Annotated in this window: 62 protein-coding genes and 1 pseudogene (2 of these 63 running past the window's edge); 20 read left to right on the plus strand and 43 right to left on the minus strand. The window is 72.5% G+C overall.

Annotated features, from left to right (window positions below; genetic code table 11):
- The 4 genes in view from ACWD6N_RS13735 to ACWD6N_RS13750 are tightly spaced (at most 14 nt apart) and all read right to left on the minus strand, a layout consistent with a single transcriptional unit that may run on beyond the window.
- Positions 1-164, minus strand: the 5' portion of a protein-coding gene (locus tag ACWD6N_RS13735; protein WP_387324979.1) for a metallophosphoesterase. The gene continues 1,081 nt to the left of window position 1, outside the view; the window shows 164 of its 1,245 coding nt (coding positions 1-164); its start codon is at positions 162-164; the stop codon falls past the left edge of the window.
- 14 nt (positions 165-178) lie between these two features.
- Positions 179-433, minus strand: a complete 255-nt coding sequence (locus ACWD6N_RS13740) for a MoaD/ThiS family protein (protein ID WP_354967141.1) — start codon at positions 431-433, stop codon at positions 179-181.
- A 3-nt stretch (positions 434-436) separates the two neighbouring features.
- Positions 437-1,450 carry a GTP 3',8-cyclase MoaA gene (moaA, locus tag ACWD6N_RS13745; protein WP_387324983.1) on the minus strand — a complete coding sequence of 338 codons (1,014 nt, stop codon included), beginning with the start codon at positions 1,448-1,450 and terminating at the stop codon, positions 437-439.
- Positions 1,447-2,361 (minus strand): fructosamine kinase family protein, encoded by a 915-nt coding sequence (locus tag ACWD6N_RS13750; protein ID WP_450004799.1) that lies wholly within the window; start codon positions 2,359-2,361, stop codon positions 1,447-1,449. Before ACWD6N_RS13750 ends, moaA begins: the two co-directional genes overlap by 4 nt.
- A gap of 194 nt (positions 2,362-2,555) precedes the next feature.
- On the opposite strand from ACWD6N_RS13750, the gene ACWD6N_RS13755 reads away from it, so the two are divergent.
- From ACWD6N_RS13755 to ACWD6N_RS13770, 4 genes are all read left to right on the plus strand, one after another.
- Positions 2,556-3,602 carry a DUF4192 domain-containing protein gene (locus tag ACWD6N_RS13755; protein ID WP_387324989.1) on the plus strand — a complete coding sequence of 349 codons (1,047 nt, stop codon included), beginning with the start codon at positions 2,556-2,558 and terminating at the stop codon, positions 3,600-3,602.
- 61 nt (positions 3,603-3,663) lie between these two features.
- Positions 3,664-3,915: a hypothetical protein gene (locus tag ACWD6N_RS13760; RefSeq protein ID WP_387324992.1), complete on the plus strand. Its 252-nt coding sequence runs from the start codon at positions 3,664-3,666 to the stop codon at positions 3,913-3,915.
- On the plus strand, positions 3,912-4,310 hold the full coding sequence (locus tag ACWD6N_RS13765; RefSeq protein WP_387324994.1) for a hypothetical protein: 399 nt from the start codon (positions 3,912-3,914) through the stop codon (positions 4,308-4,310). Before ACWD6N_RS13760 ends, ACWD6N_RS13765 begins: the two co-directional genes overlap by 4 nt.
- Before the next feature lie 154 nt (positions 4,311-4,464).
- Positions 4,465-5,160 (plus strand): GAP family protein, encoded by a 696-nt coding sequence (locus tag ACWD6N_RS13770; RefSeq protein WP_450004800.1) that lies wholly within the window; start codon positions 4,465-4,467, stop codon positions 5,158-5,160.
- 8 nt (positions 5,161-5,168) lie between these two features.
- Here ACWD6N_RS13770 and fdhD read toward each other — a convergent pair whose 3' ends face one another.
- Positions 5,169-6,023, minus strand: coding sequence for a formate dehydrogenase accessory sulfurtransferase FdhD (gene fdhD / locus ACWD6N_RS13775; RefSeq protein ID WP_450004801.1), 855 nt, complete (start codon positions 6,021-6,023; stop codon positions 5,169-5,171).
- Positions 6,024-6,117: 94 nt separating this feature from the next.
- Between fdhD and mobA the strand changes: the two genes are divergently transcribed.
- The 3 genes from mobA (at position 6,118) to ACWD6N_RS13790 (ending at position 8,258) form a co-directional block, all read left to right on the plus strand.
- Complete coding sequence (gene mobA, locus ACWD6N_RS13780; protein WP_387325001.1) at positions 6,118-6,759, plus strand: molybdenum cofactor guanylyltransferase; 642 nt, start codon at positions 6,118-6,120, stop codon at positions 6,757-6,759.
- A complete protein-coding gene (locus tag ACWD6N_RS13785; protein ID WP_354967150.1) occupies positions 6,756-7,022 on the plus strand; it encodes a DUF6457 domain-containing protein in 267 nt (88 codons plus the stop codon). The genes mobA and ACWD6N_RS13785 overlap by 4 nt, the downstream gene beginning before the upstream one ends.
- 129 nt (positions 7,023-7,151) lie before the next feature.
- Positions 7,152-8,258, plus strand: coding sequence for a T3SS (YopN, CesT) and YbjN peptide-binding chaperone 1 (locus ACWD6N_RS13790; protein WP_387325004.1), 1,107 nt, complete (start codon positions 7,152-7,154; stop codon positions 8,256-8,258).
- An 8-nt stretch (positions 8,259-8,266) separates the two neighbouring features.
- On the opposite strand, the gene ACWD6N_RS13795 is transcribed toward ACWD6N_RS13790, so the two are convergent.
- Positions 8,267-9,223, minus strand: coding sequence for a zinc-binding dehydrogenase (locus tag ACWD6N_RS13795; protein ID WP_450004802.1), 957 nt, complete (start codon positions 9,221-9,223; stop codon positions 8,267-8,269).
- Between the two features lie 131 nt (positions 9,224-9,354).
- The gene (locus tag ACWD6N_RS13800; RefSeq protein ID WP_074315467.1) at positions 9,355-9,813 is read right to left on the minus strand and encodes an Lrp/AsnC family transcriptional regulator; all 459 of its coding nucleotides are present in this window, start codon (positions 9,811-9,813) and stop codon (positions 9,355-9,357) included.
- Between the two features lie 59 nt (positions 9,814-9,872).
- Between ACWD6N_RS13800 and ddaH the strand changes: the two genes are divergently transcribed.
- Positions 9,873-10,706, plus strand: coding sequence for a dimethylargininase (gene ddaH / locus ACWD6N_RS13805; RefSeq protein ID WP_387325010.1), 834 nt, complete (start codon positions 9,873-9,875; stop codon positions 10,704-10,706).
- Between the two features lie 76 nt (positions 10,707-10,782).
- Here the strand turns inward: ddaH and ACWD6N_RS13810 are convergent, their stop codons facing one another.
- Positions 10,783-11,970, minus strand: a complete 1,188-nt coding sequence (locus ACWD6N_RS13810) for an ABC transporter substrate-binding protein (protein ID WP_354967154.1) — start codon at positions 11,968-11,970, stop codon at positions 10,783-10,785.
- Between the two features lie 80 nt (positions 11,971-12,050).
- Positions 12,051-12,848 (minus strand): alpha/beta hydrolase family protein, encoded by a 798-nt coding sequence (locus tag ACWD6N_RS13815; RefSeq protein WP_450004803.1) that lies wholly within the window; start codon positions 12,846-12,848, stop codon positions 12,051-12,053.
- Positions 12,849-12,932: 84 nt separating this feature from the next.
- On the opposite strand from ACWD6N_RS13815, the gene ACWD6N_RS13820 reads away from it, so the two are divergent.
- Positions 12,933-13,535, plus strand: coding sequence for a bacterial proteasome activator family protein (locus ACWD6N_RS13820; protein WP_450004804.1), 603 nt, complete (start codon positions 12,933-12,935; stop codon positions 13,533-13,535).
- A gap of 10 nt (positions 13,536-13,545) precedes the next feature.
- Here the strand turns inward: ACWD6N_RS13820 and ACWD6N_RS13825 are convergent, their stop codons facing one another.
- From ACWD6N_RS13825 to ACWD6N_RS13835, 3 genes are all read right to left on the minus strand, one after another.
- On the minus strand, positions 13,546-14,358 hold the full coding sequence (locus ACWD6N_RS13825; RefSeq protein WP_354967157.1) for an HAD family hydrolase: 813 nt from the start codon (positions 14,356-14,358) through the stop codon (positions 13,546-13,548).
- Positions 14,358-15,179 (minus strand): HAD family hydrolase, encoded by an 822-nt coding sequence (locus ACWD6N_RS13830; protein WP_354967158.1) that lies wholly within the window; start codon positions 15,177-15,179, stop codon positions 14,358-14,360. The genes ACWD6N_RS13825 and ACWD6N_RS13830 overlap by 1 nt, the downstream gene beginning before the upstream one ends.
- Before the next feature lie 211 nt (positions 15,180-15,390).
- Entirely contained in the window at positions 15,391-16,134 is a 744-nt protein-coding gene (locus tag ACWD6N_RS13835; RefSeq protein ID WP_450004805.1) for a hypothetical protein, read from the minus strand.
- A 131-nt stretch (positions 16,135-16,265) separates the two neighbouring features.
- On the opposite strand from ACWD6N_RS13835, the gene ACWD6N_RS13840 reads away from it, so the two are divergent.
- The 3 genes from ACWD6N_RS13840 (at position 16,266) to ACWD6N_RS13850 (ending at position 18,033) form a co-directional block, all read left to right on the plus strand.
- Entirely contained in the window at positions 16,266-16,697 is a 432-nt protein-coding gene (locus tag ACWD6N_RS13840) for an OsmC family protein (protein WP_354967160.1), read from the plus strand.
- Between the two features lie 151 nt (positions 16,698-16,848).
- Positions 16,849-17,196 carry a metallopeptidase family protein gene (locus ACWD6N_RS13845; RefSeq protein WP_172899025.1) on the plus strand — a complete coding sequence of 116 codons (348 nt, stop codon included), beginning with the start codon at positions 16,849-16,851 and terminating at the stop codon, positions 17,194-17,196.
- Positions 17,197-17,310: 114 nt separating this feature from the next.
- Positions 17,311-18,033: an AIM24 family protein gene (locus ACWD6N_RS13850; protein ID WP_354967161.1), complete on the plus strand. Its 723-nt coding sequence runs from the start codon at positions 17,311-17,313 to the stop codon at positions 18,031-18,033.
- Between the two features lie 48 nt (positions 18,034-18,081).
- On the opposite strand, the gene pheA is transcribed toward ACWD6N_RS13850, so the two are convergent.
- The 5 genes from pheA to ACWD6N_RS13875 form a co-directional block, all read right to left on the minus strand.
- Positions 18,082-19,038 carry a prephenate dehydratase gene (gene pheA / locus ACWD6N_RS13855; RefSeq protein WP_450004806.1) on the minus strand — a complete coding sequence of 319 codons (957 nt, stop codon included), beginning with the start codon at positions 19,036-19,038 and terminating at the stop codon, positions 18,082-18,084.
- Between the two features lie 10 nt (positions 19,039-19,048).
- The gene (locus tag ACWD6N_RS13860; RefSeq protein ID WP_450004820.1) at positions 19,049-19,555 is read right to left on the minus strand and encodes a hypothetical protein; all 507 of its coding nucleotides are present in this window, start codon (positions 19,553-19,555) and stop codon (positions 19,049-19,051) included.
- A gap of 195 nt (positions 19,556-19,750) precedes the next feature.
- Complete coding sequence (locus tag ACWD6N_RS13865) at positions 19,751-20,140, minus strand: ACT domain-containing protein (protein WP_089018469.1); 390 nt, start codon at positions 20,138-20,140, stop codon at positions 19,751-19,753.
- A 75-nt stretch (positions 20,141-20,215) separates the two neighbouring features.
- A complete protein-coding gene (locus ACWD6N_RS13870; protein WP_354967163.1) occupies positions 20,216-20,674 on the minus strand; it encodes a hypothetical protein in 459 nt (152 codons plus the stop codon).
- Between the two features lie 166 nt (positions 20,675-20,840).
- Positions 20,841-21,581, minus strand: coding sequence for a hypothetical protein (locus tag ACWD6N_RS13875; protein WP_354967164.1), 741 nt, complete (start codon positions 21,579-21,581; stop codon positions 20,841-20,843).
- 163 nt (positions 21,582-21,744) lie between these two features.
- On the opposite strand from ACWD6N_RS13875, the gene ACWD6N_RS13880 reads away from it, so the two are divergent.
- Entirely contained in the window at positions 21,745-22,974 is a 1,230-nt protein-coding gene (locus ACWD6N_RS13880; RefSeq protein ID WP_354967165.1) for an arginine deiminase, read from the plus strand.
- Between the two features lie 26 nt (positions 22,975-23,000).
- On the opposite strand, the gene ACWD6N_RS13885 is transcribed toward ACWD6N_RS13880, so the two are convergent.
- The 17 genes and pseudogenes from ACWD6N_RS13885 to ACWD6N_RS13965 all read right to left on the minus strand — a co-directional run bounded on the left by ACWD6N_RS13885 (position 23,001) and on the right by ACWD6N_RS13965 (position 40,377).
- Positions 23,001-23,888 carry a DUF5926 family protein gene (locus ACWD6N_RS13885; protein WP_450004807.1) on the minus strand — a complete coding sequence of 296 codons (888 nt, stop codon included), beginning with the start codon at positions 23,886-23,888 and terminating at the stop codon, positions 23,001-23,003.
- Positions 23,889-23,945: 57 nt separating this feature from the next.
- Entirely contained in the window at positions 23,946-24,362 is a 417-nt protein-coding gene (locus tag ACWD6N_RS13890) for an ATP-binding protein (RefSeq protein ID WP_354967220.1), read from the minus strand.
- 55 nt (positions 24,363-24,417) lie between these two features.
- Complete coding sequence (locus ACWD6N_RS13895; protein WP_449936796.1) at positions 24,418-25,872, minus strand: PAS domain-containing sensor histidine kinase; 1,455 nt, start codon at positions 25,870-25,872, stop codon at positions 24,418-24,420.
- Between the two features lie 56 nt (positions 25,873-25,928).
- Entirely contained in the window at positions 25,929-26,717 is a 789-nt protein-coding gene (locus ACWD6N_RS13900; RefSeq protein WP_450004808.1) for a glycerophosphodiester phosphodiesterase, read from the minus strand.
- A gap of 11 nt (positions 26,718-26,728) precedes the next feature.
- Complete coding sequence (locus ACWD6N_RS13905) at positions 26,729-27,064, minus strand: rhodanese-like domain-containing protein (protein WP_089018477.1); 336 nt, start codon at positions 27,062-27,064, stop codon at positions 26,729-26,731.
- A 58-nt stretch (positions 27,065-27,122) separates the two neighbouring features.
- Positions 27,123-27,998: an LCP family protein gene (locus ACWD6N_RS13910; protein ID WP_449936790.1), complete on the minus strand. Its 876-nt coding sequence runs from the start codon at positions 27,996-27,998 to the stop codon at positions 27,123-27,125.
- Between the two features lie 286 nt (positions 27,999-28,284).
- Positions 28,285-29,478, minus strand: a complete 1,194-nt coding sequence (locus ACWD6N_RS13915; protein WP_387325041.1) for an LCP family protein — start codon at positions 29,476-29,478, stop codon at positions 28,285-28,287.
- A 283-nt stretch (positions 29,479-29,761) separates the two neighbouring features.
- Positions 29,762-30,997, minus strand: a complete 1,236-nt coding sequence (locus ACWD6N_RS13920; RefSeq protein ID WP_450004809.1) for an LCP family protein — start codon at positions 30,995-30,997, stop codon at positions 29,762-29,764.
- 76 nt (positions 30,998-31,073) lie between these two features.
- Positions 31,074-32,051, minus strand: coding sequence for an NAD-dependent epimerase/dehydratase family protein (locus ACWD6N_RS13925; RefSeq protein WP_354967171.1), 978 nt, complete (start codon positions 32,049-32,051; stop codon positions 31,074-31,076).
- Between the two features lie 92 nt (positions 32,052-32,143).
- Positions 32,144-33,835, minus strand: a complete 1,692-nt coding sequence (locus tag ACWD6N_RS13930) for a solute symporter family protein (RefSeq protein ID WP_387325050.1) — start codon at positions 33,833-33,835, stop codon at positions 32,144-32,146.
- Positions 33,813-34,178, minus strand: a complete 366-nt coding sequence (locus ACWD6N_RS13935; protein ID WP_387325053.1) for a DUF485 domain-containing protein — start codon at positions 34,176-34,178, stop codon at positions 33,813-33,815. Before ACWD6N_RS13935 ends, ACWD6N_RS13930 begins: the two co-directional genes overlap by 23 nt.
- Before the next feature lie 185 nt (positions 34,179-34,363).
- Positions 34,364-34,915, minus strand: a pseudogene (locus ACWD6N_RS13940) (flavin reductase family protein); the annotation flags it as partial.
- Positions 34,916-34,982: 67 nt separating this feature from the next.
- Positions 34,983-36,683, minus strand: coding sequence for an ABC transporter permease (locus tag ACWD6N_RS13945; RefSeq protein ID WP_387325056.1), 1,701 nt, complete (start codon positions 36,681-36,683; stop codon positions 34,983-34,985).
- Positions 36,668-37,432, minus strand: coding sequence for an ABC transporter ATP-binding protein (locus ACWD6N_RS13950; protein ID WP_450004810.1), 765 nt, complete (start codon positions 37,430-37,432; stop codon positions 36,668-36,670). Before ACWD6N_RS13950 ends, ACWD6N_RS13945 begins: the two co-directional genes overlap by 16 nt.
- Positions 37,433-37,512: 80 nt before the next feature.
- Positions 37,513-39,153 (minus strand): sodium/solute symporter, encoded by a 1,641-nt coding sequence (locus tag ACWD6N_RS13955; RefSeq protein WP_354967176.1) that lies wholly within the window; start codon positions 39,151-39,153, stop codon positions 37,513-37,515.
- Between the two features lies 1 nt (position 39,154).
- Entirely contained in the window at positions 39,155-39,568 is a 414-nt protein-coding gene (locus tag ACWD6N_RS13960) for a DUF485 domain-containing protein (RefSeq protein WP_354967177.1), read from the minus strand.
- A 158-nt stretch (positions 39,569-39,726) separates the two neighbouring features.
- Positions 39,727-40,377 carry a DUF5701 family protein gene (locus tag ACWD6N_RS13965; protein ID WP_354967178.1) on the minus strand — a complete coding sequence of 217 codons (651 nt, stop codon included), beginning with the start codon at positions 40,375-40,377 and terminating at the stop codon, positions 39,727-39,729.
- A 139-nt stretch (positions 40,378-40,516) separates the two neighbouring features.
- On the opposite strand from ACWD6N_RS13965, the gene ACWD6N_RS13970 reads away from it, so the two are divergent.
- Positions 40,517-41,008 carry a sigma-70 family RNA polymerase sigma factor gene (locus ACWD6N_RS13970; protein WP_450004811.1) on the plus strand — a complete coding sequence of 164 codons (492 nt, stop codon included), beginning with the start codon at positions 40,517-40,519 and terminating at the stop codon, positions 41,006-41,008.
- A gap of 14 nt (positions 41,009-41,022) precedes the next feature.
- Positions 41,023-41,856 (plus strand): hypothetical protein, encoded by an 834-nt coding sequence (locus tag ACWD6N_RS13975; protein ID WP_450004812.1) that lies wholly within the window; start codon positions 41,023-41,025, stop codon positions 41,854-41,856.
- Between the two features lie 54 nt (positions 41,857-41,910).
- Here ACWD6N_RS13975 and ACWD6N_RS13980 read toward each other — a convergent pair whose 3' ends face one another.
- From ACWD6N_RS13980 to ACWD6N_RS13995, 4 genes are all read right to left on the minus strand, one after another.
- A complete protein-coding gene (locus tag ACWD6N_RS13980) occupies positions 41,911-42,672 on the minus strand; it encodes a LytR/AlgR family response regulator transcription factor (RefSeq protein ID WP_089018492.1) in 762 nt (253 codons plus the stop codon).
- Complete coding sequence (locus tag ACWD6N_RS13985; RefSeq protein WP_354967181.1) at positions 42,669-43,895, minus strand: sensor histidine kinase; 1,227 nt, start codon at positions 43,893-43,895, stop codon at positions 42,669-42,671. The genes ACWD6N_RS13980 and ACWD6N_RS13985 overlap by 4 nt, the downstream gene beginning before the upstream one ends.
- Positions 43,896-43,933: 38 nt before the next feature.
- A complete protein-coding gene (locus ACWD6N_RS13990) occupies positions 43,934-45,505 on the minus strand; it encodes a sugar transferase (protein WP_354967222.1) in 1,572 nt (523 codons plus the stop codon).
- Between the two features lie 262 nt (positions 45,506-45,767).
- On the minus strand, positions 45,768-46,628 hold the full coding sequence (locus ACWD6N_RS13995) for an Fpg/Nei family DNA glycosylase (RefSeq protein WP_354967182.1): 861 nt from the start codon (positions 46,626-46,628) through the stop codon (positions 45,768-45,770).
- A 24-nt stretch (positions 46,629-46,652) separates the two neighbouring features.
- Between ACWD6N_RS13995 and ACWD6N_RS14000 the strand changes: the two genes are divergently transcribed.
- On the plus strand, positions 46,653-47,921 hold the full coding sequence (locus tag ACWD6N_RS14000) for a glycosyltransferase family 4 protein (RefSeq protein ID WP_450004813.1): 1,269 nt from the start codon (positions 46,653-46,655) through the stop codon (positions 47,919-47,921).
- A gap of 106 nt (positions 47,922-48,027) precedes the next feature.
- Here ACWD6N_RS14000 and ACWD6N_RS14005 read toward each other — a convergent pair whose 3' ends face one another.
- From ACWD6N_RS14005 to ACWD6N_RS14025, 5 genes are all read right to left on the minus strand, one after another.
- Positions 48,028-48,750, minus strand: a complete 723-nt coding sequence (locus tag ACWD6N_RS14005) for a CDP-alcohol phosphatidyltransferase family protein (RefSeq protein ID WP_354967184.1) — start codon at positions 48,748-48,750, stop codon at positions 48,028-48,030.
- Positions 48,725-49,792 (minus strand): iron-containing alcohol dehydrogenase family protein, encoded by a 1,068-nt coding sequence (locus ACWD6N_RS14010; RefSeq protein WP_354967185.1) that lies wholly within the window; start codon positions 49,790-49,792, stop codon positions 48,725-48,727. The genes ACWD6N_RS14005 and ACWD6N_RS14010 overlap by 26 nt, the downstream gene beginning before the upstream one ends.
- The gene (locus ACWD6N_RS14015; RefSeq protein ID WP_354967186.1) at positions 49,780-50,511 is read right to left on the minus strand and encodes a phosphocholine cytidylyltransferase family protein; all 732 of its coding nucleotides are present in this window, start codon (positions 50,509-50,511) and stop codon (positions 49,780-49,782) included. Before ACWD6N_RS14015 ends, ACWD6N_RS14010 begins: the two co-directional genes overlap by 13 nt.
- Positions 50,512-50,590: 79 nt before the next feature.
- Positions 50,591-51,358 carry a hypothetical protein gene (locus tag ACWD6N_RS14020; RefSeq protein ID WP_387325074.1) on the minus strand — a complete coding sequence of 256 codons (768 nt, stop codon included), beginning with the start codon at positions 51,356-51,358 and terminating at the stop codon, positions 50,591-50,593.
- Positions 51,355-51,804, minus strand: a complete 450-nt coding sequence (locus tag ACWD6N_RS14025) for an NUDIX hydrolase (protein WP_387325077.1) — start codon at positions 51,802-51,804, stop codon at positions 51,355-51,357. The genes ACWD6N_RS14020 and ACWD6N_RS14025 overlap by 4 nt, the downstream gene beginning before the upstream one ends.
- A 114-nt stretch (positions 51,805-51,918) precedes the next feature.
- On the opposite strand from ACWD6N_RS14025, the gene ACWD6N_RS14030 reads away from it, so the two are divergent.
- The 4 genes from ACWD6N_RS14030 to corA all read left to right on the plus strand — a co-directional run.
- On the plus strand, positions 51,919-52,311 hold the full coding sequence (locus ACWD6N_RS14030) for a CBS domain-containing protein (RefSeq protein WP_387325080.1): 393 nt from the start codon (positions 51,919-51,921) through the stop codon (positions 52,309-52,311).
- Positions 52,312-52,412: 101 nt separating this feature from the next.
- Complete coding sequence (locus ACWD6N_RS14035) at positions 52,413-52,871, plus strand: ester cyclase (protein WP_450004814.1); 459 nt, start codon at positions 52,413-52,415, stop codon at positions 52,869-52,871.
- Positions 52,872-52,977: 106 nt separating this feature from the next.
- Positions 52,978-54,072, plus strand: a complete 1,095-nt coding sequence (locus ACWD6N_RS14040; RefSeq protein WP_387325086.1) for an aminotransferase-like domain-containing protein — start codon at positions 52,978-52,980, stop codon at positions 54,070-54,072.
- Between the two features lie 322 nt (positions 54,073-54,394).
- Positions 54,395-54,838, plus strand: partial view of a magnesium/cobalt transporter CorA gene (gene corA, locus ACWD6N_RS14045; RefSeq protein ID WP_354967191.1) — the 5' portion only. Its footprint extends 705 nt past the window's final position; the window shows 444 of its 1,149 coding nt (coding positions 1-444); the start codon lies at positions 54,395-54,397; its stop codon lies beyond the right edge, outside the window.

Below are 54,838 nucleotides of genomic sequence, written 5' to 3' on the forward strand. Positions count from 1 at the left end.
AGGGTGGCCGGCACGAGCAGCGCCAGCACCAGGCCCGCGACACCGCCGATGCGCCGCCAGCGGCCCGGCCCGGTGGTGTCCCGGATCAGCCGCTTCCACAGGTAGAGGTGGATGAGGCCGATGACCAGCGCCAGGACGGCCACGAACCCCAGAACCGCCAACATCTGCTGTGCCTCCCTCAGCCGCCCGCGAACGGTGGCAGAACATCGATCGTGGCCCCGCCTGGCAGGGGTGCCTGCCGATCATGACAGGTGACGCCGTCCACGAGGAAACTCGCCACCCGCAGCACGGCGGCCAGCCGGTCACCGTGCCGCTGGGCCAGCTCGACGGTGAGGTCGTCGAGCGACCGGCCGGCGGCGACGGCCTCCTCGGGGCGGCCGGCGGCGGCGCGCGCGCCGGCGAAGTAGCGGATGGTCAGCGGCCTCGGGTCCACGTCTCAGCCTCCGATCGCGGACATCGGCCGGGTCGGCTGGAGGAAGGTGGGGTCGTCGATGCCGTGCCCGGCGCGCTTGCCCCACATCGCGGTGCGCCAGCGTCGGGCCAGGTCGTCGTCGTCCGCGTCGGCGCGCAGGGCGGCGCGGAGGTCGGACTCCTCGGTGGCGAAGAGGCAGGCGCGGACCTGGCCGTCGGCGGTCAGCCGGGTGCGGTCGCAGTCGCCGCAGAAGGGGCGGGTGACGCTGGCGATCACGCCGACCCGGGCCGGACCGCCGTCGACCAGCCAGGTCTCGGCCGGCGCCGCGCCGCGTTCGGCCGGGTCGGGGCTGAGGTCGAAGCGGGTACGCAGGGAGGTGAGGATCTCCTCGGCGGTGACCATCGTGCTGCGGTCCCAGCCGTGCTGGGCGTCCAGTGGCATCTGCTCGATGATCCGCAGCTGGTAGTCGTGGTCGACGGCGAAGCGCAGCAGGGCCGGTGCCTCGTCCTCGTTGACGCCCCGCATCAACACAGTATTGATCTTGACGGGGTTGAGGCCGGCGGCGGCGGCCCCGGCGAGCCCGGCGAGCACCGCGTCCAGCCGGGCGCGACGGGTGAGCTGGGCGAACCGGCCCGGGTCCAGGGTGTCCAGCGAGACGTTCACCCGGTCGAGGCCGGCCGTGCGCAGCGCCGGGGCGAGCCGGTCGAGGCCGATGCCGTTGGTGGTGAGCGAGATCCGCGGGCGGGGCTCCAGCGCGGCGACCGCGGCCACGATGCCAACCAGCCCGGGTCGGATCAGTGGCTCGCCGCCGGTGAACCGCACCTCGGTCACGCCGAGCCGCTCGACGGCCACCCGGACCAGCCGGACGATCTCCGCGTCGGTGAGCAGCTCGGGACCGGCCAGCCAGGGCAGCCCCTCGGCCGGCATGCAGTAGGTGCACCGAAGGTTGCACTTGTCGGTGAGGGACACGCGCAGGTCCCGGGCGACCCGGCCGAACCGGTCGACGAGGACGCCGTCGGTCCGCGGGGCGACGCTCACCTGTCGACCGTAGCGCGCTCGGGCCGGCCCAGGGCGGCACGGGCAGTCTGGACGACGGCATCTCGGTAACCGCCGCCGAACAGCGCGGTGTGCACCAGCAGCAGGTGTAGTTGGTGCAGCGGCACCCGGTCGGGCCAGCCGTCGGGAAGCGGCCAGCTCTCCCGATAGGCGGCCAGGGCCCGGGCCAGATGCGGGATGCCGCCGAAGAGTGCCAGCTGGGCGAGATCCGTCTCCCGGTGCCCGCCGTGCGCCGCCGGGTCGACCAGCCAGGCGCGGTCGTCGGCGCCCCAGAGCACGTTGCCCGGCCACAGGTCGCCGTGGATGCGGGCCGGCGGCTCCTCCCCGCCGAACTCGCCGACCCGACCGATCACCTGCTCGACCAGGCTGGCGTCGTCGCTGCTCAGCGCGCCGGCGTCGACCGATCGCCGCAGGTAGGGAGCGAGCCGCCGCTGGGCGAACCACGTCGACCAGGGGCCGTCGTCGGGATTGTTGTCCTGCTCGAGCGCACCGATGAAGCCGGGCCAGGTCGCACCGAAGGCCGGTGCGCCGGCCCGGTGCAGGTCGGCCAACTCCCGGCCGAAGCGCTCGGCCGCCTCCGACGTCGGCTCGCCGGGCTCCACCCAGTCGAGCGCCAGCATGTCGGGCAGCGCCACGATCACCTCGGGTACGGCGACCGCGCCGGCCTCCCGCAGCCAGCGCAACCCGGCGGCCTCGGCGGCGAAGAAGCCCTCCGGCACCGGCCGGCCTGCCCGCTCGGGCCAGGATTTGGCGAAGACCGAGTGGCCGTCGTCCAGGGTGAGTCGGGCGGCGGCGCAGATGTCCCCACGGGCGACCGGCGTCTCCCTGATCCGCTGGTGGGTCAGGAACGTCGGCAGGTGTGCCGGGTGCGCGCGCAGATACGCCAGGTCCATCAGCGCACGGTAACCGCTCCCCACGACACAACGGCACCGCCCGAACACATCAGGTCGGCCACCGGTGCCACCCGTTCCGTCCCAGCACCCGAGGATGCGCGTTGACCAGGGGCAACACGGAGAGTGACTGTGGATAAGCCGCGTGTCGTCCACAGGGGCGGCGAAGCCGGGCCAGCCCGTCGCAGGCTCCCGGCATGACCTCGACCGAACGCCCCCGGCTCGCCGTCCGCTCACCCGCCGACCTGCTCGCCGCCGTGCCGTACCTGCTCGGCTTCCACCCCGCCGACAGCGTGGTCGCGGTGGCGCTGCGCGGGCGGCGGATCATCTTCGCCGCCCGCGCCGACCTGCCCGATCCGTCGGCCGATCCGGTCGAGCCGGCCCGGCACCTGGCCGGGGTGATCCACCGCCAGGGCGCCGAGGCCGCGACCGTGGTGGGCTACGGACCGCCCGACCGGGTGACGCCGAGCGTGGACGCCGTGCGCGCCGCCCTGACCGGGGCCGGGCTGGAGGTGCTGGACGCGCTGCGGGTGACCGACGGCCGGTGGTGGTCCTACCTCTGCGCCGAGGTCGACTGCTGCCCGCCCGAGGGCCGGCCCTACGACCCGGCGGCCAACCAGGTGACCGCCTCGGCGGTCTTCGCCGGCCAGGTCGCGCTCCCCGACCGGGCCGCCCTCGTGGCGCAGGTGGCACCGGTGGACGGCCCGGCGCGGGACGCGCTGCGCGAGGCCACCGCCCGGGCCGAGCGGCGACTGACCGACCTGGTCGAGGAGGCGCCCGCGAGCGATCTGCTCGGCGGCCGGGCGCTGCGCTCCGCCGGGGTGGCGGCGGTCCGCGAGGCGCAACGCCGGCAACGGCGCGGCGAACGGCTCGACGACGACGAGGTGGCCTGGCTGAGCCTCCTGTTGACGCACCTGCCGATCCGCGACCACGCCTGGGAACGCACCGACGGTCGGGACCGGGACATCGCCCTCTGGACCGACGTGCTGCGCCGGGCCGAGTCGGAGCTGACCGCCGCTCCGGGCGCGCTGCTGGCGTTCGCGGCCTGGCGGGCGGGGCAGGGGGCACTGGCGGCGGTCGCGCTGGAGCGGACGCTGAGCCTGCACCCCGACTACTCGCTCGCCCTGCTCCTGGACGACCTGCTCCGGCGCGGCGTCCCCCCGTCCGAGCTGGACGGCTGGCCGTCGGTCGGTCTGCCCGGCGTGGTCCGCCCCCGCAGGCGGAGCCGACGTGGCCGCCGGTGACCGATCCCCTCCAGCATCTGGTAATACCGTGGGTGCTACCAGGTTTGGTAGGCTGGCGAGCATGACCGCGAAGCGCTCCGTGAGCCTCCCCGACGACGTGGCAGAGTGGCTCGACCGGCAGCCCAACGTCTCGGCGGCGATCACCGTGGCGGTCCGGGCTCAGATGGCCCGCGCGCACCTCGACGAGGTGCTGCGGCGTGCCGGCATTGAGGTGACCGAGGCGGGCAAGGCGCGGTGGCGTGAGCGCCTGGCGGCACCCATTCCGGCGGACGCCCTGGCCGAGGGGCGCCGGATGTTGGGCGACGCCGGATGAGCGATCGGATCGCGGCCGTGTTCGACGCGTCGGCGTTGACGGCCTACATCGAGGGCAACGTCTCGGTGGGGGAGTTGATGCTCCAGGTCGCCGATGAGGGACGTCAGGTGGCCGTCCCGGCCGCCTGTCTGGCGGTTGCCTTCGCGGGCGCGGGCGACGAGGTTGGTGCCGCGCTGCTGGCCCTGATGATGAGTGCCCCGGTCATACGCCTGCTGCCGCTCGATGCGGACGACGTGCGAGACGCCGGCACGCTGGCCCGCGCCGCGGATGGAGACATCTCACTCGGCCATGCCGCCAGCGCGGCACTCACCCACGAGGCGCACTACGCGACCGCGCAGCCCAGGCTGGCGGCGAAGGTGCTACCGACCAACTGGAGCATCCTCGACCTGGACTGACGAGCGGCTGCATTCCGGCGCCAGGAGGCCGGCAGGCGATCGGCGTGTTCGGTGTGGTCCGAACGATGTACGCGTTTCTCCTGTCAGCGGTCGACTCGGCAGAGCAGACGCCACCGGACAATCATCAGGTGCCCCTGCCAAACGAATGCCCCAGATGAGCGTCGGACTGCTGCTGTCGCTCGCAGGCCTGGCCCTGGTCGACAGCACCAGCATCGGGACTCTCTTCATCCCGGTCTGGTTGCTGCTCGCGCCCGGGACGGTCAACGCCCGGCGGATCCTCGTCTACCTCGGCACGATCGCCGTCTTCTACTTCGCCGTCGGGCTGCTGCTCGCCGTGGGCGGCAGCCGGCTGGCCGACGTACTCGGCGGGGCGCTGGACAACCGGCCGGTGCTCTGGGCGCAGCTCGTCCTCGGGGTCGGGCTGTTCGCGCTCAGCTTCCGCTACGACGGCAAACGACGCCCGCGCGGCGGCGGTGTGCTGCGCTGGCGGGACCGGGTCACCGCCGGCGACTCCTCGGCGCGATGGCTGGTGGGGCTGGCGCTGCTCGCCGCGCTCGCGGAGGTGGCGACGATGCTGCCGTACCTCGGCGCGGTCGGCCTGCTGACCACCTCCGGGCTCGGCGCGGCGGAGATCGTGGGGCTGCTCGCCGGCTACTGCCTGGTCATGGTGCTGCCGGCGGTGGTGCTGCTGGGGGCGCGGATGGCGTGGCCGAGCCTGGTCGAGCCGGTGCTGGTCCGGCTCAACGCCTGGATCGTGCGGCACTCCGGCGGCATGCTCGGCTGGATCCTCCGCATCGCCGGTTTCCTGCTGGCCCGTGACGCCGGGATCCGGCTGGGGCTGTTCGACTAGCTGGCCGATCAGATGGTGACCCGCTCGGTACGGGTGTAGACGTTCATCGTGGTGCCACGCAGGAAGCCGACCAGCGTCATTCCCGCCTCCTCGGCCAGCTCGGCGGCGAGGGTGCTCGGCGCGGAGACCGCGGCCAGCAGTGGCACTCCGGCCATCCACGCCTTCTGGGTCAGCTCGAAGCTGGCGCGGCCGGAAACCAGCAGCAGGTGCCCGGCCAGCGGCAGTCGTCGTTCCCGCACCGCCCAGCCGATCACCTTGTCCACGGCATTGTGTCGACCCACGTCCTCCCGGAGCACCACCAGCTCTCCGGCGGGCGAGAAAAGCCCCGCCGCGTGGAGCCCGCCGGTCCGGTCGAAGCCGCGTTGGCCGGCACGCAGCCGGTCGGGCAGCTCGGCGAGCAGGGCGGCCGGCACGGTGAGCGGGTCCGCCGCCACCGGGAACAGCGAACGGGTTCGGACGGCGTCGATGCTGGCCTTGCCGCAGACCCCGCAGGAGCTGGTCGTGTAGAAGTTCCGGGTCGGGTCGGTGGTCGGTTCCGGCACCCCAGGGGCGAGCACCACGTCCACCACGTTGTACGTGTTCGGCGTCTCCGCGCCGGCGCAGAGCTGCGCGGTCTGCACGTCGTCGGTCGACCGGATCAGCCCCTCGGTCAGCAGGAAGCCGATGGCCAGGTCCAGGTCGTCCCCGGGGGTGCGCATGGTGACCGCGAGCGGCCGTCGCCGGCCGGGGCCGGCCGGGCCCACCCGGATCTCCAGCGGCTCCTCCACCGCCAGGCTGTCCGGCCGGCGGACGGGTCCACGCCCGTCGGTCGCCGCGTCCAGGTCGATCCGGAGTACGCCCCGTCGGTCAGTCGCCCGTCCCATCCCGCCATCCTGCACCCCGCGCCGGTACGCCCGCACGGCCACCGGGCATCGGCGCCGGCCGCCGACCGGATGGTGGCACGGCTACCGTGGCCGGATGGGGACGTACGCCGCGGTGGTGCTCGCCGGTGGGGCGGCCCGACGGATGGGCGGGGTGGACAAGCCCGCGCTCCCGGTCGGCGGCCGGTCGATGCGCGACCGGGTGCTGGCCGCCGTCGCCGATGCCGCGCCGAGGGTGCTGGTCGGTCCGGCGGGCGCGGTCCCGCCCGGCGTACGGGTGACCCGGGAGGATCCGCCCGGCGGGGGACCGGTCGCCGCGGCGGCGGCCGGGCTGGCACTGCTCGACCCGGCAGCGAACCTGGTCGCGCTGCTCGCCGCCGACCTGCCGCTGCTCACCCGCGCCGCGATCGGCGAGCTGCTGACCCACCTGGCCGCGTCGCACACCGGACCGGCGGGCGGCGGCACCGTCGGGCTGGAGCGGCTACCCGACGGGGCGTGCTTCGTCGACGCGGATGGGCGGCGGCAGTCGCTCTGCGGGGTGTGGCGGGTCACCGCGCTGCGTGCCGGGATGGACCGGCTGGCGGCCGAGCGGGGCGGCAGCCTCGCCGGGGCTCCGGTCCGGGCGCTGCTGGCCGGCCTCGTCGTCCGCGAGGTGCCGTGGTCCGGCGACGGCCCGCCGCCCTGGTTCGACTGCGACACTGACGAGGACGTACGCCGGGCGGAGGAGTGGGCGCGATGACGGTGATGGACGACTGGGTGACGGCGGCCTGTACCGAGCTGGACCTGGGCCCGGCCCAGGTGCCCGTGCCGGTGGTGCTGGACCTGGCCCGCGACGTCGCCCACCAGGTGTTGCGACCCGGCGCGCCGGTCACGGCGTACCTGCTCGGGCTGGCGGTGGGCCGGGGCGCCGACCCGGCGGACGCCGCCGCCCGGCTCAGCGCCCTCGCGGCCACCTGGCCGGTCGAGCTGGGCTCCGATCCCGCCGGTCCGTCAGCGGTCTGACCGGCGGCTTCCGCGCCGATGAGAACCGCCGCGGATCCGTGGCGGGCCATGCCGGTGTCCGATCCCGGTCGGGGCCGATTCGACGCCCGGACGGCGTGGGTAGGGTGATCGTGACGGACGGAGGCGATCATGACGGCTGACCACCCCTCGGCGCCGAACAATGAGCTGCCCGGCGGTACGGCCGAGCCGGCGGAGTCGATCCTGCTCGACGAGCCGAGCACCACGGATCTGCGGGCCAAGGTGACGGAGGCGTGGCAGGAGTTCGCCCGCGCGCTCGCCGTCCGGCTGCGGGAGCTGCCCGCTGGCGCGCACCTCGAACTGACCCTGGACCCCACCGCCTCCGGCACCGGGGACGCCGTCTACTCGATCAGCGTCGACGTGGACGGCGACGGCCGGTTCTCCGCCCGGGCGGTCGGCAACGCCACCCTGCCGGCGGGCTACCGCCTGGATCGCGCCGCGGTGGCGGACATGGTCGCGCTCGGCTGGTCCCCGCCGGGGGTGGTGGCCGGCTCCGGTGGTTTCTTCGGGTTGGACGGCACGACAGCGGAGGCGACCCGGATCGCCGCGCTGCTCTCCCGGACGCTGCGCGACGTCTACGGCGCCCCGCACCCGGCGTTCCTCGTCTTCCTGGTGCAGGACGCCGAGGGTGAGCCGCTGACCGTGGAGCCGCTGGGCACCGCGCGTAGCGAGTTCGGCCCGGACGCCGACGTCGAGGCCGACCTGGAGGAGGCACTGGCCGAGGCGGCCGCCGCGCAGGTCGAGCGGGACGACGTGCTCGACCTGGCGGATCGGGTCCGCACCGTGGTCTCCACCATGCTGAAGTCCGACACCGACCGGTTGCAGGTCGACTCGGACGGCGACATCAACATCCGCGCCGGTTCGGCGATGGTCTTCGTCCGGGTGCGGGACAACCCGCCCCTGGTGGACGTCTTCTCCCCGGTGCTCACCGAGGTGGAGCCGACCGAGCGGCTCTACGTCAAGCTCTCCGAGTTGACCAACCGGATGCCGATCGGCCGCCTCTACTGCGCGGAGGACACGGTCTGGGCGTCCATTCCGGTCTTCGGCCGCAACTTCCAGGCCACCCACCTGATGCTGGCGGTGCAGGTGATGACCGGGCTCGCCGACGAGCTGGACGACCGGCTGCACGGCGAGTTCGGCGGCAAGCGGTTCTTCGGCGAGGGCGACAAGCCGGTCCGGCGTGACGAGTCCGAGCACCGCACCGGCATGTATCTCTGAGCGTGGTTTCAGGAGACGTCGAGCAGGGTCTTGCCGACCGTCGAGCGGGCCTCGATGGCGGCGTGCGCGTCGGCGGCGCGCTCCAGCGGGAAACGCTGCCCGATCACTGGCCGCAGCCGGCCGGCCGCCGCCTCCGCCAGCGCCCGACCGGTGTACGCCCGCAGCCGCGCGGGCGGCACGTCCGGCCGGATCAACGCGACCTGCCGTGCGGTGGCGGCCTCCACGGACACCGGTGACCACTCGCCGCTGGCCAGCCCGAAGCTGACCATGCGGCCGCCCGGGGCCAGCAGCTCGAAGGCCGTCTGGGCGACCGGTCCGCCGACACCGTCGAACACCACGTCGACCCCGCCCACCGCGTCCCGGATCCGGGCGGCCCAGCCCGGCGCGCGGTAGTCAACGGACAGCTCGGCACCCAGTCCGGGTAGCAGGTCCACCTTGCGTTGCCCACCGGCCACGCCGATCACCCGGGCACCGGCCCGGGCCGCGAGCTGCACCAGCAGACTGCCCACCCCGCCCGCCGCGGCCTCCACCAGCACCCGGTCCCCCGGGTGGACGCCGACCGCCTCGGTCAGCATCGTGGCGGTACGTCCGTCGGCCAGCAGCGCGACCGCCGCGTCCAGCGCCAGCCCGGCCGGAACCTCGATCGGCGCGGTCGCGTGCACCGCCACCCGTTCGGCGTATCCGCCGGAGCCGCCCGTGGCGCTGACCACCCGCCGCCCGGTCAGCCCGGGGTCGACGCCCGGCCCGACGGCGGCGATCACCCCGCCGACGCCGTTGCCGGGGATCAGCGGCGGGGTGACCCGGAACGGCCCGGGGCGACCGGAGCGCTGCTGCGTCTCGACGAAGGTGATGTTCGCGTGCGCGACGTCGATCAGCACCTGACCTGGGCCGGGTGCCGGGTCGGGTGCCGGGCCAGGCACCAGCACCTCGGGCCCACCGAATGCACGTATCCAGACCGCCCGCACGGAACCCCCTCGGCCGTGGTGGGCGTTCTGCCCACACTCCGCCGCCAGTTCATCTGTTGAACCGGGCTTGAGGTCAAGGGCGGGTGGGGCCCGGAAACCCCGAGGTCGGCCGGTGCGGCGGGCGGATCCGGTCAGCGGGTGGAGGGGCCGACGCCGGGGGATTCGACCAGCCGGGAGAGCACGATGGTGCTGCGGGTGGAGGTCACGAAGGACTCGGCGCGTAGCCGCTCCAACGCCGCCTCCAGGTGGGCGATGTCGGCGGCGCGCAGGTGCACCAGCGCGTCTGCCTCACCGGAGACGGTGTACGCGCCGACCACCTCCGGGTGCCGGCGGGCCGCCACGCCGATCTGCGCCGGGGTGGTCCGGCCGGCACAGAACAGCTCGACGAACGCCTCGGTGGTCCAGCCGACGGCCGCCGGATCAACCACGGCCGTGAATCCCCTGATCACGCCGGTGGCGCGCAGTCTGTCGACCCGGCGCTTGACCGCCGGGGCGGAGAGTGACACCCGGGTGCCGATGTCGGCGTACGACGCGCGGGCGTCGGCGACGAGCAACGCAATGATCCGCTGGTCTACCGCGTCTATCTGCAACGTTCCGCCTCTGGGAAGCAATGGTTGTGGCTGTTACCAAAGTTCAACGGTACCTACTCTTGGTGACCGTGAACCAGCAGCGAGTCCCGCGAAAGCGGACATATCTCATGTGCTCGCCCGAGCACTTCGCGGTGGAATACGCGATCAATCCGTGGATGGACGTGACCACTCCCGTCGACCGGGACCTGGCCGTCAAGCAGTGGGACCGGCTGCGCGAGACGCTGGTCGGTCTCGGCCACGAGGTGCACCTGCTCACGCCCGAGCGCGGCCTGCCCGACATGGTGTACGCCGCCAACGGCGGCGTCGCGGTGGACGGCAGTGTCTACGGCGCGCGGTTCAAACACGAGCAGCGGGCCGCCGAGGCCGCCCTGCACCATGCCTTCTACGAGTCGCAGGGCTGGCGGTTCATCGCCCCGAGCGAGACCAACGAGGGCGAGGGTGACTTCGCGTACGTGCCGGAGGCGCACGGCGGGCTCATCCTGGCCGGGCACGGCTTCCGCACCGAGATCCCGGCGCACGCCGAGGCGCAGGAGGCGCTGGGCCGGCCGGTGGTGTCACTGCGTCTGATCGACCCGCGCTTCTACCACCTGGACGTGGCGCTCGCCGCCATCGACGACTCGAACATCGTCTACTTCCCCGGCGCGTTCTCCGCGGCCAGCCAGCGGGTGCTCACCCAGCTCTTCCCGGACGCCGTGATCGCGGACGACGAGGACGCGATGGCCTTCGGGATCAACCTGGTCAGCGACGGCGCGAACGTGGTGCTCAGCAGCGAGGCCACCCGGCTGGCCGGCAAGCTCAAGGCCGCCGGCTACACCCCGGTCCCGGTCGATCTGGCCGAGCTGAAGAAGGGCGGCGGCAGCGTGAAGTGCTGCATCGGGGAACTCCGGCACTGACCGGAACACCGCCGCGTACGTCCGGGCCGGCCTCCCGTTGGGGAGGCCAGCCCGGGACCGTGCTCGTGGTGGGCGGTCAGCCCAGCGTGGCCAGCTCGTTGATCAGCACGTTCGACATGACCTGACCGTCGCGCTGCACCTCCCGCAGGTACCACTTCTGCTGCGGGGTGCGCGGCTGGTTGAACTGCCAGATGCCGCGCGGGCTGTCGATCTGGCCGATCTTGCCCAGCGCCAGGTTGACCTGCTGGGGGGTGGGTGACCCGCCGGTCAGCTGGATCGCCTGGTCGAGCACCTGCGCCGCGTCGTACGAGGCCATCGCGTAGGTGGTCGGCGTGACCTGGTACTTCTTGCGGTAGGCCGAGGCGAAGACCCGGTTGGACGTGTTGTTCAGGTCGGCCGAGTAGTTCAGGGCGGTCTGGATGCCGAGCGCGTCCCTGTCCATGCTCTCCAGCACGCTGCCCTCGGTGAGGAAGCCGGGTGCGTACACCGGCCCGGAGAACTGGTCACGCAGCTGCTTGATGAACTCCACCGCCGCCGCGCCGGCGTAGAAGCAGACGACCGCGGTCGGCTTCTTGGTCAGCGCCTTGCGGATGTCCGCGCCGTACGTGTTCTTCCCGGGGTTCGGGGTGGGGTTGGTGTTGGTCACCGGGTCGGCGATCCGCGGGTCGCTGGCGCCGAACTCCTGCCGGAAGCCCCGCACCACGTCCGGGCTGCCGACGTTCTCCGGCATGATCATCGCGATGCGGCCGTTCGACGGCAGCTGGTCGCGCAGGTAGCGGCCGAGCGCCCGGCCGGCCTCGTCCAGCACGTAGGACGTCCGCCAGATGTAGAAGACACTCTGCAGGCTGCTCGGCGAGGCGTTGGAGCCGATCAGCGGGACCCGGGCCTGCTCGACGGTGTCCCGGATGCCGACCATCACCGCCGAGTTGACCACACCGGTGAGCGCCAGCACGCCCTTCTTGAGCAGGTCCTCGACGGCGGCCTTGCCGGTCTTGGCGGTGTCACCCTCGTCGGCGGTCAGCAGCTCCACCGGGTGCCCGCCCAGCCGCTGGTCGTGCAGGTCGAGGAAGAGCTGGAAGCCGTTGGTGATGTCCTCACCGATGCTCTTGAAACCGCCGGCCTCCGGCGTGATCAGACCGATCTTGATCGGGCCCCGGCTGGCGGTCGATGGGTCGTCGGTGTCGGAGCCGCACGCGGCGGCGAATCCGGTGGTACCGAGCGCGGCCAACAGCTGGAGCGCCCGCCTGCGATTCATCTGCGACACCGAGTTCCTTCCCAGAAGCGTTGCAGGGCAGAACACCGCCCCTCCGGCGTTCTACCTGCTCCGCGACGCTGCGTCAATGGCTAGTGATCATCGTGCAGGGACCGCAACATAACCAGGACCCGGGGCCAGGCCGGGGACTCCGGGTCGATCAGCCCGAAATGCTCGCATCCGGGCAGTTCGACAAGGGAGATGTCGGATCCCGCGGCACGCGCCGCCGCCACGAACTCCCGGCTCATCGTCACCGGCACCTGCTGGTCGGCCGAACCATGCATGACTACTGTGCGTGTCCGAGTCGGCACCAATGACCGTGGATCAGTCGCCGCGTACCGGTCCGGGACCTGCGCCGGGCCGCCGCCGAGCAGCGCCGCCACCGCGCCCGAGTCCAGGTCCTGCCGGTACGCCTCAACCAGGTCGGCCACCGGGGCCAGGGCGAGCACGCCGCCCACCGTCGCGGGCGCGGTGGCCGCCGCGTATAGCGCCAGGTGGCCACCGGCGGAGTGGCCGATCAGGATCGGGGCGGCCCGGGACACCCGGCCGGGCAGCGCCTCGGCGGCCAGCCCGGGCAGTTCGGCGACCCCGGTCAGCACGTCGGTCATGGTCCCCGGCCAGCCGCCGCCCGGCTGCCCGGTGCGCCGGTACTCCAGTTGCGCCACCGGGTGGCCGGCCGAGGCGAGCGCGGCGGCCAGCGGCCCGGTGTGCCGCCGGTCGTACTCGGCCCGCCAGAAGCCACCGTGCACCACGACGACCAGTGGTCGTGCCGGGCCGGCGCCGGCCGGTTGCCGCAGGTCGGCCAGCTGGTCAGGGTGGTCGCCGTACGCCACGGTCCGGTCGGGCTCCGGAGCGGGCCGGGTCAGCACGGCGCGCGGGTCGGCAGGCATGGCGCGACGGTAGCGCGCCCCGCCCGGGTGGTTCGGCCCCGGGAGTCGGTCCCGGGGGGCATGGGTTGCGCCCGCTGGGTAAAGATGGACCCCATGACCGAAGCGCACTCCGACGCACAAGACGACGAGACCGACCGCGACGATTCCGGCCACTCCGGCACCGTGGTGGTGGTCGGCCCGGACGGTCGGCCGATCGGCACGGTGCAGACCGAGGAGGGGCAGGGCGAGGACCCGACCCGCCTGGTCGAGCAGCCGGCCAAGGTCATGCGGATCGGCAGCATGATCAAGCAGTTGCTGGAGGAGGTCAAGGCGGCCCCGCTCGACGACGCCAGCCGCAGCCGGATGCGTGAGATCCACGAGCGGTCGATCGTCGAGCTGAAGGAGGGCCTCGCCCCCGAGCTGCGCGACGAGTTGGAGCGGATCTCGCTGCCGTTCGCCGAGGACAAGGCCCCGAGCGAGAGCGAACTGCGGATCGCGCACGCCCAGCTCGTCGGCTGGCTGGAGGGTCTGTTCCACGGCATCCAGGCGGCCCTGGTCGCTCAGCAGATGGCCGCCCGGGTGCAGCTGGAGCAGATGCGCTCCGGCCGGCAGGCGCTGCCCAGCGGTCCCGGCGGGATGGTGCCGGGGATGCCGGGCATCGGCCAGCCGGGCGGTGGCGAGGGGCACAACACCGGCCAGTACCTCTGACCCGGCCGGCTCAGTCCAACCCGAAGATCTTCTCCAGGTACGCCGCCACGCCGTCCTCGGAGTTCGCCGCGGTCACCTCGTCGGCGACCGCCAGGACGGCGCGGTGTGCGTTGGCCACCGCCACGCCCCTCCCTGCCCAGCTCAGCATCGGCACGTCGTTGGGCATGTCGCCGAAGGCCAGCACATCCGCCGCGCGCACCCCGAGCCGGTCGCAGTACCAGTCCAGCCCGGCAGCCTTGGTCACCCCGGCCGCGGAGATCTCCACCAGCCCCGAGGACGACGAGTGCGTCGCCTCGGCCAGCCCGGCCACCGCCGCGGCGACCAGCGCGACGAACGCGTCCGGGTCCTGCTCGCCGGCGCGGGCGAGCAGCTTCACCGCCGGGGCCGAGAGCAGCTCCTCCGGCGTCTCGACCGGGCGGATCATTTCCGGGTCGGTGTCCCAGCGCAGCGGGTAGTCCGCCTCGTGCCGCATCTGCCGGCTGTCGAGGATCTCCACCGCGAAGCTGATCCCGGGCACCTCGGCGCGCAGCCGTCGGGCCACCTCGGCCAGGTGCTGCGGCGCGAGCGGATCCGCCCGCAGCACCTCGTCCTCGAACGGGTCGTAGACCACGGCGCCGTTGGCGCAGACCGCCGGCAGCGGCTCGGCCAGCTGGTCGTACACCATCTTCAGCCAGCGGACGGGACGGCCGGTGACCAGCACGACCGGCGTGCCCCGCGCGGAGATCCGGGCGAGCACGTCGGCGGTGTGCGGGCTGACGGTGTGGTCGTCGCGGATCAGCGTGCCGTCGATGTCGGTGGCGATCAGTCGGGGCGTCTCTCCCATCACCGGGACAGTAGCCGGTCCAGATACACCGCCACCCCGTCGTCGTCGTTGCGGAGGGTCACCTCGTCGGCGGCGGCACGGACGGCGGGGTGCGCGTTGGCCACCGCCACCCGGGACCAGCCGGCCCATTCGAACATCGGCAGGTCGTTGGGCATGTCACCGAAGACCAGCACGTCGGCGGGGTCGACCCCGAGCGTCTGCGCGACCACGGTCAGCCCCGTCGCCTTGTCCACCCCGGGCGGGCAGATCTCGATGAACCCGAGCCCGGCCTGGGTGAGCGTGGCGACCTGCGGCGGGACGATTCGGCGGGCCACGGCCAGCAGCTCGTCCACGTGGTGGTCGGCGGTCCGGGCGAAGGCCTTGATCACGTCGCAGGAGAGGCACTCCGCACGGGTACGCGCCTCGAACCTGTCCTGGTAGGGCCAGCTCGCGTGATAGTCGCCCCAGAGCGGGGCGTCGTGCTCGTCGGAGGCCTCGACCATGACGGTCAACGGGCCGACCTCGGCCTCCAGGTCGGCGAGCAGCCGGGCCAGCACCTCGCCGGCCAGTCGCTCCTCGCGGAGCACCACCGGGCCGGTCGGGTCGCTCTGGTCGACCACCCACCCGCCGCCAGCCATCACCAGAAAGTCGGCGGCCCGGATGTCGTTGCGGCTCAGCTCGGTCAGCCGCGGTCCGCGCCCGGTCGCGCCGACCACCGGAATGCCGGCGGCCCGCACCCGGTCGAGCACCCCATGGGTGTACGCGGAGACGGTGTCGTCGCTGCGAACCAGCGTCCCGTCAAGGTCGGTCGCGATCAGCTTGGGCAGTCCCGGGCGGGTCATCGTTCCTCCTTCGCCCGCCGCCGTCGCAGCCTGCCGTGCGGTACTGGTGCCGAGACCCGGCGTTACGGCGGGCAGCAACCGTACCTCGCGGAACAGGTCGCAACCATGGCTTCCAGGCGAATCGGGCGCCAACGCACGGCGCACCGCCGGTGTCCACGAATCGCAGGTCAGACGGTGCGGGCAGAGCGTCGGACCGCGCCCCTGACGCGGCTCAGGCCGGGGGTTCGGGGCGGGCGAACGGAGCGGCCGAGGTGACCGTCAGGTCGGCCGGCGGGGGCGGGCCGTCCTCGTCGATCGGGCCGCGGTCCCGACGGCGGCGCCAGCCTCGTCCCGCCGCACCGTCCCCGGCCCGGTCGTCCTCCGCCGGCCCCGCCGGTGCGCCGATCGCAGCGGCCGCTGGCAGCCGCAGCGCGAGACCGAGCAGCACGCACGCGATGAACGCCATCACCAGGCCGCGACCGTACTCGACCCCGAAACCGTCCTGCGGTGAGTAGTAGAGGCTGCGCTCACTGGGGTCGTCGAGCGTGCCCGTTGCGACGGCCAGCAGCGCCAGCAGGGCGCCGGCGAGGGTGAGCCCGGCCAGCCGGGCGTTCGGCCGGACAGTCGCCGTGCCCCGCAGCGCCAGCGCGACGGTGCAGAACAGGCCGAGCAGCCCGACCAGGTAACCGACTCCCAGGCCGCCGACCTCGGAAACCCCGACGGGCACCTCGATCGTGGTGTTCCCCTCCGGGCCGCCGTTCGGCATGGTCATCACCAGCCACTCCCCGACCAGCGAGGCGACCCCGGCCACCGCGCCGAGCCCCGCGAGCAGCAGAGGCAGCCGGGGGTCCCGGGCGAAACCGGCCAGGGTTCGGCCCAACGCGCGCCGCCGCGTCGGATCGTCGGCACCCCACTCGACCACGGCGGGGCCGTCGGACCGCTCGCCTTGCCGGGGGATCGGCAGCTCCTCGGACATCGGCCATCCTTCCGCCGGTCACGGGCCTGCGTCGAATCATGGCACAGCCGACGGGTGGTGACGGGAATCGCAGGGCCGGCGTCCGTGCCGGTCGGTCGCCCGGTGGTCGCCTATCCGCTAGCGTTCTGGTCATGCCTATCCGTACCGCTTCCGCACAATGGCAGGGCAATCTCACCGAGGGTTCGGGCACCGTCCGCACCGGTAAGGGCGGCCTGTCGGGCACCTACTCCTTCAAGTCACGCTTCGAGGAGGGCGAGGGCACCAATCCCGAGGAGCTGATCGCCGCGGCGCACTCCGGCTGCTTCTCGATGGCGTTCTCGAAGGCCCTCGCCGACGCCGGCTCGACGCCCACCTCGGTCGACACCACCGCCAAGGTCCACCTGGACAAGACCGACGCCGGGATGACCGTGACCCGGATCGAGCTGGAGACCGTCGGCCAGGTGCCGGGCATCGACGACGCGGAGTTCCAGAAGCTCGCCGAGACCGCCAAGGCCAACTGCCCGATCTCCCGCCTGCTCTCGCCGGGCGCCGAGATCACCCTCACCGCCCGCCTGGCCTCCTGAGCCGGTCGACCCGTACGCCGCGCGTTCACGGACAGGGTCTCCGCCCGCAGTCGGGCGGCCGCTCTCTCCGTGAACGCGCGGATCCCGGCCCAGCGCCGCTGATCGTGACCCGTCGGTTGGCACGAGGTCGGGCAGAATAGGTGGGGTGCCGGTGGAGATGACTCGCGAACGCTTCGAGGAGCTGGTCGGCGACGCCCTCGACGAGGTGCCCGAGGAACTGCTCGGCCTGATGAGCAACGTGGTGATCCTGGTCGAGGACGACCCGCCCCCGGGCGAGCCCGACCTGCTGGGCCTCTACGAGGGGCACGCGCTCACCGACCGGGGCTGGGACTACTCGGGTGTGCTGCCGGACCGGATCTTCATCTACCGCCGCCCGATCCTGCGGATCTGCGACAACGACGAGGACGTCGTCGACGAGGTGGCGGTGACCGTGGTGCACGAGATCGCCCACCACTTCGGCATCGACGACGCGCGGCTGCACGCGCTGGGCTGGGGCTGAGCGCGACCGATCGTCGCCTGACCGATCCGCCGCGCCGCTCGGCCGATGGCCCGTGGTTGCCCTGGTCGCCTACCGTCGGTGCAGCGACCGCGACCTTTTCAGGAGGCACCTTTCATGCGCAGCGAGCTGTTCTCCACGGAGAATCTGGAGAAGGAGTCCGCACAGCCCGGCATGCGGCTGCAGAACTCCAAGATGTTGAAGATCGAGCTCAACGGCGAGGCGATGGCCCGGGTCGGGTCGATGGTCGCCTACCAGGGGCAGGTGCAGTTCCAGGCGCTGGGCTCGGGCGGGCTCGGCAAGTTCCTCAAGCAGAAGCTCACCGGCGAGGGCGTCCCGCTGATGAAGGTCTCCGGTCAGGGTGACGTCTTCCTCGCCGAGCTGGCCAAGGACGTGCACATCATCGACCTTGAGCCGGGCGACGCGCTCTCCATCAACGGCTCCAGTGTGCTCGCCTTCGACTCCACCCTCCAGTACGACATCAAGATGGTCGGCGGCGCCGGGATGGCCTCCTCTTCCGGCCTGTTCAACTGCGTGTTCAGTGGGTACGGCCGGATCGCCATCACGACCAGGGGCACTCCGGTGGTGTTGAACGTGGACGCCCCGACGTACGTCGACCCGCAGGCCGCGGTCTGCTGGTCGGCCAACCTCCAGACCGGCTACCACCGGGCCGAGCAGCTCGGCCTCGGCACGCTCCTCGGGCGACGCACCGGCGAGTCCTTCACGATGAGCTTCGCCGGCCAGGGCTTCGTTGTGGTGCAGCCCTCCGAGGAGCCGCCGATCATGGGCAGTGGCGCGCAGCAGCAGGAGGGCGGCCTGCTCGGCGGTCTGCTGAGCTGATCACGCCGGTGCCGGCGCTCCCGGTCCAGGGCGTGCCGGCACCCGCGGTCAGCTCAGTTCGCCGCTGCGCAGCCGGGCCAGCCAGGCCGCCGCGTCCGCGTAGTCGGCGTCGGAGAGGCCGGCCGGCGCCGGCACCGGCCGCTCGCCCGCCGTCTCGGCCCACCGGTGCCGGGGGTACGAGCCCAGGAAGCGGACGTCGGCGCAGACCCGGCGCAGGCCCTGCAACGCCTCGCCCAGCCGTGCGTCGGCCACGTGCCCCGTGCAGTCCAGGAAGAAGACGTACCGGCCCAGCGCCTCGCCGGTCGGGCGGGACTCGATCCGGGTCATGTTGACCCCCCGGACGGCCAGCTCCATCAGCACCGACAGCAGTGCGCCGACCCGGTCGTGGGCGATGTAGACCGCGAGCGAGGTGAGGTCGTCGCCGGTCGGCGGCGGGGGCGGCCCGGGGCGGGAGACGAGCGCGAACCGGGTCACCGCGTCCGGATGGTCGGCGATCTTGTCGGCGAGCACCGCGAGGCGGTGCCGGGCCGCACCGATCGGCGCGCAGATCGCGGCGTCGTACTCGCCCGCCCCGGCGCCGCCGGCGGCGGCGCCGTTGGAGAGCACGTCGACCACCACCGCGTCGGGCAGGTGGTCGCGCAGCCAGCCCCGGCACTGGGTGGACGCCTGCGGGTGGGCCGCCACGGTGCGGACCGAGGTCATCGAGGTGCCCGGGCGGGCACCGAGCACGAACTCCACCGGCAGGACCACCTCCCGGGTGATCACCAGTGGCTCGCCCTCGGCCATCTCGTCGAGGGTGACACCGACCGCGCCGCCGATCGAGTTCTCCAGCGGCACCAGCGCGGCGTCGGCGTCCCCGGCCCGAACGCTGTCCAGCGCCTCACCCACGCTGCGGGCGGGCGTACGGTTGCCGCGTTCGGCGGCGGGGACGGTGCGCAGCGCCTGTTCGGCGAAGGTGCCCTCCGGGCCCAGGTAGACGAAGCGCGTCGGCGGTGTTCCTGGCATGCGGACCAGCCTACGCACCCGGTCCGAGGACCGGCCCGGCGTCGCAGGCGAGCGTCCGGATCCCCACCGGACCGGTGGCGCGTACCTCGATGGTGCACACGTCGGTGCCGGCGGTGACCAGCTCCGGCGCGGCGACCCGACCGCGGGTGACGACCTGGAGTTCCTCGTGCCCGGTCACCTCCAGCACGGTGTACTGCCAGTCGGCGGCGCAGAGCGGCCCGGTGCGGACCCGGACCCGGACGTTGTCCGGAAGCACGCCGCCCCGGCCGCGCAGCAGCTGCACGATCCGCTGCCCGGTTGGCCCGTTCTGGCAAAGCGTCGCGACCAGTCCCGCGTCCGGGGTGGCGGTCGCGGTGCCGACCGGCGGGGTGGCGGGCGCGGTGCTCGGGGCGCCGGTCGGGCCGGGTGCCGTCGGGGCGCCGGTGCCGGTCGGCGTGCTGGGCGGCTCCCGCAGCTCGGGCGGGGCGCCGCAGCCTGTCAGCACTCCGAAGGCGATCAGCGCCAGCGCCGCCCGCAGGACCCGGGTCGTGGGTAGCGCGCGGGTCGCCACCGGATCGTGGGTCGCCGGTGGGGCGTGGGTGGTCGCCCGCGATGGGGTGGACACGCGGCAAAACGGGGTGAACGGCACTGGCCGATCCTCGGGACATCGGAGAATTCGTCGTGGCCGGGGTGGCCGAGCCCATCGTAGGGGGAGCGGCCGGACGGGTGAAGCTCAGCCGAGGACGCGGTGCCCGGCACGCTCCAGGGCGGCCGTGCCCTCCGTCAACCGCACGGCCGGCACCAGCAGGTAGTCGGTATCGAAGGTGGAGAACGTGACCACGCTGACCCGGGCCTCGGCGAGCGGGTCGACAAGCGCGGCCAGGGTGTCGGTGCCGGCCACGTCCACCGGGCCGGCGACACGCAGGCAGCGCCAGACGGTCTCCACCACGGCCTGTGCGGGGGCCCGCTCGGTCGGGCAGATCACCGAGATCCCGTCGGCCGTCCAGCTCACGGTGACCACGTCGGTGCGACCCAGCCCGCTCGACAACGCGTCCGGCAGGGTGGAGCCGGCGGCCAACCGGCACACGGCGTACTCCCCCGGCAGCAGAGCGATATCGAGCATGAGGGCACCTTACGGCCTCGGTGCGGACCCACCCCAGCATCGCCGCGTGCGGCGAACGACACACTCCGTCGCAGGTCAGACCTCGGAGAAGAAGGTGAGCGAGCCGGCCACGGCACCGTGGGCGAGCACCGGGGTGGAGATCGCGTCGACGGTCGCGTCGGAGCTGTTCGCCGAGGCCGCCTGCACCCGGAGCAGACCGCGGGCGAGCCGGCCGGACGAGAGCGCCAGCAGGGGCGGAATCTTGTCGATCTCGGCCTCGGTCAGCTCGCCGCGGTTGGCGGTGAAGTCCAGTAGGCGCAAGCCGCCGTCGAGCAGCGGCCGCCCGATCAGGCCGTCCGGCTCGCCCAGGCAGAGCAGCTCGCAGCCGGCCGCGGAGATCGCGATCACCCGGGTTTCGGCGTCGATCAGCAGGCACGGCTCGTCGGCCCGGCCGACCGTCGAGGACCACTGGCCGAAGTTGTCGGACTCCGGCTCTGTCGAGGCCCGCGCCGCCGGCACGAACACTTCCGAGAGCGAGAGTTCGACGTGGGCCACCGAGCCTCCTATGTACACCGACGGACTGTCCACGCTAGCGGGTCGCCGACGGAACCACCGAGCGCACCGGGCCACCGGCCGCACTGCCTGAGCCGGGGCGGCCGGTGACGGCGCGAGAGCCGGTGGAGTGGACGGGGACCGGAGCCGCGTGGCGTCGCCGGTGACGTTACCGGCGGTTGGCCGGCTTGTCAGCGGCCGTTCGGCCCTCGTCATACCACCGGTAGTCGGCGGTGTGACGGTACGTGCCGTTCAGCCAGGTGCCCGGGTGCTGCGCGACCCGGGACAGCTTCTCGGCCGTGGCGGGGCTGATCCGGCTGCCGCCGGCCACGAGGAGCCGGTCAAGCTCCCGGTGGGTGGCCATCAGACAGTCCTTCGGCAGGCCGTAGACGCTGATCACGCCGGAGCCGACGAAGGTCAGCACCGGCGTCACCGGCACGGTCAGCCGCACCGCGGTGGAGAGGGCCTTGCTGGCCCGCTTGGCATCCCGGCGGGCCTCCGCCACGTACGGCGGGCGCTTGCCGTTGATCTGCACGACGTCCCCCGCGACGAGCACACGGGCCCGGCCGTGGTCGGCGATGGTCACCGCGAACAGGCCGCTCGGCCCGATGGCGAGGAACCCGGCGCGCTCGTCCTGACCACGGTCGAGCAGGACGTCGGCCACATCGGTGCGGGGCCACTCAATGACGTGCCAGGCCGGCCCGAGATGGTCGAGCTGGCCCAGGGCCCGTGCTCCGGCCGCCTCCAGCCTCCGGGCGCCCCGCTCGGCCCGACGACGGCGGGCCCATTCGAGCGGTGTCGGACGGACCGGTGCGAGAACCCCCGGCGCCTCGACGCGGGGATGGGGCACCGCGACGGGCGGCAGTGCCCGGGCGGTTGGTACGGCTCGTCGTGCGGGAAAGACAGTCATCGCGACCTCCGGCAAAAGGTCCCTCGAAGTTATGTCCCCACTACCCTACGTTGACACTCCCCGTGTTGGGCAAGCCGGAACGCCGGAGTGACTGTGGATGAATGCCATATTCATCCACAGTTCTTTTCTCGGATGCCGCCAAACCCTGCCCTACGCTGCGGGAGTGACCCACTACGTCGACAGCGAAGTCGGCCGGCTCGGCACCGTACTGCTGCACCGGCCCGGCCCGGAACTGGCCCGGCTCACCCCCCGCAACAACGACTCACTCCTGTTCGACGCGATCCCCTGGGTCGGTCGGGCCCAGGAGGAGCACGACGCGTTCGCCGCCGCGCTGCGCGAGCGCGGCGTCGAGGTGCTCTACCTGGCCACCCTGCTGGCCGAGACGTTGGCCGTCGCGGACGCACGGGCCGAACTCACCGAGCAGGTGCTCCGCTCACGCCGGCTCGGCGACACCCTGCGCGCCCGGGTCGCCGACCACCTCTCCTACCTGGACCCGGTCGCGCTGGCCGACGTGCTCACCGCCGGGCTGGCCCACGAGGAACTGCGGATCAGCTCGGAACGGCCCGGCGGCCTGGTCTACACCCTGATGGACCGGCACGACTTCGTCATCGACCCGCTGCCCAACCTGCTCTTCACCCGGGACTCGTCGCTGTGGATCGGCGACCGGGTCGGAGTCACCAGCCTGGCCATGCCGGCCCGCCGCCGGGAGACCACCCTCACCGACGCCATCTACCGCCACCACCCGCGCTTCGCCGGCACCGAGTTCGTCTACCGTCCGCACCTGGAGCACCTGGAGGGCGGGGACGTGCTGCTGCTCGCACCCGGGGTGCTGGCGGTCGGGGTGGGTGAGCGGACGACCCCGGCCGGTGCCGAACGGCTCGGCCGGCAGGTCTTCGCCGCCGGGCTGGCCCACACCATCCTGGTGGTGCCGATCGCCCAGGAGCGCGCCACCATGCACCTGGACACCGTCTGCACGATGGTCGACGTGGACGCCGTGCTGATGTATCCCAACGTCGCCAGCACGCTCTCCGCGTACACCGTGATCGCCGGCGCGGACGGCGAGGACCCACGGGTGGACGGCCCCGCGCCCTTCCTGCGGGCCGCCGCCGACGCGATGGACCTCGACCAGCTCCGGGTCATCGACACCGGGCTCGACCCGGTCACCGCGGAACGCGAGCAGTGGGACGACGGCAACAACACGCTCGCCCTGGCACCCCGGCTCTGCGTCGGCTACGAGCGCAACACCGAAACCAACGCCCAGTTGGAGCGGGCCGGCATCGAGGTGATCCCGATCGCCGGCTCGGAGCTGGGCTCCGGGCGGGGCGGGCCGCGCTGCATGTCCTGCCCAATCACCCGCGACCCCTTGAAGGAAGGGCCCCTTGTTAACGCCTAGTGCATAACAAGGGGCCCTTCCTAACGTCAGCGGAGGGTGAGCTGGCGACCGAGCAGCCCCTGGCGGGCCCGGCGGCCGGCGGCGTCCAGCGGGTCGGTGGCGGCGAGGGCCTCGGCGTACCGCTTGGCGAACTGCGCCACCGGGTCCTCCCAGTCGGTCGCCGGAGTCTCCTCCGGCAGGTCCCAGACCGGCACCAGCCGACCGTGCGCGCGGAACATGCCGGCGAACCGGGTCTGCTCGCCCAACGGCAGCGTGCCAGCCGCGCCGAGCCGGGCCAGCGCGTCGAGGGCGGCGTCCTCTTCGTCCGGCAGCACCCAGCGCACGTGCGCCTTCTCCGGGACCTGGCACCAGTACGCGGCCTTCGCCGCGGTCAGCCGCACCGTCGGGTAGATGGCCGCGTTCGCCCGCTCCAGCGACGCCTGCACGGTCGGGTCGTCCGTGGCGCCAGGGTCGAGCCAGAACTCGAACCCGTCGTGCATGGTGATCTCCAGTGGGCCGTCCACCAGGACGTCCTGCAGTCGGGGGCCTGGCCCGGGCAGCGGCGGCACGCCCACCTGTCCGCCTGGCTCGGTCCGCAACGCGCACAGCAGCGCCTCGGCCAGATCCCGGGAGACGTCACCGGACTGCTGGTGACGTTGCAGACCGATGAGCACCCGGCCGTCCGGCTTGGTGATCGCCGGGGCGGCCATCGGCAGCACCGTGGCCAGCGTGACCGGCCGGTCCCCGAACTCTTCGACAAGGGCGGGCGACAGCCGCAGCTGCGCGGATGCGGCGGGCACCAGTTCACGCAGCGCGATCCACTCGGGCTCGTCGACCAGCCCCTCGAACGGTCGGGGCACGAAGATGTCCCGCACCTTGTCCCGACGGGGGGCGGTGTCCGCGGCGGCGCGCTGGCTCTTTCGACGCTTGCTCACGGCGTCACAGCCTAGAGGCCCGACCGGCTCGTCGTGGGCGGGACCCACGGCGGTCAGTCAGCCCGCCGGCACCAGGTCGGGCCGGGGTGCCGGGGCCGGATCGAACTCCGCCCAGACGCGCTGGCCCAGACCGTCCCGCTCGACGCCCCACCGGGTGGCCAGACCGGCCACGATGTGCAGGCCCCGGCCATCCGCCGCGTCGGGGTTGGCCGTCCGGATCCGTGGCCTGGTGCCCGCGCCGCCATCGGTCACCCGCAGCTGGATCCGCGGCCCGTCGACCGAGGGCCGCAACCGCCAGGCCACCCGGACCACGCCGCCGGGCAGCGGTCGGGCGTGCCGCACCGCGTTGCCCACCAGCTCGGCGAGCACCGCGATCAGGTCCGCGAGGAGCGTCGGGGGTACGACCTCCGCCAGGTCGTCGGCAAGCCGGTGCCGGGCCAGCCGCGCTCCGGTGGGATGGTGTGGGACCACCACGCACCATGCCCGTTCCTTCGCTGCCACCGTCGCCTCCACGTCGCGCCACCGCCGGTCAACCACGCGGCAGCCGCACCTCTGCGACCGTACCGCCGCCGGCCCTCGGACGTAGGGATACCCATCCATTCTGCTGTTCAACGATCCGGCGGACGAGATAGAGGCCGAGCCCCGCGCCCGGGTAGCCGCGCCGGTCGCCGGACTCGCCCTGCCAGAACCGGTCGAACGCCCGCTCCACGTGCTCCGGGCGGATGCCGATGCCCCGGTCGCTGACCCGGAAGGCCACCAGCTGACCGTCGACCGCGGCGGTGATCTCGATCGGCGCGTGCGGCGCCGAATACTTGCCGGCGTTGGTCGTCAGCTCGGTCAGCACGGTGACCAGGCTGGGCCGGTGGCCGAGTGCCTTGGGCAGGTCCGCCGGGAGGCGGAGCACCAGTCGGCGGCGCAGCTCCGCCGGCAGGTCGACGACCGCGGAGCGCAGCGCCTCGCCGAGGTCGAACGGGGTGGGCGGGTCGTCCCCCGGCCCCGCCTCGGCGGCCGAGGAGAGCAGCCGGTCGACCAGCCGGGCCAGCTCGTTGGCGCGCTGCCCGATCACCCGGGCGGCCTGCCGCCGGTCCGACTCGATCAGCGAATCCCAGTGGTCGGTGAGGGTGTCCGCGTACCCCTTGATCACGGTGACCGGGGTGCGCAGCTCGTGGCTGGTCACCGCGACGAACAGCTCGCGGTCGTGGTCCCGACGCTGCTGGTCGGTGATGTCGCGGAAGGTGACCACCCGCAGCGTGCCCGGGCCGGGCAGCTCGCCGGAGGTGATCCGCAGCCAGCGCCCGTCCGGCAGGCGGTGGTCGCGGACCTGGCCGGACGGCGGCAGCGGGAACGGCAGCGGGCGGCTCAGAGCCTGCTCGGCCGCCCGGCCGGTGACCTGGGCGGCGGCCGGGTTCCAGAGTCGGACGTGCCCGTCCCGGTCGACCACGGCCAGCCCGTCGGCGAGCGCGGCCACCACCGGCCCGTCGCCGTGCACGGGCAGCCCGGTCTGGTCGCCGTACATGTGCGCGATGCAGGAGGCGAGGTAGGCGACGACCCCCTGCTGCTCGGCGCTCGGCTCCTCGTCGCCCGGGTAGAGCGCGTGCAGGCTGCCGACGGTGTGACCGCCGATCTCGGCCCGGGAGACCACCATCCGGCGCAGGCCGCAGCCGGCCAACTCGTCGGCGAGCTTGCCGCTGAGGTGGGCGACCCGGGTCTGGCGGACCCGGGGGCCGGAGAGCAGGCAGACAGTGTCCGGGTCGTCGGCCGCCAGCGGGCGGCCGAGGATCCACTCCGCCGCCCCCGTCGCGGCGATCACCCGACCACCGGTCGGGCCGAACTCGGCGAACGCCATGCCGGCCGCGCCGAGCGCGGGTTGGGCCACCCGTAGCAGCTGGGTGAGGACCGGCAGGCCGGCATCGCCAGAGTTGATCATCTCGATCACGACGGTGTGGCCGGCGATGAGAGCGGGGAAGTCGATACGCTCCGGCATGTGCCGAGTGTGCCCCGCCGACCCGGATTTCGGCACCCCTGCCGGGTGGGCGCCGGTCAGCGGTCCAGCCGGGCCAGGGCGTGCGCGGGCCGGTCGGTGATGATCCCGTCCACCCCGGCGGCCAGGACCAGCTCCAGGTCCGCCGGGTCGTTGACCGTCCAGACGTACACCTCGTTGCCGGCCGCACGCAGCGCGGGCAGCAGTTGCGGGCGAGCCCGGACCAGGCCGATACCCGGCCCGGCGATGCGCGTGCCGAACGGCAGCCGCCCCAGGCGGAGCCAGCGCGGCAGCACCTCCAGCAACAGCACCGTGGGCAGCGTCGGTGTCAGCTCGTGGACCCGCCGGACCGCCAGCGGGGAGAACGACATGACGGTGACCTGGACCGGGTCGTCCGGCGCCGGGTCGGTCAGCCCGTACCGGCGCAGCAGGGCGACCAGCCGCCGCTCCACGTTCGAGCCGTAACGGGACGGGTGCTTCGTCTCCACCAGCAGCCGGACCGGACGGCCGGCGGCCAGCACCGCGTCCAGCAGCCGGGCCAGGGTCAGCAGCCGGGTGTGCGACCCGTCGGGCGGCACGTCACCGCTCGGCGTGCCGCCGGGATGCCACGAGCCGAAGTCCAGCGCATCCAGCTCGGCGAGCGTACGCGCGCTGACCAGGCCGCGACCGTTGCTGGTGCGGTCCAGTCGGCGGTCGTGCACGCAGACCAGATGCCCGTCCCGGGTCAGCCGGACGTCGCACTCCAGACCGTCGGCGCCCTCGTCGAGGGCACGCAGGTAGGCGGCGAGGGTGTGTTCCGGAAGGTCGTATGAGGCGCCGCGGTGCGCGAAGACCAGAGGCCCGCCCATCCCGGCCGCCTTCAGATGACCTGGCCGGGCTGCCCGTTGGCGTCGACCACCGGGCGGCCGACGGCGGCCCACTGGCGCATCCCGCCGTCGGCGTTGCGCACCTGCTCCCAGCCGTTGTTGACCAGGTAGGCGACGACCTGGGCGGAGCGCCCGCCGGAGCGGCAGATGACCGCCACGTCCCGGTCGGTCGGCACCTCGGCCAGCCGCGCCGGCAACTCCATCATCGGCAGGTGGTGGGCGCCGGGAGCGTGGCCGGCCGCCCACTCGTCGTCTTCCCGCACATCGAGCAGGTAGGTGTCGTCGGCGATCTCGGTCACGGGCACGGTGGGAACCTGGGGTCCGAACACAGGTACCAACACTAGATCCTCGTCGGCCGGATCGGCATCGACCCGGCCGTCGGCACCATCACAACCGGGTCACCCACCGTGGGTTGGCCTGAGTCCAGGCCGGCACCCTGGTGCCGCGTACGGCCTCGAAGAGCCCGCTGCCGCCGTTGTCCAGCATCACGTACGAGACCTCGCCGATGGTCTGCGGAGACGAGGGCACCTGGACACCCCGCAACCCGTCGGCCGGCAGCGCGCGCAGCGCGAGGAGCAGGTCCTCCAGGGGTACGCCGTTGGTGTCGACGGTCAACGAGCCGCCGACCGCCCGGAGCACCTGGTCCAGCTTGACCGGGTTGCTGCGCAGGTCCGCCTGGCCCGCCCGGTCCAGCATCGCCTTGAGCAGTTGCTGCTGGTGGTGCTGCCGGTCATAGTCGCCGCCGGGCAGGTCGTAGCGCTGCCGTACGTAGTCCAGCGCCTGCGCGCCGTCCATCTGCTGACAGCCGGTGGGGAAGACCCGGTTGGTGTGGATCGAGCGGACCTCGGTGTCCACGCACATCCGCACCCCACCGAGCAGGTCGATCACCTTCCGGAAGCCGGAGAAGTCGATCAGCGCGGCACCGTCGAACCGGATCCCGGTGAGTCGGGTCAGGGTGGCGGAGAGCAACCGTGTGCCGGCCTGCCCGCCTCCGCCGTGCTCGTACGCCGCATTGATCTTGTCCTGGCCGCCGGGGAAGCCGTTCGTCGGCGGGATGGCCACCAGCAGGTCACGCGGGATGGAGACCAGGTACGCCTCCCTGCGCCCGGCGGGTACGTGCACGATGAGGATGGTGTCCGAACGTTGGTCCGGCCCGCTGCCGCCGGGCCGGCGGTCGGAGCCGACCAGCAGGTAGTTCAGTGGCCCGTGCAGATCGGTCCGGTCGGTGCGGGCGTCGAGGTCGAGCAGGATCTCCTTGGCCACCGCTCGGTCGTACCGGTGGCTGAGCGTCTTGAGCCCGACCACGGCGAGCCCGGCCAGCAGGACGAGGGCCAGGCCGATGCCGAGCAGGATCCGCGACCCACGGGCGCGGCGCCGACGGGCGGCTCCGGCCTCGTCGGCCCGGTCCGCCTCGTTCCGCCCCGACCTGGACGTGACCGCCTCCCCGCAGCCGATACGTGAACCCTGCTCACGTCAGGCTACGGGCGGTGACGGGAAGGTCGCCGGCTTTCCGGGACTTTCGGTCGGCCGCCGCCTGCGGAAGGACCCGTCACTTCCGGCTGGAGATCATCTCCGGGTGGGCAAAGACGAATTCGCCCAGCTTGTCCTGCTTCATCGCCCGGAACATCTCCATGGTCTCCTCGTTCAACGCCTCGCGCTTGTTGGCGTTGCCGTTGAACGTGCCGTTGTTGGTCTTGAGCATGGTCAGGTCGTTCGCGGCCACCCCGCGCAGGGTGAAGATGAACTTCTCGATCGGCACACCGCCGGTGTCCAGCACCAACGCCTTGCCGGCCGCCTTGGTCAGCTGCTGGAGCTTCGCCGGGTTGGTCAGCATGCCGCCGTCGGTGGCCTTGCGGGCCATCGCCTTGATCAGCTGCTGCTGGTTCTGCTGGCGGTCGTAGTCGCCACCGGGCAGCCCGTAGCGTTGCCGGGCGTAGTCCAGGGCCGCCCAGCCCTCCATCTGCTGGCAGCCCTTCTTGTGCACCACCGTGGTCATCTGCTTGCCGGTCTTCTTGGCGTCGGCGTTCCACATCGGCTCGCCGTCGACGAACGACATGTGCTTCGACTTGACCTCGTGACTCACGCAGATCTTCACGGTGCCGAGGGTGTCGATGACGTTCTTGAAGCCACCGAAGTTGATGATCGCCGCACCGTCGAAGCTGACTCCGGTGAGCCGCTTGATCGTCTGCGCCATCAGCTGGGCGCCACCCTCCCAGCCGCCGCCGTTGCGGGCGCCCGCCTGGAAAGCGGCGTTGATCTTGTCGGTGCCACCGTCGAACCCGCTCGTCGGGAACGCCGGGATCTGCGCCTCGGTGTCCCGGGGGATGGAGATCAGGTACGCCTGGTCGTGTGAGGCCGGGATGTGCAGGATGATGATGCTGTCCGACCGGACGTCGTCCGCGGCCCAGCGCTCCCGCGCGTCCACGCCGAGCAGCAGCATGTCGATCGGGCCGTCCAGGCTCGCGCCGCCCTCGGCGTCGGACTTGCTGGCGTCACCGAGCAGGTTCCGCTGGGCGATGTCCCCGGTCGCCTGGCTGATCAGCACCTTGCTGCCGACGATGCCCACTCCGCTGCTGAGCATCAGCACGGCACCGAAGATCACCGTCAGTCGGGCCCAGAGCGGGTCCCTGCGCTTCGGGCGCTTTTTCGCCGGCCCGCCGCCCGAGCGGCCACCGCCGCTGGAGCGCCCACCGCCGCCGGGCGGGCGACCACCCGGGCCGCCGCCCGCGGGGCCCGGCTGCATCGGAATGGACGAGGCGATCCGGCCGCTGGGGACGGCGGACCCGGTAGACGAAGGGCGACGGCTGGCCTGAACCGGCATGCGTGCTCCAGCTCGTGATCAGGAGGGGGGCGGCACCACTGTACGTACATCGATTCGACTTGGCGAGTTCATCCCGGGTCAATCCGGACGCCGATTTCGCCGAGGTCGGTCGATCATCGACACCTGATGACCCGAACGGGCGGCTGCCTTTCGGGCAGCCGGCCCGGTCGCCACGGGTCGTACCCATCGTCGGCCGTCCCGCGGGTCAGCCGCCCTCGGTGCCCTTGGGCTGGTTGGCCTTGACCCAGTCCGCCATGGTGTCCGCCGACATGGCCCGGTACATCGCCAGCGCCTTCTCCCGGTCGGAGACCACCACCGACTCGCCGTTGATCGTCTGGCTGCCCGAGTTCGGGCTGGTCACGAAGGTGAGGTTCTGGCCGCGCAGGTTGCGGAACTGCAGGGCCATGTCCGTCACCGAGAAACCCTCGTCGACGGTGGCGGCCGCGGTCACCGACTGGAGGAAGCCGTTGAGCTTCTTCGGGTTCGCCAGCGTGCCCGTGCTCGCCGCCTTGTCCAGCAGCGCCCGGAGGAACTCCTGCTGGTGCCGCATCCGGGCGAAGTCGCCGTCCGGGAACTGCTTGCGCTGGCGGATCCAGTCCAGCGCCTCCGCGCCGTCCATGTGGTTGGTGCCCTTGGTGAACGTCCGGTACGGCTTGTGGATCGAGGTGATGGTCCGCTCCACCTTCAGGTCGACCCCGCCGAGGGCGTCGGTGACCTGCTTGAAGCCGGCGAAGTCGATCGCCATCACGTGGTCGATCCGGACGTCGGTGAAGCACTCCACGGTGCGGACCGCGAGCGGCAGCCCGCCGAACGCGAACGCCGCATTGATCTTCGCGCGCTGGCCGGAGCCGCAGTCCGCGCCGGCACTCTGCGGGATCGGCACGTAGAGGTCACGGGGGATGGAGACCAGGTACGCCTCCTGGTGGTCGGCCGGGATGTGCATCACGATGATCGTGTCGGCCCGCCACTGGCTCTTCGTGTCGACCGGAGCGTCCGGGTCCCGGGAGTCGCTGCCGACCAGCAGGATGTTCAGCGCGCCGTCGACGGTCTTGGCCGGCCGGCCACCGGTGATCTCCGCGAACGGATCGGTCCGGGCCAGGTCGCCGTCGAGGTTGCGCGCGTACAGCCAGGCGCCGATGCCGCCGAGCAGCGCCAGCACCAGCACCGCGATCCCGGCGACCAGGCCGATCCGACCCCAGCGCGGCCGTGGGCCGCGCCGGCCCGGCCCGCCGGCGCCACCCGGCCCACCCGGTCCGCCGGGCCCCCGCGGCCCCTCCGGGCCGCCCGGCCGGGGCAGCTCCTCATCGGGTGACGGGTACCAGCGCGTCTCGCTCGGACGGGCACGTCCGGAGGCGCCCCGGTCGGGGCCGGGCACGGAGGCCCGCCCGGCGCTGCGGTGCAGGTACGGGTGCGGAACGCCGGCAGACGAGGTCGCTGACATGTAACTCAGGGTACGTAGGACGAGCCACTACCGCCCTCAGGCGACACTCAGCCAGCTGTCGTGCGTCGCCGGCCGGTTACCCTAGCCGCGCCCGGAAGTGCTCGATCGTGCGTCGCAGGCCGTCTTCGGGCGCCACGGTCGGCTCATATCCGAGCAGTTCGCGGGCGAGGGTCAGGTCCGGGCGGCGCATCTCCGGGTCATCCGAGCTCCGAGTGATGTACGTCACTTCCGAGTTGCTGTCGGAGAGCGACACGATCAACTCAGCCAGTTGCCGCATGGTGAGCTCGTGCTCGGTGCCGCAGTTGATCGGACCGGTCTCGGTCGAGTCGAGCAGCAGCAGGATGCCTCGCACCAGGTCCTCGACGAAACAGATGGACCGGGTCTGGTTACCGGTGCCGTGCACGGTGAGCGGCTCGCCGCGCAGCGCCTGGGAGATGAAGGTCGGGATGGCGCGGCCGTCGTCCGGGCGCATCCGCGGGCCGTACGTGTTGAAGATCCGGACGATCGCCGCGTCGAGCCCGCGGTGGCGGTGGTACGCCATGGTGGCCGCCTCGGAGAAGCGCTTCGCCTCGTCGTAGACGCTGCGTACCCCGATCGGGTTGACGTTGCCCCAGTAGGTCTCGCGCTGCGGGTGCTCCTTCGGGTCCCCGTACGCCTCGGAGGTGGAGGCCATCAGGAACCGGGCGCCATCGGCGACCGCGCGGTCCAGCAGGTGCAGGGTGCCCACCGAGCCGACCCGCAGGATCTCCACCGGCAAATGGGCGAAGTCGGTGGGGCTGGCCGGCGACGCCATGTGCAGGATCGCGTCGAACCGCTCGGCCAGCGCCGGGTGGTGCGTCGGCAGACCGTCGGAGATGTCCGCCTCGACCAGGGTGAAGGTCGGCCGGTCCAGCAGGTGGGCGACGTTCTCCTTGGACCCGGTGACGAAGTTGTCCAGCGCCACCACCGTGCAACCCCGGGCGATCAGGGCGTCCACCAGGTGCGACGGGACGAAACCGGCGCCGCCGGTGACGAGAATGCGGTGACCGGAACCGAAGCGCTCAGCAACCTTCATGCCGATCAGCCTACCGACCCCCGGAATTAAGGAAGGGCCCCCTGTTAACGCCTGGCGTTGTACAGGGGGCCCTTCTTAACAAGGTGCCGCGGTTAGTGGGCGCCGGCGCCGGTGAGGGCGCGGACCTCCAGCTCCGCGTACTTGTCCTCGTCGTGCTCCTTGGAAACGAGGGTGCCGATCCAGCCGCACAGGAAGCCGAACGGGATGGAGAGGATGCCCGGGTTGGACAGCGGGAACCACTGCCAGTCGTGCTCCGGGAACATCGACGTCGCCGCCCCGGAGACCACCGGCGAGAAGAACACCAGCAGTACGGCCGAGATCAGCCCGCCGTAGATCGCCCACACCGCGCCGGAGGTGTTGAACCGCCGCCAGAACAGGCTGTAGAGGATCGCCGGCAGGTTGCCCGAGGCGGCCACGGCGAACGCCAGCGCCACCAGGAATGCCACGTTCAGGTTCTGCGCGAAGATCGACAAGGCGATCGAGACCGCGCCGATCACCAGGGCGGAGATCCGGGCGACCCGTACCTCCTGCCGCTCCGACGCCTCGCCCCTCCGCATGACGTTCGCGTAGAAGTCGTGCGCCAGGCTGGACGAGGAGGCCAGAGTCAACCCGGCGACCACCGCCAGGATCGTGGCGAAGGCGACCGCCGCGATGATCGCCAGCAGAGCCGCCCCACCCACGTCGCCGCCGAGGAAGTCGATGCCGAGCGCCTCGGCCAGCTGTGGCGCGGCCGTGTTGCCAGCCTTGTCCTGTGCGGTGATCGCCTCGCCGCCGACCAGTGCCGCGGCGCCGAAGCCGAGGGCCAGGGTGAGCAGGTAGAACGTGCCGATGATGCCGATCGCCCAGAGCACGCTCTTGCGGGCCGCCTTCGCGGTCGGCACGGTGTAGAAGCGGATCAGGATGTGCGGCAGGCCGGCGGTGCCGAGCACCAGGGCGATGCCGAGCGAGAGCAGGTCCATCTTGCTGTAGAAGGTCTTCAGCGCGTCGCCGGGTGTCTCCACCCCGTAGCGGAGTCCGGGTTCCAGGAAGGCGGCTCCCTTGCCGGAGGCGTCCGCGGCGTCGCCGAGCAGCGAGGAGAGGTTGAACTTGTACTTCGCCAGCACCAGCAGGGTCATCACCAGCGCGCCGCTCATCAGCAGGAACGCCTTGACGATCTGCACGTAGGTGGTGCCCTTCATGCCACCCACGGTGACGTAGATGATCATCAGGGCGCCGACCATGATGATGGTGGCGATCTTCGCGGCGTCCGCGTCCATGCCGAGGAAGGTGGTCCCCGGCTTGATGCCGAGCAGCAGTGCCACCAGCGCGCCGGCGCCCACCATCTGGGCCAGCAGGTAGAAGATCGACACCGTGATTGTCGAGACCGCCGCCGCTGTACGCACCGGACGCTGGCGCATCCGGAACGCCAGGACGTCGGCCATCGTGTACCGGCCGGAGTTGCGCAGCAGCTCCGCGACCAGCAGGAGGGCGACCAGCCAGGCGACCAGGAAGCCGATGGAATAGAGGAAGCCGTCGTAGCCGTAGAGCGCGATGATGCCGGCGATGCCGAGGAATGAGGCGGCCGACATGTAGTCGCCACCGATCGCCATGCCGTTTTGGAAGCCGGAGAAGGACCGGCCGCCCGCGTAGAAGTCGGTCGCGGTCTTGGTCTGCCGGCTGGCCCAGATGGTGATGGCCAGGGTCACGGCCACGAAGACCAGGAAGAGCGTGATGGTCAGGTTACGGGCGGTGTTGCTGCCCGCCTCGGCCGCGAGGAGCGGGTTAGCCGCGAGGACCGTCTTCATGGGTCACCTCCCCGATCTCGGCGCGGATCCGGTCGGCGACCGGGTCGATCTTCCGGTCCGCGTACCGGGAGTAGAGCCAGGCGATCACGAACGTGGAGACGAACTGGAGCAGACCGAAGACCAGCGCGACGTTGATGTTGCTGCCGAACAGCTTCGTGCCCATGAAGTCCCGGGCGTACGCGGAGAGAATGACGTAGAGCGCATACCACAGGAAGAACGCGACGGTCATCGGGAAGACGAAGCCGCGCAGCGCGCGCCGCAGCCCGGCGAACTCGTCCGACCGTTGTACGGCCAGGTATCTGTCCGGCTGGGAAGCGGTCGACGCGGGTGTGTCCGTGGACATCTGTGGATCACCACCTTCACAAGCGTTGGAGGAGTTTCGCGCACGGTAAAGAGCGCGCTCCCCGCCGGGGAAGGCCGAGATCGACGCCGGTCAGCGAGTGCGCCGAGCGGTTGACTGGCTGCGCCGAGTGACCCAGGTCACTCCGGTGACCGGTCGGTCGTCGCGACGGCCGTCAGGACCTGCGTTCAGCCGGGCAGCTCGTGGTAGCGACCGCGGTAGTGCAGCAGCGGGCTGGCCTCCTCGGCCAGGTCGACCGCCTCGATCGTGGCCTCCACCAGCAGCGCCCAGCCGTACTCCCGGGCGGTGTCCAGTCGGCAGCCGACCCATCCGCCGGCGTCCGTCGGGACCGGCCCGTACGGGGTGTCGGTCCACGCCCCGCTGGCGAAGAGCCCACCTGGGGCGGGGAAGAGGCCGGCGAACCGGTCGGCGAGCTGCCGGTGCGGCGGCCCGAGCGGCGCGACCGCGAACCGGCCCGCCTCCTCGATCGCCGCCCAGAGATCGGACTCCGCGTCGATCAACCCGAGCAGCCGGTCTGGCTCCCCCTCGGCGACCAGGGTGGACGAGACGGTCAGCCCGGCCGGGCCCGGCGCGGTCCAGAGGGTCACCGGCGCGGCGAGCCGACCACGCAGCCGGCGGACCGGCGACCGTTGCCCGGCCGGCACCGCGAACGGGTCGGTGTGGTGGATCTCGGCGCCCGGCTCATGATTCACGTGAAACATTGTGACCCCACCGCCCCGCCCCGAGGACCCGACCGGCGAAGGTCCGGACCAGGGCAGGTCGGCGGCCCGGGACAGCGGGCCGTGCTCAGCGGCGCGGGGTGACCGTGGCCAGCAGCTCCGGCTGCCGCCGGTCCAGCACGTCGCCGGCCAGGTACGCACCCAGCAGCGCCGCGCCCAGCCCATACGCCGCACCGACCGGCAGGGCCAACCAGAGCCAGGCGTCATCGAGCAGCGCCGCGGCCACCACCATCGGCACCCCGGCGACCGCCGCGACGACCATGGCCAGCAGGGTGAGCAGGCCCTTCGCCATGCCCGCACCGGTGTTCATCGCGAACGGGTTGCTCGTTTCCGGCAGCGAGTACGCCCCGAGTACCGACACGAAGCTGCTCACCGCCAGCCCGGCACCGTAGGTGGCGACCATGCTGCCGGCGGTCAGCCCGATCCAGCCCGGGTGGCCGAGCAGCAGCGACAGCGCCACCGCGACGACCGTCAGCATCGGCAGCACGTACAACGAGAAGGCCGTCATCCGCGCACGCAGCTCGACCCGGCCGGGCACCCCGGCCACCACGTTCGCGGCGTACGAGCTGCCGTCGAAGCCGAACTGGTTGGCCAGGGTGACCGAGGCGAGCACACCGACGAAGAGCATGGAGATGGTGACCAGGACCGGTGAGCTGTCGGCGGCACTCATCGTCATGCCCTGCTCGCCCTCGACGAAGCCCGCACCGCCGAGGTTGGTCATCACCGGCACGAAGATGCCGACCACCGCGATCGTGATCAGGTTGGCCCGGCGGCGGGCGTCCCGCCACCAGTAGCGGGCCTCCCGGGCGACCAGGGCGCCGAACCGGTCCCGACGCATCCGGCCGGTGATCCGGGGAAACAGCTGGGCGACCGCGCCACCGGCGGCGCCTCGCCGGACCGGGGCCCGGCCGGAGCTGACCGCTCCCACCATCGCCGACTCCAGCGACCGTGACCACCAGGCCAGCAGGGCGCCGAGCGCGACCACGGTGATCAGCAGCTTGACCGGAGCGGCCCAGACCCGCCCCTGGGCCATGTCGATGCCGGCGGTCCACGGTGCGCCGAACGGCGTCCACCCGATCACGGTCGCCACCCCGGTCAGCCGGTCCCAGTCCGTCTCGCGCAGCGCGGCCAGGCCGAAGATCTGCAGCGGGCCGAGCAGCGCGGCGGTCACCGCCAGCAGGACAGCCGCCAGGTCACGCACCCGGCGCGACCGCAGCATGCTGGCGAAGGCGCTGGTCACCGCCCGGCTGGCGGCCACACAGAGCAGCAGCCCGGCGACCACACCGACGACGGCCACCACTCCGGCGGACCAACCACCCAGCGTCCAGGCGGTGAGCACCAACCCGAACGTCGCGATCAGCATCGCCAGCGCCGACACGCTGACCAGGGCCGCGGAGAACAGGCCGACGACCAGGGTGCGGCGGGGCAGGGGCAGCAGCGCGAACCGGGCCGGGTCCAGTGTCTCGTCGACCCCGAAGAAGACCAGCGGCAGCAGCAGCCAACCGAGCACCAGCAGCCCGCCACCGCCCGCCGCGACCAGCATCGCGTACCGGCCGTTGTCCGTCATGCCCGGCACGGCGAAGAGGAAGAAGCCGCTGGCGGCGAACCAGAGCCCGACCAGCGCGCCGCCGATGAACATCGCGATCCGCCAGCCCTGGCCGCGGAAGCTGTTGCCCATCACCCGCAGTTTCAGCCGCAGGAAGTGCCGGGCGGAGACGGCGCGGACCGGCCCGGCGGGCGCGCCGGCGGTGCTCACCGGGAGAGCCACGACAGCTCCTCACCGGTCGCGGTACGCCCGCCGACCACCTCGACGAAGACCTGCTCCAACGAGCGGTCGCCGCGTACCTCCCCGATCGTGCCGACCCGCTTGATGACGCCCCCGGCGAGAATCGCCACGTGCGAGCAGAGCCGCTCGACGACCTCCATCACGTGGCTGGAGAAGACCACGGTGCCGCCGCCGGCCGCGTACCGGGTGAGGATGTCCCGGATCAGGGCGGCGGAGACCGGGTCGACGGCCTCGAACGGCTCGTCCAGCACCAGCACCCGGGGGCCGTGCAGCAGCGCGCAGGCAAGGCCGATCTTCTTCTTCATGCCCGCCGAGTAGTCCACCACCAGCGTCCGGCCGGCGTCGCCGAGGGCCAGCACGTCCAGCAGCTCCGCGGCCCGCTGGTCGACCACCGCCGGGTCCATCCCGCGCAACAACCCGTTGTACGCCAGCAGCTCCGCCCCGGTCAGCCGGTCGAACAGCCGGACCCCGTCCGGCATCACGCCGAGCAGCCGCTTGGCCGCGACCGGGTCCCGCCACACGTCGTGCCCGAGCACCCAGGCCGAACCGCCATCCGGCCGCAACAGCCCGACCGCCATCGACAGCGTGGTGGTCTTGCCGGCGCCATTCGGGCCGAGCAGGCCGTAGAAGGAGCCGGCGGGGACATCGAGGTCGACGCCAGCCACTGCGATCGTTCCGTCGAACCGCTTCGCCAGGCCACGCAGCGCCAGCGCGGGATGCTCACCAGTCATGTGCCGACGTTATCCGTCGGCTACCACTTGCGCGCTCCGGCGGCAGGCGGACCCGTCGTCATCCCCAGGACGGACGTCTCCTACATGCGGAGGGCCTCGGGGGTGTGCAGGCGGAGCATGGTGGCAGCGACGTCGGCGGGGGCCCGCCGACGGGTCGCCACCGACACCGCGACCATCACGGTGAAGGCCAGGGGCACCGTCCAGGCGGCCGGCTGCGCGGTGAGCGTGGCCGGCCAGCCGGACAGCGGCGGGCCGAGCACGGTGACCAGCACCGCGCCGATCGCCGCGCCGCCGCCAACCAGCACACCGGCGGCGGCGCCCAGGTCGGTCAATCCGCGCCACCAGATGCCGAGCACCAGCAGAGGGCAGAAACTCGACGCGGCGACCGCGAAGGCGAGCCCGACCACCTGCGACACGTCCAGCCCGGCGAGGTTGAGCGCCAGCACCGCCGGCACGCCCCCGGCGATCACCGTGGCCAGCCGGAAGCCGCGCACCGAGCCTCGGCCGAGCACGTCCGTCGAGATCACCCCGGCGACGCTGGTCAGCAGACCGGACGAGGTGGAGAGGAAAGCCGCGAACGCGCCCGCCGCGACCAGCGCGGCGAGCAGCCGCCCGACCAGCCCGTCGCCGAGGGCCGCGCCGGGCAGCAGCACCACCACCGCGTCGGTCTGCCCGCTGACCAGCAACTGCGGGGTGTAGATCCGACCGAGCACCCCGTACAGGGTCGGGAGCAGGTAGAAGGCGCCGACCAGGGCCAGCACGACCAGCGTGGTCCGGCGGGCCGCCGCGCCGTCGGGATTGGTGTAGAAGCGGACCAGCACGTGCGGCAGACCCATGGTGCCCAGGAAGGTGGCCAGAATCAGCGAGTACGTGGCGAACAGGCCCCGGTCGTCGTCGCCGGCGGTGCTGGGCAGCAGCCAGTCGCCGGCGTCGGTGGCGACTCCGGACACCTCCGGCACCGGGTCGCCCGCGGCGAAGGTCAGCTCATCGCCGGGGCTCACCTCCCGGACGTCGCCGTCGGGCAGGGTGAGGGTCGCGCGGTGCTCGACCACGACGGTGGTCGCGGTCCGGAACGTCGGCCCGTCGGGAGGGGTCACCGCCGGCCGGGCATCGGCCTGCCACTGCAACGCCAGGAAGATCGCCGGTACGGCGAGCGCGGTCAGCTTGAGCCAGTACTGGAACGCCTGGACGAAGGTGATCGCCCGCATCCCGCCGAGCGCCACGTTCGCGGTGACGACGGCTGCCACCAGCAGGGCGCCGAGCGGGTACGGGGAGCCGGTCACCGTGGCCAGGGTGAGCCCCGCGCCCTGGAGCTGTGGCACCAGGTAGAGCCACCCGATGAAGATCACGAAGGCGGTGGCCAGGATGCGCAGCCGGCGCGATCCCAGCCTCAGCTCGCAGAAGTCGGGCAGGGTGAACGCGCCCGAGCGGCGCAGCGGTGCGGCCACGAAGAGCAGCAGGGCGAGGTAGCCGGCAGCGAATCCGACCGGGTACCAGAGCACGTCCACGCCGTACTTGAGGACGAGGCCGGCGATGCCGAGGAAGCTAGCCGCCGACAGGTACTCCCCGCCGATGGCGGCGGCGTTCCAGGTCGGACTGATCACCCGGGAGGCGACCAGGAAATCGGAGGTGGTCCGGGCCAGCCGCAGCCCGTAGAAGCCGATCCCGACGGTGACCAGGGTGACCGCGACGATAGCCGGGACCACGTAGTCGTTGCCCACCTCAGCGCTCCGGCCGCTGCACCAGGTCGGTGAAGTCCTGCTCGTTGCGCTCGGCCAGCCGCACGTACGCCCAGCCCACCGCGATCAGGAACGGGAAGGACGCCACCCCCAGCAGCAGCCAGGGCAGGTTGACGCCGGCGACCGTCGTCCGGCCGAGCGACGGTGCGATGGCGAACAGCCAGGGCAGCCCGCCGAGCCCGATGGCCACCACGAGCGAGAGCCGCAGCGCCAGCGCGAGCTGGGCCCGGACCAGGCCGCGGACCAGCGCCTCGCCGACCTGCGTCTGCTGCGCCAGTTCGGCGCGGGTCCGCTCGGCGCGGGTGTCCTGCCGGGTGATGTCGGCCAGCACGATCCGGGTCCGGCGGGGCGGCGGTGCCGTACCGCCGGGCCCCACGTCTGGGAGTCGCTCGGCCACCCCGGCAGTCTCACCCGCCCTGCCGGAATGTCAAGCAGTCTCGTTCACCAGCGCAGTGGGTGGCATTGTGAATAACCTGTGGAGAACGGGTCACCCCTGTGGATAACCCGGTGGGCATCGCCGTGCGGGCCCCGCCTGGCAGCCCACCGGCGTCGTCCTCACTCCAGCCCGACGCGTTCCGGGCGGGCGGAGGCGGAGCCGAGCCAGGTGTGCGGGTTGCCGTGCCAGCACCAGCCCAGTTTTGGCGCGCCCTGGCTGATCCAGATCGCTGGCACCCGCTTGTCGCCGCAGCGCGAGCCGACCAGCGAGAAGCACTTGTTCTTCGCCAGCGCCGCTGGGTACAGGGTGACGAAGGCGAGCCCCTCGTCGATGGTGAGCGGCAGTCGGTCCTGGCCGATGATCACCTCCATCGCAGACGCGGGGGCCAGGTTCAGCGTCTCCTCACCGCGGTCCACATCGAAAAGCAGGTACGCGGGACCCGGCGGCACCTCCAGTTCCTTGATCGGATCGAACTTCGGCAGGTCGTCCTCGCCGTAGTGCCGGTCGAGGAAGCCGGGCTTGCGCTTGCCGGCCAGCGTGGTGAGTGCCAGCCGCTGCTCGACCGTTGCCAGGTCGCGGGTGATGACCAGCAGGAACGGCACCCGGCCCTCGGTCGGTGCGGGCAGCCCGGCCGCGCCCGCGATCGCCGCCGCGCGGAGTGGGGCGACCACGGCACGGAAGGCGTCCTCGGTCAGGTCGGCGAGCGCCGGGTATCCCAGCTCCACCAGGCGGTCGAGCTGGCGGTCGAATTCGGTGGCGGCGTCGAACACGGGCGGGCTCCATTCGTCGTTCGCTCGGGATACCGTACGACGTACGACAAGGATGGGTTATTCCCGCTGCGTGATGCAACCCTCGTGGGCGACGACTCCGTCGTACGACCGTGATGGTCAGCAAAGAGGGAAGACCGCGGTGAGGCGGGCCGAGGAGGACGACTTCCACGACTTCGTCGCGGACCGGATGGACCGCTGGCGACGGAGCGCGTTCCTGCTCTGTCAGGACTGGCACGCCGCCGACGACGTCGTCTCGGTCACGGTGGCGAAGCTCTACCGGAGCTGGCGCACGGTGCGTCGGGCGGAGAACCGCGACGCGTACGCGCAGCGGGTCCTGACCCGCTCCTGGCTCGACGAGCGGCGCCGGCCCTGGAGCAACCGGGAGCAGTCGTGGGCGGAGGTGCCGGACGTGGCCGGCGCCGTGCCGGAGACGGTGACCGATCGCGACGGGCTCGCCGCGTTGCTGCGCTCGCTCGCCCCGAAGCAACGGACGGTGCTCGTCCTGCCCTTCTACCTCGACTACTCGGTCGAGGAGACCGCCAGGATGCTCGGCATCTCCGCCGGCACCGTCAAGAGCCAGTCCGCACGCGGGCTGGCGAACCTGCGCACCGCCGTCAACCGTCAGTACTGAGCGGGAGGCACCAGATGAGTCACCAACTGTTCGACGAGTTGATCGGCAACCCCCCGCTGGCCAAGGTCGATGTCAGGGGCATCGTCCGGCGGGAGCGGCGGGCCAGGGCCGCCCGGCGGCTCGGCGGCTCGTTGGCCGCCGTGCTGGCTCTGGCGGTGGCCGGCGGCGTCAGCGCCGCCGTACGCCATCAGGAGCCCGGTGCGGCACCGACCACGCCGCGGGCCGCTGCCTCCTCGCCCGCTGCGGACACCCGGTTCCGCCTGGTCTTCGACACCGACGAGACGGCCGACGCCACCGCCAGGCGCCTCAGCCAGGAGCTGGACCGGGCGCTGCGGACGGTGGCGCCCGGCGCGAAGTGGACCTGGATGCCGGACTACGTCGGCGAGCCTCGCAAGCCGGACGGGCAGCCGCCAGAGTTCACCCACCGGGGCACCCCGGACTTCGTCGGTACCTCGTCCGGCATCTCCTACCAGGGGCGCAAGGGTTCCCTGGGCGTGTCGGTCACACCGGACGTGTATCCGGACGCGTCCGACGGACCGGCCGGGTTTCACTGGCCGTGCCAGCTGCCGCCGGGCATCCACGAGGACAGCCGTTACCGCAGGATGTGCGAGGCGGGCACGACCCCGAGCGGCGCCCAGATGAAGATCGAGACGCTGACCGGTAAGCGGCAGAAGAGCGTGCAGTACCTCGTCGCGATCCAGTTGCCCGGCAACCGGGCGCTCCAGGCGGACGTGCTGAACATGGTCGGGGTCGACGAGTCGGCCGTTCCCGCGCAGGCGCAGGCTCCGCTGTCCATGGAGCAGCTGAAGGCCATCGCACTGGCGATCGCCGACCAGGTCAAGGCCTGACGATCGCCGAGGCGGAGAGGATCCGACGAGGGTGAGCGGGGCTGGGAGCCGGGGTCACCGGTTCCAGTCCTGCTTCGCCGCCCGCACCAGCTTGTCCTTCAGCTCCCGGGTGTGCCGCCGACTCACCGGCAGTTCCGTCCCGTCGATCACCACCACGTAGCCGGAGTTGACCAGCCGCAGCTCCGCGATCAACTTCAGCTGGACCAGGTACGACCGGTGCACCCGGACGAAACCGGCGTCGGCCCACCGCTCGGCGAGCGTGGCCAGCGAGACCCGCACCAGGTGTGACCCCTCCGCCGTGTGCAACCGGGCGTAGTCCCCCTGGGCCTCCACCCAGCGCACCGCCGAGCGGGGCAGCATCCGGGTGGTGCCGGCCAACTCGATCGGGATGGTCGGATCCTCCTCGGCCCGGGCCAGCGCCGCCGGATGCGACGGCACCACCCGCGAACCGATCACCCGGCGCAGCGACTCGGCCAGCCGCTCGGCGCGCACCGGTTTGCGTACGTAGTCGGTGGCCCCCAGGTCGAAGGCGTCCACCGCGCCGTCGTCGTACGCGGTGACGAAGACGATCGCCGGTGGCCGGGCGAACCGGCGCAGCACCCGGGCCAGCTCCATGCCGTCCAGGCCGGGCATCCGGATGTCCAGGAAGACCACGTCCACGTCACCGTCGCGGAGCAGCCGCAGCGCCTCGGTGGCGTCCCCCGCCGTGTGCAGACGGGCCACCCGGGGGTCGGCCCGCAGGTGGTACGCCAGCTCGTCGAGCGCGGGCGGCTCGTCGTCCACCGCCAGCACCCGGAGGAAACCGGATGCGCTCACGACCCGGCCCGCACGCCGGGATGGAACTTCGGCACCCGCATGCTCACCCTGGTGCCCGAGCCGAGTCCGGTCTCGACGACCAGGCCGAACCGGTCCCCGAAGACGGACCGCAGGCGCTCGTCGACGTTGGAGAGGCCGACGTGCTGGCCCGTCTCGTCGCCCGGGTCGCCGGTGCTGCGGGCCAGCTCGGCGATGCCGGCGGTCAGCGTGGTCGGATCCATTCCCACCCCGTCGTCCTCCACGGTGATGTGGCATTCGGCACCCGCGTCCCGGGCCTCGATGCTCACCATGCCTGTGCCCGGCTTGCGGGACAACCCGTGCCGGACCGCGTTCTCCACGAGCGGCTGCAGGCAGAGAAACGGCAGCGTCACCGGCAGCACCTCCGGGGCGATCTGCAACCGCACCTGCAACCGGTCGCCGAACCGGGCCCGCTCGATGGTCAGGTAGCGGTCGATCGACCGCAGCTCCTCGGCCAGCGTGGTGAACTCCCCGTGCGCCCGGAACGAGTACCGGGTGAACTCCGCGAACTCCAGGATCAGCTCGCGGGCCCGCTCCGGGTCGGTGCGCACGAACGAGCCGATCGCGGTCAGCGCGTTGTAGATGAAGTGCGGGCTGATCTGCGCCCGCAGCGCCCGGATCTCGGCCCGCGCGAGCCGCTCCCGCGACGAGTCCAGCTCAGCCAGGGCGAGCTGGTTGCCGGCCCAGTGCGCGGTCTCCAGGGTGGCCTGCACCAGCCCGGGCGCCGGCGGGCTGTCGGCGATCGCCACCAGCGCGCCGACCACCCGGCCGTCCGCGCCCTGCAGGGGTGCGACCACCGCTCCCCGGATCGGGCAGTCCACCCGGTCACAGCGCAGCTCGGATTCACCGAGCACCGTCGAGCGCCCGGTCTCCATCGCCCGGCGGGCCGCCGCGAGCAGTTGCTCGCCGTGGTGCGCGCCGCGTCCATCGAGGGCGAGCACCACGTCGGCGTCGGTGAGCGCCAGCCCGACCGCCCCCACCAGAGCCCGCAGATGGCGTACGGCCTTCGCCGCGCCCGCCGCGCTCAGCCCCGCCCGCAGCGGTTCGGCGGCCAGCCCGGCGGTGTGCAGCACCTCGTAGGTGGCCCGCTGGGTGGCGGTGGCGATGCCCCGGCGGGCACGCAGGCGCAGCACCGCCAACAGGGCCGCGGTCAGCGCGGTGACCAGTGAGACGACGCCGACGACGGCGGAGAGGTTGCCACCCACGCAGCGATCCTGGCCCCTCCGGGCCGGCGAGCCAACCCCTAGTACGCGCCCTTGCGGGCGAGCACGACCCCCACGGTGCGCCACAGGATGCTCAGGTCGTACGCCAACGACCAGTTGTCGACGTAGTAGAGGTCGAGCCGGACGGACTCGTCCCAGGACAGGTCCGAGCGGCCGGAGACCTGCCACAGGCCGGTCATGCCGGGGCGGACCAGCAGCCGGCGGCGCACGTCGCCCAGGAAGTCGCCATCGTCGGCCGGCAACGGGCGGGGCCCGACCAGCGACATCTCACCCCAGAGCACGTTGATCAGCTGCGGCAGCTCGTCCAGCGAGGTGGCCCGCAGGAAGCGGCCCACGGGGAAGACCCGCGGGTCCTCCTTCATCTTGAACAGCATGCCGTCGGTCTCGTTCCGGTCGACCAGGCTCGCCAGCCGGTCCTCGGCGTCGACGTACATGGTCCGGAACTTCCACACCCGGAACGTGCGTCCCTCGTGCCCCACCCGCGGCTGGCGGAAGTAGACCGGCCCGGGGTCGGAGATCCGGATCGCCACGGCGATGGAGAGGAAGAGCGGAGCCAGCAGCAGCAGACCGAGGCCGGCGGCGACCCGATCCATCAGGTTCTTGGCCAGCAGCGCCGGCCCGGAGAGGGTCGGCTCCTCGACGTGCAGCAGCGGCAGACCCTCGATCGGCCGGATGTGCACCCGGGGACCGGCGATGTCGGTCAGCTGGGGCGCGACCACCAGATCGACGCCGGAGCCCTCCAACTGCCAGGCCAGCCGGCGCAGCTCACCCGGCTCGGCGCTGGCCGACCCGCAGATCGCGATGGTGTCCCCGCCGACCTCCCGGACCAGGGCCAGCACGTCCCGGCCGGCGTGCACCGGCACCGGGGTCGGCATCCCCCGGGCCGCGGCGTAGCCGTCGGTGATGTGGATGGCGACCGGCACCAGCCCGGCGTTCGGGCTGCGGGTGACCGCCGCGTAGACCTCCAGGCACTCCGGCAGGGTGCCGACCAGCACCATCCGGTGCGCGGCCTGGCCGGCCCGGCGGCGGATGTAGTGCAGCGCCCAGCGGGCCACGAAACGGCCCCAGAGGATCAGCACGGTGGCGCCCACCAGCGCGGTGCCCACCGTGTACCGGGAGAGCTGGGTCACAGTGGCGAAGGCGAGGAACGAGACGCTCGCGGCGACCGTCACCGCGCCCCGGATCACGCGCTTGAACTCGTCCGGCCCGAGCCCCAGGTAACGCCGGTCGTAGGCCCGGTTGCCCCAGAGGATGATCACCCAACCGAGTGGGAGCAGGAGATAGGAGATGGTGTGGAACCAGGTCGGGTCCTGCTTGGTGCCGGAGAAACCGGAGGCCGCCTGATCGAAGAGCTGGATCGCGATCCAGCTGGCGAAGGCCGCCGCCCCGAAATCGAGCACGAGGAGGATCGCCGTGTAGGGGCGGTGCCAGCGGGAGACACGGCGTCGCGCCCTGGCCCATGCCGACCGGGGGACGCCGTTGTGCGACGGCGGGGTCGGCGGCTGGATTTCGAAGCTGTCGACGTGCCGCACGAGTCTGCTCCGGCCTTCGTTGGTTACCGGGCGCTGGAGGCTTGCCGTCACCTCACCCATGTCCTCCCGCATGACACGTGCCGCTCACTCGCCGTGAGGGCCCGGGTCGCCCCGTCCCAGTCTCCCACGCGGGATCCGACCGGTCGCGGCCCCGGAAAGGATTGGCGACCGATGGTGCCGGCGGGATCTGGCCGGCTCCGCACCATTTCAGAAGCCGGGGACCGGGCCACTATACCGATGGATGCGCGTGTGGCGGGAACCGTGGACCGGCGCTTCGGCCCAGTCGGGTCGATTCCGCTCCGTAATCGCCGAGTGGGATTACTCACCGTACGAGGCGGGACAACCGTCGGTCAGCGAGCGGCTTGCCGCCGGTCTGGCACGTCGGGCAGTACTGAAGGCTCGAGTCAGCGAACGACACCTCCCGCACGGTGTCACCGCAGACCGGGCAGGGAAGGCCGGTGCGGGCGTGCACCTTCAACCCGGAGCGCTTCTCGCCCTTCAGCTCCGCGGCACGCTGCCCGAGGGACCGCTGGACCGCGTCGCCGAGCACCTGCCGGGTAGCCGCGTGCAGAGTGGCGAGCTGGTCGTCGGTGAGCCGGTCGGTGATCGCGAACGGGGACAGCTTCGCCGCGTGCAGGATCTCGTCGGAGTACGCGTTGCCCACCCCGGACAGCACCGCCTGATCGGTCAGCACCCCCTTGACCTGCCCGCGCCGGCTGCGCAGCCGCTCGGCAAAGGTGGGCAGGTCCGCGGCGAGCGCGTCCGGGCCCAGCTTGGCCACGCCGGGCACCGCCGACGGGTCCGTGACCAGGTACGCGGCCAGCTTCTTCTGCGTGCCGGCCTCGGTGAGGTCGAACCCGGAACCGTCGTCGAGGCGGACCCGCAGCGCGATCGGGCCCTTGCCGGGGCGCAGCGGGGTGGTGGCCGGGAACGCCTCCCGGTAGTGCAGCCAACCCGCCCGGGCCAGGTGGACCACCAGGTGCAGGTCGCCCTCGACGAGCACGTCGAGGAACTTGCCGTGCCGGCGGGCGTCGACCACCGCCCGCCCGGCGACCGCGGTCGGTGCCGGGTCGTACGTTTTCAGGGCGCTGATCGCGGCGACCTCGAGCCGGTCGACACGCCGCCCCACCGCGCGCTGTCGCAGGTAACCCGCGAGCGCCTCAACCTCCGGTAGTTCGGGCACCAGCCAACGGTAGCCTTCTTTCCCGTGAGAATCGTGGTGGCACACAACCGGTACCGGGAAGCCCAGCCCTCCGGCGAGAACACGATCGTCGACTCGGAGATCGCTCAGCTCGCCGCCGCCGGCGTGGAGGTGCTGCCGTTCATTCGCAGCTCGGACGAGATCCCGTCGATGTCGAAGGTGGCGAAGGCGCTGCTGCCGATCTCGCCGATCTGGGCGCCCCGGGCCCAGCACGACCTGAGCCGGCTGCTCACCGAGCATCGGCCGGACGCGCTGCACCTGCACAACCCGTACCCGCTGCTCTCGCCCTGGGTGGTGCGGACCGCGCACCGGCACGGCGTGCCGGTGGTGCAGACGGTGCACAACTACCGACAGGTCTGCTCCTCGGGGATCTACTTCCGCGACGGCGTGATCTGTCAGGACTGCAAGGGCCGGGCATTGGGGGTGCCGGCGATCAAGCATCGCTGCTACCGCGACTCGGCGGCGCAGAGTGCGCTGATGGCGACCACCCTGGCCGTGCACCGGGGAACCTGGCGGTCGGTGGACCGGTACATCGCGCTGACCACGGCGATCGCCGACCACCTGAGCGACTACGGCATTCCGGACGAACGGATCGTGGTGAAGCCGAACGCCGTGCCAGATCCGGGCCGGCCCGCGCCGCTCGGTGACGGTTTTCTCTTCATGGCCCGGCTGAGCCCCGAGAAGGGCGTCGACCTGTTGCTGGACGCCTGGCGCCGGCATCCGGTGGGCGCACTGGGCCCGCTGCGCGTGGCCGGGGACGGCGAGTTGCGCCCGCTGGTGGAGGCCGCCGCCGCCGAGCGACCCGACGTGGTCTACCTCGGTCAGCTCGACCGGGCCGGAGTGCGGGCGGCGGTCGAGGCGAGCGCGGTGGTGATCGCCGCCGCCATGTGGCACGACGTGCTGCCGACCGTGATCATCGAGGCGATGGCCAGTGGCCGGCCGGTGCTCGGCACCGCGTTGGGTGGCATCCCGTACCTGGTTGGGGCGGACGCCCCGCACGAGCCCGCCGGCACCGGGCCGGCCGAGGTCGCCTCCGCCGTCGCCGGGGGCGGCGGGTCGCCGATGCCGGCCGGAATCGGTCAGGGTGAGGCCGGCTGGGTGGTCGCCCCGGAGCCGGCCGGGCTGGCCGCCGCGCTACCGGTGGCCCGGGCCGGTGCCGCCGGGCTGGCCCCGGCCGCCCGCGCCCGCTACGAGCGGACCTTCCACCCCGACGTGGTCACCAAGCAGCTCATCAACATCTATGCCGGCATGGCCCGTACCGCGCACCGCCGCTGACCTCGGCCGTGCTTCCGCCCACCGCCCGCCACGCCCACCGCCCGCTGCTTCCCAGGGTGGCCGTCCCCCCTTCCGGCGGCCGGCGCACCGGCGGACCCGGTGGGGGTCAGCGCATGGAGGCGCGGGCGGAGAAGGCGATGCTCGCCAGCAGGAAGCCGCCGTTGACGATGGTGAACGCGACGATCACCCAGAGGACCAGCGCGGGGGCCACGGCCAGCACCAGGGCGGCCACGAAGATCACCGCGCCGTAGTCACGGACCAGCTTCACCAGGCGGACCGGCAGCGAGGTCGAGGTGACCATGCTGGCTGCGTTCGGGCCGGCCTGCATCACCGAGGTGACCAGGTTGACCATCCAGGTGCCGGCGAAGGTCGCCACCAGCCAGGTCGGGGTCGACGGCTCCTGCGCCACCGCCGTGGCGGCCAGCGCCGCCACCAGGGCGATCTGCGCGGCCACGTCGCACAGCACGTCGACCCGGGCACCGGCCGCGCTGCCCTGGCCGGTCACCCGGGCCAGTTGCCCGTCCGCACAGTCCAGGGAGTACGCCACCTGCCAGCCCACCAGGGCGAGCACGCCGACCACCCAGGCCGGCACGTCACCGGCCGCGACCGGGCCGGCGAGCGCCACCACGGTGACCGAGGTCGCCAACCCGAGCACCAGGTTGGTGATGGTCAGCGTGGTCGGCCGCAGCCCCAGCCGCTGGGCGACCAGCGCGAAGGCGGCGCCCAGCCACTGGCTGATCGACTCGCTGAACAGACCACCGCCCCGGTTCACCCGGTGGAAGTCGGCGATGGTGGGACGGGGGTCAGCCAAGCTGGTCGCGGATTGCACCGGCGTAGTCTGTCAGCCGCTCCCGCGTCTCGGTAGGCGACAACGCCAGGTGCTCGAGGATCGTGTACCGGTCCGGTCGGGTGCGCGGTGCGAACTGCACCGCCTCGACGAACTGGTCGTCGGTCAGCCCCACCTCGGCGGGAAGCCGGGGCAGCGCGTGCCGGGACAGACAGGCCGACATCTCCCCGAAGCGGCGGAGATCCCCACGCAGCCAGGTGCAGAAGAGCGCGCCCAGCCCGGCCAGCTCGCCGTGCGAGGCGGTGCCGGGGAAGAGCGCGTCCACCGCGTGCATGATCTCGTGGCAGCCGCCGCTGGACGGGCGACTGGTGCCGCAGACCGCCATGGCGAGGCCGCTGGAGATCAACGCCTCGGCCAGCACGGTGACGAACGCGTCGTCGGTCATGTCGCCCGGATGGTTCAGCACCGCTTCGGCGCCCGCCCGGGCCAGTGACGCGGCCAGTCCGTCGACGGGCTCGCCGCGTACCTGGCGGGCGAGCTCCCAGTCCGCCAACGCGCTGATGTTACTGATGACGTCACCGATGCCGGCTCGGTTGTGCCGGTCAGGACCGCTTTCCACGAAGTCCAGGTCAACGATCACCGCGATCGGGATGTGCACCCCGTAGGAACCCTTGATCCCATCGGTGATCAGGCTCGCCACCGGGGAGGCGATGCCATCGTTGGCCAGGCTGGTGGCCACCGAGACCATCGGCAGGCCCCGCCGGGTGGCCGCGTACTTCGCCACGTCTATGGTCTTGCCGCCGCCGATGCCGACCACCGCGTCGTACGAGCGGGCGCGCAGCTTGCCGCCCAGGTCGTCGGCGGCGTCCAGAGTCGCCCCGGCGACGGTGAACACGTCGGCCGACCGCAGTGACGGTCGGATCAGCTCGGCGATCTGGGCACCCTGGCCCGGACCGACCACCACCGCGACGTCGCCGCCGGCGGAGATTCGCCCGTCCGCCAGGATCGCGCCGAGGTCGGCCACCGCGCCCCGCCGCACGTCGATGTGGAGCGGGGTCAGCACGCTTCGGGCTAGTAGCGGCACGCGATCTCCCGCGCGCGGGCCAGGTCGGCGTGGTTGTCGACCTCGACCCAGGGCACGTCGCCGATCGGCGCCGCCCGCACCTCGCCACCCCGGTCGGCGAACTCCTGGTAGCCGTCCTCGTAGTACAGGTTCGGGTCGCGCCGCCAGGTGGCCTCCAGCGCGTCGGCGAGGGCGTCGGCGACCTGCGGCTCGATCAGCGTGGCGCCGATGTACTCCCCGTACGCCTCGCCCGGGTCCATCACCTTGGTGATCCGGGTGAGCTGGCCGGCGGCGTCGAAGATGGTCTTCATCTCCTCCTCGGCCAGCGGCTTGAGCGTGTCCACGGCGAGCAGGATGCCTGGCCCACGCTCCGCGAGCAGGGTCTTCTCCACGCTCACCGGGTGCACGGTGTCCCCGTTGACCAGCAGTACCCCGCGCGCGAAGTACTCCCGGGCCAGCCAGAGCGAGTAGGCGTTGTTCCACTCCTCGGCCTTGTCGTTCTGCACCAGGGTGAGCGTGACCCCGTACCGCTTCTCCAGGTCGGCCTGCCGCTCGCGGACCGCGTCCGCCGCGTAGCCGACCACGATCACGATGTCGGTGAGCCCGACTTCGGCCAGGTTGCCCAGCGCGATGTCCAGGATCGTGGTCTCCCCGTCCACCGGCACCAACGCCTTGGGCAGCGTGTCGGTGTACGGGCGCAGCCGGCGCCCTGCCCCGGCCGCGAGCACCATCCCGATCATCCCGACATCCTCCCTCGTCCTGCTCCCCGTCACCGGTGGAGGATAGCCCCGCGTGGACGAGCCGCTCCGGTCAACCAGGTCAGCCGGGCAGCGCCGCCAGGTCGGCGAGCATGGTCAACCGCTCCTCCGCGCTGAGCACGGCGTACGGGCCGGCCGCCCGCCGGTCGGTCTCCAGCTCGATGGCGAGCCGCTCCGGGCCGGCCGGCAGGGCGGCGATGCTCGACGCGGTGTGCCCGGCGGCGGTCCAGGCGGCGGCGTGCGCGTCGGCCCGGTGGTAGCGCATCGTGCCGAGCCGGTTGAGCAGCAGCACGCCCGGCGGGGTGCCGTCCGGCTCGTACGGGGGCGCCATCGCGGCGAACGCCGACGCGTCCCGGTCCCCCTCCTCGTCGGCCAGCACCAGGGCGTACGCCAGCAGCCGGCCGAGCGCCGCGACCAGCCGCGGCACCCGCTCGTCCTGCCCGGCCCACAGCTCCTCGGTGACCTCGGCGTGCACCTGGTACAGCTCGGTGAGGAACGCGGCACCGCGGTCGGTGGCGGAGAGCCCGCCGTCCGGGCGGCGGTGGATCATGCCGTGCGCCACGTGCTTGTCCACGCTCCGGTGGCAGACGACCGGGTCGCGGTACCGGGTGATCGCGGCGAACCCCGGCCCGTCCACCGTGCCGCTGGGTGCGGCCAGCCGGGTGCGCAGCTCCACCAGGAAGCCGGTCGCGGCCGGCCCGCCGTACCGCTGGCTCAGCTCGGCGCCACCACCGTTCCGACCGGCCAGCATGCCGGCGACGAAGGCCCGGTCCACGGCCGGGGCGAGCAGACCGGCGAACCGGTGCGGCGCCAGCTCGACGGTGTTCACAGACCGATCGACCGCAGGACGGCGAAGCCCTCCTCCGCGATCCGCCGGATCAGCCCGTCGTTGACGTGGCGGTGCTCGTCCAGAACGGTCACCTCGTGCTCGGCCAGCCACCGGTACTCGGTGTGCTTGCCGGCCTCCAGCTTCGGGTGGCCCAGGTCGCCGTCCACCCGGACCAGGAAGTCGTGCTCGATCCGGGCGAGACCGTCGTCGCCGACGTAGTGGTACTCACCCACCTGACCGAGGACGTGCGAGAGGGTCCAGCCGGTCTCCTCGGTGACCTCCCGCCGGAGCGCCTCGTCGACGTCCTCGCCCGGCTCCAGGTGGCCGCCGACGATGTCCCAGCAGTTGGGAAAGAGGCGCCGGTGCGGCGAGCGGCGCTGAAAGAAGATCCGGCCGTCGTGGTCGACGATCAGCGCGCCGGCGCAGCGCAGGGGCTCGGTGGACACCGTCCGACAGTAGCGAGCGTGCCGGCGAAACGGCGATGCCCGGTCTTGTCCAGGAGTCATTCACGGACCACCATGTCGGTACCGGATGCCACCGTCCCAAAGGGGTGATGCGTGATGCAGGTACGGGAAGCGATGTCCAGCCAGGTCCTCGTCGTCGGTCCGGAGCACACGCTCCGCCAGGCGGCCCGGATGATGTCGGCCCGTGGTGTCGGGTCGGCGGTCGTGATCGACCCGGACTCCGAGGGGATCGGGATCATGACCGAACGCGACGTGTTGAAGGCCATCGGCGCCGGCCTGGACTGCGACGTGGAACGCACCGGCGCTCACCTGACCTGGGACGTGGTCTACGCCGGCCCGGACTGGACGGTGGCCGAGGCGGCCGCCGCGATGGCCCGGGGCGGGTTCCGGCACCTGGTGGTGCTGGACGGCCGTGAGGTGGCGGGGGTGATCTCCGTCCGGGACATCATGCGGGTCTGGGCGGAGAGCCAGGTGGTCGCCGCGATCTGACCGGGCGCACCGGGGTTCGGGCGGGCAGGTGTGCCGGCCGGATCGACGGGTAGGGATACCTTGCGGGAGCGGAGACGCCGTGGCCCGTGGGGGAGGGTCCGATGCGCGACGCGGAGCGCCTGGTCGAGCAGCAGTACGCCATGCTCCTGCGTCGGGACGTGGCCCGGCTGCCGAACCTCTACGCCGCGGAGGCGTTCTACTCCATGCCGGGCGTCACGGTCCGCCCGATCGAGTTGCCCGCGCTGCTGCGGACCTGGACCGGCGCCTTCCCGGACCTGCGGGTCGACCCGCTGGGCGCGGTGCGCACGGCCGGGGGCGCGGCCGTGGAGCTGCGCCTGAGCGGCACCCACGCCGGCACGCTGCACTCGCCGTTCGGCACCGTCGCGCCCACCGGCCGCACGGTGAGCTGGGACGTGGCCGACGTGGTTCGGGCCCGCCGGGGACGGATCGTCGCCTGGCGGTCCTACTTCGACTGGAGCCAGCTCCTCGACGCGCTCGGCGTGCAGCTGGAGGGACTTTCCCGGGGAGCGCAGCACGACTCGCTCGGCCTTCCGGTCTGATCTGACGCCGACCGGTGGAGCCGGGTCACCCGACCCGGTGGCTCAGGATGCGGACATCGCCGTGCCGTCGGCGCGTCCCCCGCCGCCGCCCGTACGCTCAACATCCATGACCGCCGAGCAGCTGATCTCCTTCGCCCGTGGGGCTCCCTCGCTGGACATCGTCGATGTCGAGGGGCTCAAGGCCGCCGCCATCCGCGCCTTCGACGCCGACCCAGCCGGGGTCACGGCCTACGGCACCTCCGTCGGCTACGGTCCGCTGCGAAAGTGGATCGCCGAGAAGCACGGGGTCGAAGCCAATCAGGTGCTGGTCACCAACGGGTCGCTGCAGGCCGACGCGTTCCTCTTCGACCACCTGGTCCGCCCCGGCGACGCGGTGGTGGTGGAACGGCCGACGTACGACCGGACGCTGCTCAACCTCCAGCGGATGGGCAGCGAGCTGCACGGTGTCTCGGTCCAGCCGGACGGCCTGGACACCGCCGAGCTGCGCAAGTTGCTGGAGTCCGGGGTCCGGCCCCGGCTGGCGCACGTCATCCCGAACTACCAGAACCCGGCCGGCATGACGCTCTCCCTGGAGAAGCGCCGGGAGCTGCTCGACCTGGCCGCGGAGTACGAGTTCACGATCTTCGAGGACGACCCGTACGCGGACGTCCGGTTCCGCGGCGAGGCACTGCCGTCGATGCTCTCGCTGGACACCCGCAACGTGGTGGTGCACGCGTCGAGCTTCACCAAGACGGTCTGCCCGGGCGTGCGGGTCGGATACCTGGTCGGCTCGGCGGATCTGATCGCCGACATCGCCAAGAACGCGACCAGCCTCTACATCTCGCCCGGCATGGTGTCCCAGGCGATCGTGCACCAGTTCTGCGTCTCCGGCGACATCGACCGCTCGATCGAGACCGTCCGGGCGGCGCTGGGCGAGCGGGCCGGGGTGCTCGCCGAGTCGCTGCGCCGGCACCTGCCGCAGGCCCGGTTCGTGGAGCCGGACGGCGGCTACTTCCTCTGGGTGGAGTTCCCGGACGACGTGCTGGTCGACCGGCTCGCCTCCGCGGCGGCCGAGCGTGGGGTCGCCGTGGTCAAGGGCAGCGACTTCATGCTGGACGGCGGGCAGCACGCCCTGCGGCTGGCCTTCTCGGCGGTCACCGCCGACCGGATCGACGAGGGTGTCCGCCGGCTCGCGGCGGCCGTCGAGGCCGTCCGCGGCTGAGCTTTCTGTCAATTTCCTGACAGAACGACGATGCCGGTCGTCGCGGGACTCCCGCCGGGGCGGCCGGCGGCTCACGATGCTGCGAGCGTCACCCGTCAGGTGCAGTGGAGATCGCCGTCCGGTTTTCCCGGGCCAACCCCCGCCCCGGTGACGCGTGCAGCACAACCCCCGCCCCCACAGGCGCCGGGTGGGCCGTGTCGTCCCCACACCCCCCGATGCGGCACGGCCCGCCCGGCGTCGCCCCACGCGACCGCCGTCACACGTGCCCTCCGCCGGGATCGGCGTAGCCTCAAGCCGCAGCCGAGCGCGGGGAGGTGGCGCGATGACGGATCGGGCAGGTCAGGACGGGACCACACCGTCGCACGCCGCTCGGGTGCTGCGACCCCGGGCGTGGCCGTCACCGGTCCGGGCGATGACCCGGATCCTCAACGCCGACGGCTCGCCGCCCGTGCCGACCCCGGCCGGCACCGGGCGCAGCGGCGTCGTCGACTGCGCGCTCTACGTCGACGGCAAGCGGCAACCCGGCGACTGGACGTACGCCGATGCGCTGGCCGCGGCCCGCCGCGAGGAGCACGGCTTCGTCTGGCTCGGGCTGCATGAGCCCGAACTGGCCGAGATGACCGCCATCGCGGACACCTACGGGCTGCACGAGCTGGCCGTCGAGGACGCGGTGAAGGCCCAGCAGCGTCCGAAGTTGGAGCGGTTCGGCGACGTCAGCTTCCTGGTGCTGCGCACCGCCCGGTACTGCGAGCATGCCGAGCTGAAC

The organism is Micromonospora sp. NPDC005163, from assembly GCF_053599835.1.

Excerpts from the sequence above, each read along its gene's own strand:
- ACWD6N_RS13915 (WP_387325041.1), bottom strand. The coding sequence starts at position 29,478 with ATGCAGCCGGGCCCCGCGGGCGGCGGCCCGGGTGGTCGCCCGCCCGGC.
- ACWD6N_RS13865 (WP_089018469.1), bottom strand. The coding sequence starts at position 20,140 with ATGCTCGATATCGCTCTGCTGCCGGGGGAGTACGCCGTGTGCCGGTTG.
- ACWD6N_RS14035 (WP_450004814.1), top strand. The coding sequence starts at position 52,413 with ATGCGCGACGCGGAGCGCCTGGTCGAGCAGCAGTACGCCATGCTCCTG.
- ACWD6N_RS13765 (WP_387324994.1), top strand. The coding sequence starts at position 3,912 with ATGAGCGATCGGATCGCGGCCGTGTTCGACGCGTCGGCGTTGACGGCC.
- ACWD6N_RS13990 (WP_354967222.1), bottom strand. The coding sequence starts at position 45,505 with ATGGGTGAGGTGACGGCAAGCCTCCAGCGCCCGGTAACCAACGAAGGC.
- ACWD6N_RS13750 (WP_450004799.1), bottom strand. The coding sequence starts at position 2,361 with ATGGACCTGGCGTATCTGCGCGCGCACCCGGCACACCTGCCGACGTTC.
- ACWD6N_RS13820 (WP_450004804.1), top strand. The coding sequence starts at position 12,933 with ATGGACCCCATGACCGAAGCGCACTCCGACGCACAAGACGACGAGACC.
- mobA (WP_387325001.1), top strand. The coding sequence starts at position 6,118 with ATGGGGACGTACGCCGCGGTGGTGCTCGCCGGTGGGGCGGCCCGACGG.
- ACWD6N_RS13875 (WP_354967164.1), bottom strand. The coding sequence starts at position 21,581 with ATGACTGTCTTTCCCGCACGACGAGCCGTACCAACCGCCCGGGCACTG.
- ACWD6N_RS13930 (WP_387325050.1), bottom strand. The coding sequence starts at position 33,835 with ATGAAGACGGTCCTCGCGGCTAACCCGCTCCTCGCGGCCGAGGCGGGC.
- ACWD6N_RS13790 (WP_387325004.1), top strand. The coding sequence starts at position 7,152 with ATGACGGCTGACCACCCCTCGGCGCCGAACAATGAGCTGCCCGGCGGT.
- ACWD6N_RS13785 (WP_354967150.1), top strand. The coding sequence starts at position 6,756 with ATGACGGTGATGGACGACTGGGTGACGGCGGCCTGTACCGAGCTGGAC.
- ACWD6N_RS13760 (WP_387324992.1), top strand. The coding sequence starts at position 3,664 with ATGACCGCGAAGCGCTCCGTGAGCCTCCCCGACGACGTGGCAGAGTGG.
- ACWD6N_RS13895 (WP_449936796.1), bottom strand. The coding sequence starts at position 25,872 with ATGCCGGAGCGTATCGACTTCCCCGCTCTCATCGCCGGCCACACCGTC.
- fdhD (WP_450004801.1), bottom strand. The coding sequence starts at position 6,023 with ATGGGACGGGCGACTGACCGACGGGGCGTACTCCGGATCGACCTGGAC.
- ACWD6N_RS13975 (WP_450004812.1), top strand. The coding sequence starts at position 41,023 with ATGAGTCACCAACTGTTCGACGAGTTGATCGGCAACCCCCCGCTGGCC.
- ACWD6N_RS13770 (WP_450004800.1), top strand. The coding sequence starts at position 4,465 with ATGAGCGTCGGACTGCTGCTGTCGCTCGCAGGCCTGGCCCTGGTCGAC.
- ACWD6N_RS13825 (WP_354967157.1), bottom strand. The coding sequence starts at position 14,358 with ATGGGAGAGACGCCCCGACTGATCGCCACCGACATCGACGGCACGCTG.
- pheA (WP_450004806.1), bottom strand. The coding sequence starts at position 19,038 with ATGCCAGGAACACCGCCGACGCGCTTCGTCTACCTGGGCCCGGAGGGC.
- ACWD6N_RS13850 (WP_354967161.1), top strand. The coding sequence starts at position 17,311 with ATGCGCAGCGAGCTGTTCTCCACGGAGAATCTGGAGAAGGAGTCCGCA.
- ACWD6N_RS14030 (WP_387325080.1), top strand. The coding sequence starts at position 51,919 with ATGCAGGTACGGGAAGCGATGTCCAGCCAGGTCCTCGTCGTCGGTCCG.
- ACWD6N_RS13935 (WP_387325053.1), bottom strand. The coding sequence starts at position 34,178 with ATGTCCACGGACACACCCGCGTCGACCGCTTCCCAGCCGGACAGATAC.
- ACWD6N_RS13815 (WP_450004803.1), bottom strand. The coding sequence starts at position 12,848 with ATGCCTGCCGACCCGCGCGCCGTGCTGACCCGGCCCGCTCCGGAGCCC.
- ACWD6N_RS13840 (WP_354967160.1), top strand. The coding sequence starts at position 16,266 with ATGCCTATCCGTACCGCTTCCGCACAATGGCAGGGCAATCTCACCGAG.
- ACWD6N_RS13830 (WP_354967158.1), bottom strand. The coding sequence starts at position 15,179 with ATGACCCGCCCGGGACTGCCCAAGCTGATCGCGACCGACCTTGACGGG.
- ACWD6N_RS13920 (WP_450004809.1), bottom strand. The coding sequence starts at position 30,997 with ATGTCAGCGACCTCGTCTGCCGGCGTTCCGCACCCGTACCTGCACCGC.
- ACWD6N_RS13900 (WP_450004808.1), bottom strand. The coding sequence starts at position 26,717 with ATGGGCGGGCCTCTGGTCTTCGCGCACCGCGGCGCCTCATACGACCTT.
- ACWD6N_RS13925 (WP_354967171.1), bottom strand. The coding sequence starts at position 32,051 with ATGAAGGTTGCTGAGCGCTTCGGTTCCGGTCACCGCATTCTCGTCACC.
- ACWD6N_RS13950 (WP_450004810.1), bottom strand. The coding sequence starts at position 37,432 with ATGACTGGTGAGCATCCCGCGCTGGCGCTGCGTGGCCTGGCGAAGCGG.
- ACWD6N_RS14040 (WP_387325086.1), top strand. The coding sequence starts at position 52,978 with ATGACCGCCGAGCAGCTGATCTCCTTCGCCCGTGGGGCTCCCTCGCTG.
- ACWD6N_RS13755 (WP_387324989.1), top strand. The coding sequence starts at position 2,556 with ATGACCTCGACCGAACGCCCCCGGCTCGCCGTCCGCTCACCCGCCGAC.
- ACWD6N_RS14015 (WP_354967186.1), bottom strand. The coding sequence starts at position 50,511 with ATGATCGGGATGGTGCTCGCGGCCGGGGCAGGGCGCCGGCTGCGCCCG.
- ACWD6N_RS13835 (WP_450004805.1), bottom strand. The coding sequence starts at position 16,134 with ATGTCCGAGGAGCTGCCGATCCCCCGGCAAGGCGAGCGGTCCGACGGC.